The 57,671-nt window shown below is 32.8% G+C and carries 39 protein-coding genes (2 of these 39 only partly in view); 22 read left to right on the plus strand and 17 right to left on the minus strand.

The genetic code is table 11. The features are described 5' to 3' along the window. Together CLU81_RS19675 and CLU81_RS19680 are read left to right on the plus strand one after the other, a co-directional pair. Positions 1–877, plus strand: the 3' portion of a protein-coding gene (locus CLU81_RS19675) for a glycosyltransferase (RefSeq protein WP_099711347.1). 215 nt of this gene lie to the left of the window's left edge; 877 of the gene's 1,092 nt are visible here — the last part of the coding sequence; its start codon lies beyond the left edge, outside the window; it ends in the stop codon at positions 875–877. 1 nt (position 878) lies between these two features. Beyond that, on the plus strand, positions 879–1,286 hold the full coding sequence (locus CLU81_RS19680) for an FdtA/QdtA family cupin domain-containing protein (RefSeq protein ID WP_099711348.1): 408 nt from the start codon (positions 879–881) through the stop codon (positions 1,284–1,286). Here the strand turns inward: CLU81_RS19680 and CLU81_RS19685 are convergent. Genes CLU81_RS19685 through CLU81_RS19695 form a run of 3 tightly spaced genes read right to left on the minus strand, consistent with a single transcriptional unit; the run spans position 1,269 to position 3,766 of the window. After that, entirely contained in the window at positions 1,269–2,195 is a 927-nt protein-coding gene (locus CLU81_RS19685) for a glycosyltransferase family 2 protein (protein WP_099711349.1), read from the minus strand. The two genes, CLU81_RS19680 and CLU81_RS19685, sit on opposite strands and share 18 nt — an antisense overlap. Continuing rightward, entirely contained in the window at positions 2,196–3,083 is an 888-nt protein-coding gene (locus CLU81_RS19690) for a glycosyltransferase (protein WP_099711350.1), read from the minus strand. Then, entirely contained in the window at positions 3,083–3,766 is a 684-nt protein-coding gene (locus tag CLU81_RS19695) for a cell division ATP-binding protein FtsE (RefSeq protein WP_099711351.1), read from the minus strand. Before CLU81_RS19695 ends, CLU81_RS19690 begins: the two co-directional genes overlap by 1 nt. A gap of 354 nt (positions 3,767–4,120) precedes the next feature. Between CLU81_RS19695 and CLU81_RS19700 the strand changes: the two genes are divergently transcribed. The 13 genes from CLU81_RS19700 to CLU81_RS19770 all read left to right on the plus strand — a co-directional run bounded on the left by CLU81_RS19700 (position 4,121) and on the right by CLU81_RS19770 (position 27,042). After that, positions 4,121–7,135, plus strand: a complete 3,015-nt coding sequence (locus tag CLU81_RS19700) for a tetratricopeptide repeat protein (protein WP_099711352.1) — start codon at positions 4,121–4,123, stop codon at positions 7,133–7,135. A gap of 89 nt (positions 7,136–7,224) precedes the next feature. Then, positions 7,225–8,088 (plus strand): PhzF family phenazine biosynthesis protein, encoded by an 864-nt coding sequence (locus CLU81_RS19705; protein ID WP_099711353.1) that lies wholly within the window; start codon positions 7,225–7,227, stop codon positions 8,086–8,088. 166 nt (positions 8,089–8,254) lie between these two features. Continuing rightward, positions 8,255–9,991 (plus strand): TonB-dependent receptor, encoded by a 1,737-nt coding sequence (locus CLU81_RS19715; RefSeq protein WP_099711354.1) that lies wholly within the window; start codon positions 8,255–8,257, stop codon positions 9,989–9,991. Between the two features lie 179 nt (positions 9,992–10,170). After that, entirely contained in the window at positions 10,171–10,701 is a 531-nt protein-coding gene (locus CLU81_RS19720) for a GNAT family N-acetyltransferase (protein WP_099711355.1), read from the plus strand. Positions 10,702–10,766: 65 nt separating this feature from the next. After that, a complete protein-coding gene (locus tag CLU81_RS19725; RefSeq protein ID WP_099711356.1) occupies positions 10,767–11,216 on the plus strand; it encodes a hypothetical protein in 450 nt (149 codons plus the stop codon). Positions 11,217–11,237: 21 nt separating this feature from the next. Beyond that, positions 11,238–12,806 (plus strand): hypothetical protein, encoded by a 1,569-nt coding sequence (locus tag CLU81_RS19730; protein WP_099711357.1) that lies wholly within the window; start codon positions 11,238–11,240, stop codon positions 12,804–12,806. A 449-nt stretch (positions 12,807–13,255) separates the two neighbouring features. Beyond that, positions 13,256–14,932, plus strand: coding sequence for an asparagine synthase B (asnB, locus tag CLU81_RS19735; RefSeq protein ID WP_099711358.1), 1,677 nt, complete (start codon positions 13,256–13,258; stop codon positions 14,930–14,932). Positions 14,933–15,238: 306 nt separating this feature from the next. Next, a complete protein-coding gene (gene asnB, locus CLU81_RS19740) occupies positions 15,239–16,855 on the plus strand; it encodes an asparagine synthase B (protein ID WP_099711359.1) in 1,617 nt (538 codons plus the stop codon). Positions 16,856–17,079: 224 nt separating this feature from the next. Continuing rightward, positions 17,080–19,815 (plus strand): pitrilysin family protein, encoded by a 2,736-nt coding sequence (locus tag CLU81_RS19745; RefSeq protein ID WP_099711360.1) that lies wholly within the window; start codon positions 17,080–17,082, stop codon positions 19,813–19,815. A gap of 344 nt (positions 19,816–20,159) precedes the next feature. Continuing rightward, on the plus strand, positions 20,160–22,100 hold the full coding sequence (gene gyrB / locus CLU81_RS19755; protein WP_099711362.1) for a DNA topoisomerase (ATP-hydrolyzing) subunit B: 1,941 nt from the start codon (positions 20,160–20,162) through the stop codon (positions 22,098–22,100). 105 nt (positions 22,101–22,205) lie between these two features. After that, a complete protein-coding gene (gene mdh, locus CLU81_RS19760; RefSeq protein ID WP_099711363.1) occupies positions 22,206–23,141 on the plus strand; it encodes a malate dehydrogenase in 936 nt (311 codons plus the stop codon). A 228-nt stretch (positions 23,142–23,369) separates the two neighbouring features. Beyond that, on the plus strand, positions 23,370–26,342 hold the full coding sequence (gene secDF / locus CLU81_RS19765) for a protein translocase subunit SecDF (RefSeq protein WP_099711364.1): 2,973 nt from the start codon (positions 23,370–23,372) through the stop codon (positions 26,340–26,342). An 85-nt stretch (positions 26,343–26,427) separates the two neighbouring features. Then, positions 26,428–27,042 carry an acyloxyacyl hydrolase gene (locus tag CLU81_RS19770; protein WP_099711365.1) on the plus strand — a complete coding sequence of 205 codons (615 nt, stop codon included), beginning with the start codon at positions 26,428–26,430 and terminating at the stop codon, positions 27,040–27,042. 56 nt (positions 27,043–27,098) lie between these two features. Here CLU81_RS19770 and lgt read toward each other — a convergent pair whose 3' ends face one another. The 6 genes from lgt to CLU81_RS19800 all read right to left on the minus strand — a co-directional run bounded on the left by lgt (position 27,099) and on the right by CLU81_RS19800 (position 32,444). Further along, positions 27,099–28,031, minus strand: a complete 933-nt coding sequence (gene lgt, locus CLU81_RS19775; protein ID WP_099711366.1) for a prolipoprotein diacylglyceryl transferase — start codon at positions 28,029–28,031, stop codon at positions 27,099–27,101. A 66-nt stretch (positions 28,032–28,097) separates the two neighbouring features. Further along, complete coding sequence (yidD, locus tag CLU81_RS19780; RefSeq protein WP_089353350.1) at positions 28,098–28,337, minus strand: membrane protein insertion efficiency factor YidD; 240 nt, start codon at positions 28,335–28,337, stop codon at positions 28,098–28,100. 22 nt (positions 28,338–28,359) lie between these two features. After that, positions 28,360–29,838: a cysteine--tRNA ligase gene (gene cysS / locus CLU81_RS19785; protein ID WP_099711367.1), complete on the minus strand. Its 1,479-nt coding sequence runs from the start codon at positions 29,836–29,838 to the stop codon at positions 28,360–28,362. A gap of 67 nt (positions 29,839–29,905) precedes the next feature. Beyond that, complete coding sequence (locus CLU81_RS19790; RefSeq protein ID WP_099711368.1) at positions 29,906–30,286, minus strand: four helix bundle protein; 381 nt, start codon at positions 30,284–30,286, stop codon at positions 29,906–29,908. An 87-nt stretch (positions 30,287–30,373) separates the two neighbouring features. After that, positions 30,374–31,045: a GTP cyclohydrolase I FolE gene (gene folE / locus CLU81_RS19795; protein WP_099711369.1), complete on the minus strand. Its 672-nt coding sequence runs from the start codon at positions 31,043–31,045 to the stop codon at positions 30,374–30,376. 202 nt (positions 31,046–31,247) lie between these two features. Then, on the minus strand, positions 31,248–32,444 hold the full coding sequence (locus tag CLU81_RS19800; protein WP_099712815.1) for a pyridoxal phosphate-dependent aminotransferase: 1,197 nt from the start codon (positions 32,442–32,444) through the stop codon (positions 31,248–31,250). Positions 32,445–32,566: 122 nt separating this feature from the next. On the opposite strand from CLU81_RS19800, the gene CLU81_RS19805 reads away from it, so the two are divergent. From CLU81_RS19805 to CLU81_RS19825, 5 genes are all read left to right on the plus strand, one after another. After that, on the plus strand, positions 32,567–33,892 hold the full coding sequence (locus CLU81_RS19805) for a PDZ domain-containing protein (protein ID WP_099711370.1): 1,326 nt from the start codon (positions 32,567–32,569) through the stop codon (positions 33,890–33,892). A gap of 160 nt (positions 33,893–34,052) precedes the next feature. After that, positions 34,053–36,677, plus strand: coding sequence for a gliding motility-associated C-terminal domain-containing protein (locus tag CLU81_RS19810; RefSeq protein ID WP_099711371.1), 2,625 nt, complete (start codon positions 34,053–34,055; stop codon positions 36,675–36,677). Positions 36,678–36,698: 21 nt separating this feature from the next. Next, positions 36,699–37,628, plus strand: coding sequence for a type IX secretion system membrane protein PorP/SprF (locus CLU81_RS19815; RefSeq protein ID WP_099711372.1), 930 nt, complete (start codon positions 36,699–36,701; stop codon positions 37,626–37,628). 10 nt (positions 37,629–37,638) lie between these two features. Further along, positions 37,639–39,738, plus strand: coding sequence for an OmpA family protein (locus CLU81_RS19820; protein ID WP_099712816.1), 2,100 nt, complete (start codon positions 37,639–37,641; stop codon positions 39,736–39,738). Between the two features lie 116 nt (positions 39,739–39,854). Continuing rightward, positions 39,855–40,346, plus strand: a complete 492-nt coding sequence (locus tag CLU81_RS19825; RefSeq protein ID WP_099711373.1) for a hypothetical protein — start codon at positions 39,855–39,857, stop codon at positions 40,344–40,346. A gap of 242 nt (positions 40,347–40,588) precedes the next feature. Here the strand turns inward: CLU81_RS19825 and CLU81_RS19830 are convergent, their stop codons facing one another. Then, entirely contained in the window at positions 40,589–40,969 is a 381-nt protein-coding gene (locus CLU81_RS19830; RefSeq protein ID WP_099711374.1) for a DUF1573 domain-containing protein, read from the minus strand. A gap of 284 nt (positions 40,970–41,253) precedes the next feature. Between CLU81_RS19830 and CLU81_RS19835 the strand changes: the two genes are divergently transcribed. After that, positions 41,254–43,887, plus strand: coding sequence for a valine--tRNA ligase (locus CLU81_RS19835; RefSeq protein ID WP_099711375.1), 2,634 nt, complete (start codon positions 41,254–41,256; stop codon positions 43,885–43,887). A gap of 638 nt (positions 43,888–44,525) precedes the next feature. Here the strand turns inward: CLU81_RS19835 and CLU81_RS19840 are convergent. The 6 genes from CLU81_RS19840 to CLU81_RS19865 all read right to left on the minus strand — a co-directional run bounded on the left by CLU81_RS19840 (position 44,526) and on the right by CLU81_RS19865 (position 55,781). Beyond that, positions 44,526–45,839 carry an APC family permease gene (locus tag CLU81_RS19840; protein WP_099711376.1) on the minus strand — a complete coding sequence of 438 codons (1,314 nt, stop codon included), beginning with the start codon at positions 45,837–45,839 and terminating at the stop codon, positions 44,526–44,528. A 207-nt stretch (positions 45,840–46,046) separates the two neighbouring features. Then, a complete protein-coding gene (locus tag CLU81_RS19845) occupies positions 46,047–48,353 on the minus strand; it encodes a TonB-dependent siderophore receptor (RefSeq protein ID WP_099711377.1) in 2,307 nt (768 codons plus the stop codon). Between the two features lie 266 nt (positions 48,354–48,619). Beyond that, positions 48,620–49,345: a DUF4198 domain-containing protein gene (locus tag CLU81_RS19850; RefSeq protein ID WP_099711378.1), complete on the minus strand. Its 726-nt coding sequence runs from the start codon at positions 49,343–49,345 to the stop codon at positions 48,620–48,622. 430 nt (positions 49,346–49,775) lie between these two features. After that, positions 49,776–52,205 (minus strand): TonB-dependent receptor, encoded by a 2,430-nt coding sequence (locus CLU81_RS19855; RefSeq protein ID WP_099711379.1) that lies wholly within the window; start codon positions 52,203–52,205, stop codon positions 49,776–49,778. A gap of 22 nt (positions 52,206–52,227) precedes the next feature. After that, positions 52,228–53,376 (minus strand): PepSY domain-containing protein, encoded by a 1,149-nt coding sequence (locus CLU81_RS19860; protein ID WP_099711380.1) that lies wholly within the window; start codon positions 53,374–53,376, stop codon positions 52,228–52,230. Positions 53,377–53,459: 83 nt separating this feature from the next. Next, positions 53,460–55,781 (minus strand): TonB-dependent receptor, encoded by a 2,322-nt coding sequence (locus CLU81_RS19865; RefSeq protein ID WP_099711381.1) that lies wholly within the window; start codon positions 55,779–55,781, stop codon positions 53,460–53,462. Positions 55,782–56,038: 257 nt separating this feature from the next. Between CLU81_RS19865 and CLU81_RS19870 the strand changes: the two genes are divergently transcribed. Next, a complete protein-coding gene (locus CLU81_RS19870) occupies positions 56,039–57,199 on the plus strand; it encodes an MFS transporter (RefSeq protein WP_099711382.1) in 1,161 nt (386 codons plus the stop codon). A gap of 93 nt (positions 57,200–57,292) precedes the next feature. Here the strand turns inward: CLU81_RS19870 and CLU81_RS19875 are convergent, their stop codons facing one another. Further along, positions 57,293–57,671: the 3' portion of a hypothetical protein gene (locus CLU81_RS19875; RefSeq protein WP_099711383.1), read on the minus strand. 143 nt of this gene lie beyond the right edge of the window; the window shows 379 of its 522 coding nt (coding positions 144–522); the start codon falls outside the window, past its right edge — the gene reads right to left on this strand; its stop codon occupies positions 57,293–57,295.

The following is a 57,671-nucleotide window of genomic DNA, read 5'->3' on the forward strand; positions in this document are numbered from 1 at the left end:
AAAAAAAGGTTTTCTATTGCATCAATATCTAAAACAGAATAAAATTCAGCTGATTATTGATAATCGCCCACGGAATCATTTTTTAAGAGAAATTATTTCGAGTTTAATTTATGGTAATAGAAAAAAATGGTTTGTAATTCACAGTTTTAATCTGGAAAATTATTTCCCAAGACCTTATTTTTTATCAAAAAAGATATATCAAAAAGCCGATAAATTAATTTGTGTCTCAAAAGAAATAGAAGATTTAGTTATAGAAAAATTTAATTTTTCGAATATAGTGACAATCTACAATCCTTTTGAAATTTCTGAATTCGGAATTAATAAAGAAGTTTCTCAATCAGATAAATATATTTTGTTTTTTGGAAGGTTTAACGAGAAGGTAAAAAATTTCAGTTTGATGCTGGAGGCTTTTTTAAAATCTGAAATTTATAATTCTGGTTACTCATTATATTTATTGGGTGAAGGTCCAGATTTAAAATTTATTCAAAAAAAAATAAAGGATTTAGATTTGAAGAAATTTGTGAGAATAATTCCGTCAAAGCAAAATCCTTACGAATACATTTCAAAATCAAAATATACTGTTTTAACGAGCCATTTTGAAGGTTTTCCGATGTCTGTAATAGAATCATTAGCCATTGGAATACCGGTAATTTCTGTAAATTGTAAATCTGGACCAAAGGAAATTATTCAATCGGAGTTTAATGGTTTATTGGTAGAAAATTATAATTCAACTTTGCTTGCAGAAGCTTTTAAAAAGATGATTTATGATGAAGAGTTGTTTCGTTTTTGTAAAAATAATGCCGCCCAAAGTGTAGCGCATTTATCTCTCGAAAATATTTCCATACAATGGAAAAATTTAATACTACAAATAAAATAGGATGAACAATATAAAGAATGTTCGGTTAATCGAAATTCCAAAAATTCAGGATAGGCGAGGTAATCTTTCTGTTATTGAAGGTAAAGCGATACCATTTACATTAAAAAGAGTGTATTATTTGTACGATGTGCCTAGCGGAAGTAAACGTGGCGGTCATGCTCATAAAAAGCAACAAGAGTTTTTAATTGCATTAAGCGGAAGTTTTGATGTGGTTCTGAAAGACGGAAAATCAATTGAGACTATAACGCTTAACAGGCCAAATTTTGGATTGTTAATTGAAGATGGAATCTGGAGAGAATTAAAAAATTTTTCTTCAGGATCCGTTTGTCTTGTACTGGCTTCTGATGAATTTGATGAAGAGGATTATATTAGAGAATTTAAAGAATTTAAGTTATTTAAAAACCGATGAGCCAATTCCAAGGTTTGCCATTTTGAGTTTTATCTGAATTAAAAATTGTAGAAAAAAGGGAGGAAGCTGCAATAGAAATCTTTTTTTGAAACTAATTTTTTTTAAATCAATTCCGTTATAGTAATAGTTAAACATGGCTTTGTCCGAAACTAATTTGCTTTTGATTGCGAGTGAAAAACGATTTAAATCTAAAAAAAGTTTAAGATCGGTATTTGTTTTTTCGAGCTCGGAAAATTTTGAAAAGTCCATTTTAGAATTTAAAAAGTTATTGTTTTTAGATAAACTATTTTCATCATAAACATAACGGGCAAGAATTTTCCAAGAGAATACAGCAGGATATATCAAGCCTATTCTAATCCAGAGATCAGTATCCTGGCCACTTTTTATTTTTGGATCAAATACCCCAATTTCTTTAAAAAGATCTTTATCAAATACAGCACAAGAAGTGCAAATTGCTGTTGTTTTTAAACTTCCATGAAAGTAATTGACTAATTCAAAATCGCCTGTTTTTTGTATGGAATATGTGGCTGGAAATGGTTTCTTTGAAGTTTCAATTTCAATTGCTCCGGAAAAAACTTTTTGTTCCGGAAAAAGCTGTATAGCTTCATGCATTACTTTCAAAAAATTTGGGTACCAGTAATCATCGGCATCAAGAAAAGTTATGAAATCAGATTTTGCTTTTTCGATGCCAAAATTCCGAGCTATAGAAACACCTTCGTTGTCTTTGGAGAAATATTGAATTCTAGAATCTTTAAATTGTAATAGTTTCTCTTCGCTTTTATCTGTTGATCCATCATTGATTACAATAATTTCGAAGTCCTGAAAAGTTTGATTCAAGACACTTTTTATCGTGTTTTCGATAAAATTTTCTTTGTTGTATAATGGGATTATAACAGAAAAAAAAGCCATTTATTTTGATTTTAAAGTGCAATAATAGCCCAATCGATACAAATCGAAAAGAAATAATGATGGTTTTTTGCTAAACAATTGTCTCAGAAAAAGAGATTTGAAAGCCTTAAAACCAAAAGCAATAATATGTTGAAAACCGTATTTTTTTATAAGTAAAAAGTAATGGGAGAGTTTCACATAATCAAATGGAATTAAATTAGAATCTACGAGATTTTTTAATCCAATTACAGCTTCCTCAGATTTTCTTAAGTATGTTTCATTATCTTCTAATCCAAGATGATAAACGGCATTTTCTATATGAATAACTTCAATTTTTTGTTGGATTAATTGATACGAAAACAAAGTATCTTCATGCCTTAGATTCGGAATACTTTCATTAAAATTGACTTTTGAGAAAATACTTTTTTTAATTAAAAAGTTTAAAGTCAAAAATGAAATGTAAGGATTTTTATTTCGATCTGAAGTTGTTAATGCCTCACGTTTTGTCCCGTAAACCCATCGTAAAAGTTTGTTTTTTGATGGTTGTTTGCTTTCATACAAAATACCTCCGTAGACTATTTTTTCATCATTATTTATTTGTAAAATATAAGTAGATAGAAAGTCTTTGTGGACTGGAATTGTATCAGCATCAAGAAAAAGCAAGTTTTCGTAAGTTGCTTTTTGCGCTAGCAAATTCCGAATCGCACTTCGTCCGATATTTTTCTGTAAAACTAAAAAAGAGCAATTCTGAAATTGATTAATTTGCTGGTTTTCATTTGTAAAAAAAGCTGAAGCATCATCTAAGCAAATAATTTCTAAAGCAATACTTAATTCCAAAGCCTGATTATGCAGTTTTTCAACTAATGAAACAACATTATAATTATAAGTAGGAATTAATATAGAAAGCATTACACATTGCGTTGCACGACTTCAAAAATTCTTTCGTCTTCACATTTTAATGTTTTAGACGGGAATTTCATCAATAGCGCATAATCATGAGTTGCCATGATAATGGTTTTGCCGTTTGCATTGATTTTTTTCAATACTTCAAGAACTTCAGAACTTGTTTGTGGATCAAGGTTTCCGGTTGGTTCATCGGCAAGAATAAATTCAGGATCATTTAGCAACGCTCTTGCAATCGCAACACGTTGTTGTTCTCCTCCAGAAAGTTGGTGCGGCATTTTGTTTACAAAGTCTTTCATTCCTACTTTGTCAAGAACTTCATCAATTTTATGTTCCATTGCTTCTTTTTCTGTCCAGCCAGTTGCTTTCAAAACAAAAAGCATATTGTCTTTTACAGAACGATCCGGAAGCAATTTGAAATCCTGAAATACAATCCCAATTTTACGTCTTAAATAAGGGATTTCACTTTCTTTTAAAGCCGCCAAATCAAACTCAACGATATGACCTTCACCTTCAGTTAAAGGCAAATCACCGTACAATGTTTTCATAAAGCTACTTTTTCCGGAACCTGTTTTTCCAATTATATAGATAAATTCACCATGTTGAACATCTAAATTAATATGAGATAAAATTTTTCTTCCTTCCTGATATATAGTTACTTCTTTAAGAGACAGTACGATTTGTGACATAATAAATTGATTTGATTGGTAAAAGTAATAAGATAACGGTTGGATTCAAAATAAATTTCAATCATTTCTTGTAAAATATTAAAATGAAAATTGAAACCATATAAGTCATATAAGTTCATTTTAGTAAATGGTGCAACGAAGTTTTTTATTTAATAAAGCTTATATGAGTTTAGAGTAATAACTAAATGAGAAAAACACCTAGCTTATAATTACTTATATCACTTATATGGTTGAAAAATGGCATTTCAGGAGTTGTAGAATATGCGAAGTTATATTTTTGTTCATAATAAATGCTTGAATCGTTTCGTTATAAACGTTATAAAATGATACATTTGAATACTAAATATAATTAAAATGCGTAGACTTTCCTGGTTCTTTTTACTCCCTATAATTCTTATTTCGACCATAGTTTCGGCACAAAAATCAGCTATATATACTTACGATTTAAAGACTTTTGACAAAGCACTGGCTTTATACAATGACAAACAATATGCGTCGGCTCAACTTATTTTTGAATATGTAAAAAACAACGCAACGACCGAAGAAGTTCAGTCAGATTGTGCTTATTACATCGCCAATTGCGCCATTAGAACCAATAAAGCAAATGCTGATGCTTTGATGGAAAAATTTGTTGAAGATTATCCAACAAGTACAAAACAAAATCAGGCTTATGTCGAAGTTGCTCAGTTTTTCTTTGAACAGGGAAATTATCCAAAAGCGTTGCAATGGTTTGACAAAGTGGATGAAAGTTATATGAGCAAATCTGATTCGGATAAATTTAATTTCCAAAAAGGATACAGTTATTTCAATGCCAAAAAGAAAAAAGAAGCTACAACGTATTTTAATAAAGTAGTAAATTCTCCTGAATTTGGTTCTCAAGCCAAATATTATCTAGGATTTATGGCTTATGAAGGCGATGATTATAAAGAAGCAACTAAGTATTTTGATGAAGTTTCGGGCGAAGAAAAATACAAAGAAAAGCTTTCGTATTATCAGGCCGATATGAATTTCAAATTAGGAAATTTCCAAAAAGCAATCGATTTGGGACAAACTGCAATGTCTAAATCTAACGCCATTGAAAAATCGGAATTGAATAAAATTATTGGAGAAAGCTATTTTAATTTAAAACAATACGGCAAAGCGATTCCGTTTTTAGAGCAATATGCAGGTAAAAAAGGAAAGTGGAATAATACGGATTTTTACCAATTAGGATATGCTTATTATGAGCAGAAAGACTATGAAAAAGCAATTTCTCAATTCAATAAAATCATTGAAGGAAAAGATTTCGTAGCTCAAAATGCGTATTATCATTTAGGTTTAAGTTATCTAAATACGGGGAAAAAACAAGAAGCGCTGAATGCTTTTAAAAATGCTTCGGAAATGGATTTTAATGCACAAATTCAAGAAGATGCAGCTTTAAATTATGCTAAAGTGAGTTATGATATCGGAAACGCTTATCAAACTGTTCCGGGAATTTTGCTTGATTTCTTAAAAAAATATCCAAACAATTCTAGTAGATCTGAAGTAGAAAAATTATTGGTTGATTCTTATATTTCGACTAAAAACTACAAAGAAGCTTTGGTTTTATTAGAGAAAAACAGATCTGCAGAAAATAAAGCGGCATATCAAAAAGTACTTTTTTACAGAGGTTTAGAATTGTATAATGAATCAAATTATCAAGAAGCCGGAAAGATGTTCAAAAGCGCTATAAGCGAACAAAAAACACCTGAATTTACAGCACGCGCTACTTTCTGGAAAGCAGAAACGGAATATCTTTCAGATGATTTTCAGAATGCTTTATTGAGTTACAAACAGTTTGCTGGTTTGGCTGCAGCCAAAACTACTGACGAATATAAAAACATCAATTACAATATTGGTTACACTTATTTTAAATTGAAAGAATACGATTCAGCAGGAAATTCTTTTCAGGCACAAATTGATAATGCAAAAGAAGATAAAGTTCGTTTGAATGATTCGTATTTACGTTTGGGAGATTGCCGTTTTGTGAGTGCAAAATATAGTGCTGCAAACGAAGCTTATGCAAAAGCGATCGAAGCAAAAGGTGTTGATGCGGATTATGCTCAATTCCAAAAAGCAATTTCGTATGGTTTTATGTCTAAGAATGACAAGAAAATTGATGAGCTGAATAATTTTCTTCAGATGTATAAAAAATCAGAATATCGTGATGATGCTTTATTCGAATTAGGAAATACTTATGTAGCTGAAAAGAAAAATGATCAGGCGCTTAAAACTTACGATCAGTTAATCTCTGAATATAAAAACGGTTCTTTTACATCGAAATCAATTTTGAGACAAGGTTTGATTTATTACAACTCAGATCGTGATGATCAGGCTTTGGTTAAATTCAAAAAAGTAGCGGCAGAATTTCCAAAAACTCCAGAAGCTTTAGAAGCAGTTTCTACAGCGAGATTGATTTATGTTGATTCCGGAAAAGTAGATGAATATGCAACTTGGGTTCGTACGCTGGACTTTGTTTCGGTTACAGATGCTGAATTGGATAATGATACTTATGATGCTGCTTTCAAACAATACAGTCAAAATAACAGCAAACAGGCAATTACTGGTTTTGCAGGTTATATCACTAAATTTTCGTCAGGACTTCATGCGCTTGAAGCTAATTTTTATTTGGCACAATTGTATTTTGCAGAAGGTTCAGAAACAAAATCAACTTCTAATTATCAATACGTAATTGATCAGCCAAGAAGTGAATTTACAGAACAAGCGTTAACGCGTTTGGGGCAAATTTTCTTAAAAGCAAAAGATTGCGACAAATCGATTCCGGTTTTGGTACGTTTAGAAAATGAAGCCGATTTTCCTCAGAATAAAAGCTTTGCACAAGCTAATTTGATGAAATGTTATTACGACAAAAAAGATTACGACAATTCGGTTGTGTACGCAGATAAAGTGTTGCAAAACGCAAAAGCAGATGCAAATGTAAAATCTGATGCACAAATTATCGTAGCGCGTGCTGCAATGCAAACTGGTGACGAAGCTAAAGCAAAAGCTGCTTACGCAAAATTATCAGCAACATCAAAAGGAGAATTAGCGGCTGAAGCGTTGTATTATGATGCTTATTTTAAAACGAAAGAAGGCAAGTTTGATGCTTCGAATGTTTCAGTTCAGAAGTTGGCCAAAAATTATTCGGCTTATAAATATTATGGAGCGAAGAGTTTGGTTTTGATGGCGAAAAACTTCTACGGATTAAAAGACAGCTATCAGGCAACTTACATTTTGGATAACGTAATCAACAACTTTACAGATTATCCGGATGTTGTCGAAGAAGCTAAAACAGAGTTAAGTGCAATTAAGTTGGAGGAATCAAAAACGAATTCTTCGATTAATAAATAGTTTTTATTAGTGAGAAGTAAAATGTTATCTGTACAAAGAAATTTAACGAAAAACACATTTTACATCTCACAAAACACATTTTACAAGTTATGAATTTACCTTTTTATATAATCGATGTTTTTGCTGATAAAAAATATGCCGGAAATCAATTGGCGGTTTTTTTAGATGCCGAAAATTTGAGTAAAGAACAAATGCAGCAGATTGCACGTGAAATTAATTTTGCTGAAAGTACTTTTATTACAAAACTGGATTTAGAAAATAATAAAGCAGAGATTAAAATTTTTACGCCAGCGCATGAAATGCAATTTGCGGGTCATCCGATAATTGGAACTTCGTGGGTTTTGATGAATAAAGTGTTTGAGAATTCGCCTGAAAACATAAAATTGAATGTTCCGATTGGACCAATTGCAATTCATAAAACAGAAGAGTTGATTTGGCTTAAAGCCGCGCAACCAAAATTCTGGGATATTTTTTCGAAAGAAGATTTTGGTGTTTTCAGTAATCTAAAAAATCACGATTTCGAAAATCAATTTCCAATTCAGGAAGTAACAACCGGAAGTGCCTTTGTAATGGTTGGATTAAGTAGTAAAAGAGCCTTGGAAAATCTGGTTTTAGACAAAGATAAAACGGATGATTGGCTGAAAAAGAATTGCAAAACAGATCATAGAGGTTTATACTTTTATTACTTGGAAGGTTCGAAATTATTTAGCCGAATGTTGTGCATAGAACACAATCAATTGGTGGAAGATGCTGCAACAGGAAGCGCTAGTACTTGTTTACAAGCTTTTCTTTTAAAATATCATAAACCTGAAATTGATCTGATTAATTATCAGGGAGATTATATTGATCGTCCGTCTCAGATTTATTTTAAAGGAAGTTTAAATGAAAATGACTTTGATATAAAAATAGGAGGAAAAGCTCAGTTTGTTGCAAAAGGGGAGTGGGAAGCTTAGTTTTAGAAGAAAGAAGCTAGAATAAAGAGAATAGAATAAAGAGAATAGAATAAAGAGAATAGATTTTAGAATATAGAACAGAACAAAGAGTTTGAGTTTAAGAATTAAGAAATAGCATAAGTCTATTTTCTATACTCTTTTCTCTATACTCTTAAAAAGAAAATATATGAAGATTAATTGCCAGAATAAAATCATTGTTTTACTACTATTGTTTGTTGTCCAGCTTTCGTTTTCACAGAAGAAAAATGAGAGCATTGGTACAGAAACCGTGAATGTGGTAAAACCGTATTCGCCAACAATTTCAGATGCATTTAAAGTGAAAGAAACTCCTTCGCTTGACGATTCAGGAAATCAACCTAAAGAAACTATAAAATACAGTATTTTGTCAGTTCCGGTGGCTTCAACTTTTACGCCTTCAAAAGGAAATGCGCAAGGTGTGGATAAAGCTAAAAAAGAAAAATTGTTTAATAATTACGCGACTTTGGGAGTTGGGAATTATGGGACTTTGAATGCTGAATTATTCGTAAATCAGGATTTAGGAAATAATGATTATGTGGCGGGAATGTTTCGCCATCATTCTTCTCAGGGCGGAATTAGCGGCGTAGATTTAAATGACGAATTTTATGATACAGCGCTAAATGTTGGTTACGGCGTAAACAACCGCGATATGTCCTGGAATGTTAATTTGGGATATCAAAATCAATTGTATAATTGGTATGGTTTGCCAGCTGATTTTGGTATGACTTTACCGCCGGCGCAACAAGAAGATTTAATTAGAGGAATTAATCCGAATCACTCTTATAATACAATTGCTTTAGGTGGGAATATTGAATTTAATGAAGGGATTTTTAGTAAAATAGCAACAAAATTCACGCATTTTTCAGATAGTTTTTCTTCTTCAGAAAATCGTTTTTATCTAAAACCGACTTTCAAAGTAGATGTTATGGATCAATCGATAAATACGAATGTGATTATTGATCACGTAAGCGGATCTTTCGAAAATAATACTGAACGTTTAAAATACAGCTTGACTAATTTTGGAATTGAGCCAAGTTTTGTAATTCATGAAAACGACTGGACTTTAGAATTAGGGGCTGGATTGTATTATGGTTTGGATTCTGAAAACAGTGGAAACAAGTTTTATATTTATCCAAAAGTAAATGCTTCTTATAAATTAGTGGGCGATTTGATGATTTTCTATACGGGAGTTTATGGTGCTTTAAATCAAAATTCTTATGCTGATTTTGTAACGGAAAATCCGTTTTTATCACCAACTTTAAACATGAGACCAACAAGTAATCAATATACTGTTTTTGCTGGTTTAAAAGGGAAATTAGCAAACAATGTAAGCTATAATTTAACGGGTTCTTACTTGAACGAAAAAGATAAGGCTTTGTTTAAAAGCAATGATTATACAGAAGATTTTGCTAATCAAAATTACGCTTACGGAAACTCTTTTGGAGTTGTTTATGATGATGTGAGAACGTTTCGTTTTTACGGAGAATTAAAAGCTGATTTTTCTCAAAATGTTTCTTTTGGAATCAACGGAACTTTTAATAGTTACAAATTTGACGGTTTGGAAGCATGGAATTTACCTTCGATGAAATTGAGTTCAAATCTTGATGTAAATATTACAAAACAATGGTACGCTGGTTTGAATGTTTTCTTTGTTGGAGAACGTAAGGATATGCAATCGAATTTAAATTCTGGAGTTGATCCGGTTGTTACAACGCTAAAAAGCTATTTTGATGCCAATGCGCACGTAGGATTTAAATATAATGAGCGTTTGACGTTTTTCCTGAAGCTTAATAATATTGGAAATCAGGCTTACGAAAAATGGTTGAATTATCCTGTACAAGGATTTCAGGTTTTAGTGGGAGGAAATTATAAATTCGATTTTTAAAGGTTTTTAACCGCAAAGCACGCAAAGATTTTTTTCTGGCGTTATGTACATAAAACACAAAGTTCGCAAAGCTAGTTCAATACAAAGCTTTGCGAACTTTGCGTTTGATAAGCACGATTCAGGATAAAAACTTTTGCGTACTTTGCGGTTAAATCAAGTTTAATACTAAAATAAAAAAAATGGAAATTAAACTCAGACAAGAAAATGAAAAGGATTACAAAAGTATTTTTCAGTTAATTGAAAAAGCTTTTGAAAACGAAGAATATAGTGATCATAAAGAGCAGTTTTTGGTAGAGAGATTACGAAAATCGGATGCTTTTATTCCGGAATTATCTATTGTTGCCGAAGTGGAAAATGAAATCGTCGGACATATTTTATTGACGAAACTCGAAATCAAAAATGATACGAAATCTTTTGGATCTCTGGCTTTGGCACCAGTTTCTGTATTGCCGGAATTTCAAGGAAAAGGAATTGGCTCAAAATTGATATTATACAGTCACAAAGTAGCGAAAGAGTTGGGTTATAAATCAATTATACTATTAGGACATCAGGATTATTATCCAAGATTTGGTTATGAATTGACTAATAAATATGGAATCGAAATGCCTTTTGATGTTCCTGCTGAAAATTGTATGGTGATTGCTTTAAATGAAAACGGATTGTCTGGCGTAAAAGGGAGAGTAGTTTATCCAAGTGCATTTTTCGAATAATAAATTATACAAAGAAGAAAAACCTTTGCACCTTTGTAACTTAGAACCTCAGTACCTTAAAAAAAATGGAATTCAAACAAAAAATACATTCTCATTACTTGCAAATGGTTCAGGACCGAATAGATGTTTTTAGAGACATGATTTCGGCTTTGACCGAAGACTCTAAAAACGATGCTAAAGGTTCGGCTGGCGATAAGCACGAAACGGCTTTGTCGATGATGCATATCGAGCAGGAAAAACTAACGAATAAATTAAAGGAAGCGATTACTCAAAAAGCGATTTTAGATAAAATTGATGCTTCAAAAACAACTGAAAATATCATTTCCGGCAGTTTGGTAAAAGCCAACGGAATTTATTTATATGTAAGTGTGGCGCTTCCTAAAATTGCTGTAGATGGCACAAATGTTATTGCACTTTCTCCACAATCTCCATTGGGTTCTCATTTAATGGGGAATAAAGTTGGGTTTAAATTTGAAATTAATAAGACGCATTATACTATTGAGAGTGTTTTGTAGTTAATTAATAAAAAAGAATTTATGAAAAAGTTTTTCCTTTTAATAATTTTAATTTGTGCTAGTTTAAGTGCTCAGAATACCGAATTTAAAGTTTATGATAATGGTTTAATTTATTCTGAAAATTCTGTAGGGAAACTTAAACATATTGTCGATTCTTTGAATTTGAAATTTAAAGTATGTGAGTTCAATAAAAAATTTCTTTCATGCGCGCAGGCAAAAGCCAATTTTATTAGATTAGAAAAATCGGATGTTTTAAAGGCTAAAAAAGATTTAGAAAACAATATCTCGTATTTAGAATTTAAATCGAAATATCCAAAAGCTACTTTTGTTGAAAATTTGGTGGTGTTAAAATCTCATTATACTAATCATGAGGATATTGAAAGTGTGCGTTTTTCAAGTTTAGAATTAGGCAAAAGCCAAAGCGAAAGGATTGATTTGAAGCAAAAAGAGATTGAGTCGTATAAAAATAATTTTAAAGGAAAATGGGTTTTTGAATTTAATGAAAAGACGAATTACTCGAAAGAATCTTTAGATGCTTTTTATTTTATTGAAGATTTTGAAACAAAAGCAATTTCAGATAAATATGCTAAATTAATTCAATATGCTGATTGTTTGATTGATACAACAGCACAGGTTTTTTATGATAATGCAAAAGATTCAGGTGTAAGATATATGGATACTTTGCCAAATAAAAGTAGAAAATTTGAAGAATATGTTGAAAAAACTTTAAAAAAACCAACTTTTAGTGAAGTGAAACTTTCGCTTATCTATGGTTTTGATGAAATGGCTTTTGATAATAAATCTAAGAAAAAGAATAAAAAATATATTGTCGACAAAGAGCTGGCAGAAAAGGAGTATGATATTTATCAAACGGATTTGCAAAAATGGGAATCGCTTAAGTTAACTCGAGTGGATTCTTTAAGAGTGGTAGATAAAAATTTTGATTTAATGTTAAATGAAGCATTGGCAGAAGCTAAAATTAATAAGACTTCGGATGATGAATTTGAAGAATATGTTGGTCGATATATTAGTAAAGCTGATGAACTGGAACTAAAGAGAAATAGACGAGTTATTGGTGGCTGTAGTATGGATGATAGTCCAAGAATACATGCATTAAATATTGCGATGCTTTCTGCCGAAACTACAAAATGGGAAATTTTTCTTAGATCTCATCTCAATATAATGAATGATCGTTTCGATAGAGTAAGCGATGGAAGCTACGCTCAGGGCGCGCGAGATACATATATAAAAGAAATAGAAGTTTTGGATATTAATGTTTTAGATCTAATTTTAGGAATATCTTTAAGAATAGAAAATCCATCTAAAAATCATTACTTTTCAAGTATTAATAGGGTAGGGCGCGCGCTTTCTGAAAGTGCAAATCCAGAACTAGTTGAAAAAAGTATATTGGATATGATTGCTGATAGTAATTTAGATGATTTTAATAGAGTAATGATGTATTATTTATTTGATAATTATACTTATAGTTTGAAAGATGAAAATGCAAAAAAAATTAATCAATCTAAATTGAAAGTGGCAGTTTCTAAGATGCCGGAATATATTTCTTCTAAGATTGTTTTTGAATATTAATATTCTTTTTAAAAGTTTTCTACTGTAAACCCGACAGATTTTAATTCCGAGGCTTCGGGACTATCGGGTTTATTGCGTTTAGAAAAATCGCTAATCTTTGTCGAGTTTCTTGTGAAGATTCCTCGTTCCTCGGAATGATAAAATTGACAAAAACAATAATTCTTCAATCACATTTATTCTTCTCTTTAAGAATTTTTCAATAATTTTTTAATATCATAAGATTTAATTCAAAGATCTGCTTGAAACCTTGCGTTTTGTGCTTTGTTTAAGCTGGAAATTGAAATTTTCAAGTTTGAAGCTTTTTTTAGTGTTAAAATTTTACATTTTATATGTAAAAACAAATTTATGGTTTTAAATTATAACTAAAATTGTATTTTATGTTTTTCAATTATAACCATTAATGCATCTTTGCCCTATCAAAATAAAATTTAAATAAAAAATATATAGTTATGTGTGGAATCGTATGTGCCTTTGATCTAAAACAAAAAGCCGAAACATTAAGACCTCAAGTATTAGAAATGTCTAAAATCATTCGTCACCGTGGACCAGACTGGAGCGGGATTTATAGTAATGATAAAGCAATTCTTTCTCACGAGCGTTTGGCGATTGTAGATCCAGCTTCAGGAAAACAACCTTTATTTACAGAAGATAAAAAAATGGTTTTGGCTGCAAATGGTGAAATTTACAACCACAGAGAATTGCGTAAACAATTTGCTGGAAAATATAACTTTCAAACTGAAAGTGACTGCGAAGTTATCTTGGCACTTTACAAAGAAAAAGGGCCTCATTTTGTAGATGAAATGAACGGAATCTTTGGATTTGCAATTTATGATGTAGAGAAAGATGAGTATTTTATTGCTCGTGACCATATGGGAATTATTCCATTATATATTGGTTGGGATCAACACGGGACTTTTTATGTAGCTTCTGAATTGAAAGCTTTAGAAGGATATTGTACAAAAATCCAATTGTTTCCTCCGGGACATTATATGACTAGCAAAGACGGTAAATTTGTACAATGGTACAAAAGAGACTGGACTGAATATGATGCAGTAAAAGATAACGAAACAAGTATTCCTGCAATTAAAGAAGCTTTAGAAGCGGCGGTTCACAGACAATTAATGAGTGATGTTCCTTATGGAGTTTTACTTTCCGGAGGTTTAGATTCGTCTATTACTTCGGCTGTAGCCAAAAAATTTGCGCAAAAACGTATTGAGTCAGATGATACAACAGATGCTTGGTATCCGCAATTACATTCTTTTTCAGTAGGATTAGATGGTTCTCCGGATTTAGCAGCAGCTCAAATTGTAGCAAAACATATCGGAACGATTCACCACGAAATTAAATTTACTATTCAGGAAGGTTTAGATGCGGTTCGTGATGTAATTTACAACTTAGAAACTTATGATGTAACTACGGTTAGAGCTTCGACTCCAATGTGGTTAATGGCGAGAGTTATTAAATCAATGGGAATCAAAATGGTTCTTTCTGGTGAAGGTGCTGATGAGTTGTTTGGAGGATATTTATATTTCCATAAAGCACCAAATGCAAGAGAATTTCACGAAGAAAACGTTCGTAAATTAGGTAAACTACACATGTACGATTGTTTACGTGCAAACAAAAGTTTGGCTGCATGGGGAATTGAAGGTCGTGTTCCGTTCCTTGATAAAGAATTTATGGATGTGGCGATGAGAATCAATCCACAAGATAAAATGATCAACAAAGAACATCCAATGGAAAAATGGGTTGTTCGTAAAGCATTCGAAGATATGTTGCCTGAAAGTGTAGCATGGAGACAAAAAGAACAATTCTCTGACGGAGTAGGATATAGCTGGATTGATACTTTGAAAGAAGTGGTAGCCAAAGAAGTTTCAGATGAACAATTGGCAAATGCGAAATATAAATTCCCATTGCAAACACCAACTTCTAAAGAAGAATATTACTATCGTTCGATCTTTGCAGAGCATTTTCCAAGTGATGCAGCAGCATTATGTGTACCTCAGGAAGCAAGTGTGGCTTGTAGTACAAAAATTGCTTTGGAGTGGGATGAAGCTTTCAAAAACATGAACGACCCATCTGGAAGAGCTGTAGCAAGTGTTCATGACGACGCTTACGCTAAAGCATAAAAATTGAATTATTAGAATTAGTTATATATTGTAGAAGAACGTTCTCTTATGAGGACGTTTTTCTTGTCTTAAATTGTTAAATTATATAATTTCAGTCACTTAAAAATATTTTTCGGCAATTATTTAACTTAACTTTTTTATATTTGACATTCGTCGAAATAGAAAAAATCTAGTTTGATTATAAAGAAGTTATCGAAATAAAGTAGGATTTAATTTTCAGTTTTCTGCAAATTACAGTGATTTTATACCCGGTACATGTTATTTGGGGCATGACCTGAAAACAGAATAAATAAAAAATAGAATAGTATGTCTGGATTATTAGCCGTTATTGGTAAAGGAAAAGACCCGCAACTCGTAAAAGAGCTTTCTAAAAGAATGTCGCATCGTGGTCCTGATGAAAGTGATTTGCAAATTATGGAAAATGGCAGCATAATTAGTCATGAAAGTTTGTCAATTATTGATTTGAAGTCTGGAAAACAACCTATTCAGGGAACTAAAAAAGCCTGGATGGTTCATGATGGAGAAATCTATAATTATCAGGAATTAAAAGATACGGTTCTTAAGAATCATACCTTTAGAACAAAATCAGATTCGGAAGTAATTGTGCATTTGTATGAAGAATTTGGAAATGATTTTTGCAATATGCTTGATGGCGATTTCGCTTTTGTGGTAGTAGATGGCGACAACTATATTGCAGGACGCGACCCTATTGGGGTGAAACCTTTATATTATGGTTTGGATGAAAGAGGAAGAATTTATTTTTCGTCTGAAATGAAACCAATCGCTGATCAGTGTAAAACATTCTCAACTTTTCCTCCAGGACATTATTATACGCCAAAAAAAGGGTTTGTAAAGTATTATCAACCGGCATATGAGGATTATGAAAATGCTGTTGAAGAACTTAATTTAGATTTAATCAGAGATACCTTTACTGAAGCTGTTCGTAAACGTTTAATGAGCGAAGTACCAGTTGGCGTATTGCTTTCGGGAGGTTTGGATTCTTCTTTGATCGCTGCAATTGCTTCTCGTTTATTGGCTGACAGCGGAAAAAAACTACAGACTTTTTCAATTGGTTTAGATGTTGATGCGCCTGATGCAAAAGCGGCAAGAAAAGCAGCTGAATTTTTAGGTACTGAACATCATGAGGTTCATTTTTCGATTGAAGACGGAATTGGGCTTTTAGAGAAAATAATTTATCATATTGAAACTTATGATATAATTTCGGTTAGAGCCAGTGTTCCAATGTATTTATTGTCTAAAGCTATTGCTGAAAAAGGAATTAAAGCGATTCTTTCGGGAGAAGGAGCTGATGAAATTTTTGGAGGACATTTGTATTTTAGAAATGCACCTTCGACGGAAGAATTTCAGAAGGAAACTATCGAAAGGGTTCAAAAATTATTTACAGCAGATTTATTGCGTGCCGATAAATCAACAATGGCAAACGGAATAGAAACAAGGGTTCCGTTTTTGGATACTGCATTTTTGGATACTACTATTCGCATTAGACCAGAAGAAAAGCAACCGAAAAAATATGACGGTGTCGAAAAATACATTTTAAGAAAAGCATTTGACACGCCTGAAAATCCATATTTGCCAGCTGATATTTTATGGCGTCAAAAAGAACAATTTTCGGATGGAGTTGGATATAATTGGATTGACGAATTAATCGAGCATTGTTCATGTCAGGTTACAGACGAGCAATTGGCGGGAGCAAGTGTTGAATTTGCTTATAATTCTCCAACAACAAAAGAAGCTTATTTATACAGATCTATTTTTCATAAATATTATCCGCAAATTAGCGCTGCACAAACGGTTCGAAAATGGATTCCGAAATGGCAGGAAAATCAAGATCCGAGTGGAAGAGCAAATGCTGCACACTTAGAAGGAAATTTTGAAACTGCAAAATCAGGAGTAGCGGTTTAGTATTTTAAAATTCAATACATAAAATTCAAATCGCAATTTGAATTAAATAATATAAGATCCGAAGGGAACATTCTAAATGTTCGTTTCGGATTTTTTTTATGAATTTAGTTTTGAACTTGAGGTTTCCCGTAAATTACTAAAAGTAAGTTAATATTTATATATCGTGTTTAGGAAAAATATTATATTTGGTTACCAGAAATTAACTAATCCTTTAACTAAAATCTATGAGAAACTTATTATTAAGTGGAATTCTTTGCTGCTCATTAGCTTCAGTGAGTTCAGTTTATGCACAAAAACCTGTTGCGCCCAAGTACATTAAAAATGTTGAAGGTGTTAAGGAATATTCTTTAAATAATGGACTTAAAGTCCTTTTGATTCCGGATGCTTCTCAAAGCAATATGGTTGTAAATATTGTTTACAATGTAGGATCGAGAAATGAAGGTTATGGCGAGAAAGGTATGGCGCACTTGTTGGAACATATGCTTTTTAAAAGTACCAAAAATCTAGGTGATATTAAAAAAATGCTTTCTGATAAAGGTGGAAATGCAAACGGAACAACTTGGCTTGACCGAACTAACTACTACGAGGTTTTTCCATCAAGTGATGAAAATCTAAAATGGAGTATCGAAATGGAAGCGGATCGTATGATAAACGCGACTATTTTGCAAGAGGATTTATCAAAAGAGTTTTCTGTGGTAAGAAACGAATTTGAGATTGGAGAGAATAATCCTGATCGCGTTTTACAGGAAAGAATACTTTCGTCGGCTTATTTGTGGCACAATTACGGAAAAAGTACTATTGGAAGTAAAGAAGATATAGAAAGAGTAAAAGCGAATACGCTGAGAGTTTTTTATGAAAAATATTATCAGCCAGACAATTCAACTTTGATAATTGCGGGTAAGTTTGATGAGCAAAAAGCTTTACAATATGTTGGACAATATTTTGGGGCTATTCCAAAACCAAAAAGAGTTTTGGATAAAACTTATACGGTTGAACCTGCACAAGATGGTGAAAAATATGTTGAGCTAAACAGAGCCGGAGACAGTAAAAACATTGGTGCTTTGTATCACACAGCGGCTTATGTAGATAAGGATTATGCTGCAATTGATGCTTTGGGCGAGATTTTAACTTCGGATCCATCCGGATATTTATACAAGTCATTAATAGAGACTCAAAAAGTGTCTAGTATTTATTATTGGCAGCCAACAACAAGAGATGCGAGTTATATTTATTTTGGAGTTGCAGTTCCGAATGATAAAGATATTAAAGCGAGTAAAGATTTAGTTAGAACAGAGTTGGATAAAATAGGAACGACTAAATATACTGATGAAGATGTAACGAGAGCAAAAGCAAAAATCATAAAACAACTTGATGCTATAAAAAACAATACTATTTCATTTGCAATAAATCTTACTGAGATTGTTGGAGCCGGAGATTACAGATTAGGTTTTCTGTACAGAGATGCAGTTGAAAATCTGACTAAAGAAGATATTCAAAGAGTTGCAGATAAATATTTCAGAAGTAATAATAGAACGGTTGGAATTTTTATTCCGTCTAAAGATGAGCAAAGAGTGAAACCTGTTGAATATACAGACGATCAAATTGTGGCTTTAACGAAAGATTATAAAGGAAAAGCTTTAGAAAAAGAAACTGCTGCATTTGAAGCTTCTATCAAGAATTTGAAACAAAATTTTGTAGAAGGTAAATTAAGCAATGGCGTAAAATATGGCTTGATCAAAAAAGAAATAAAAGGCGGAAAGGTTCAGGCTAATTTTAAGTTTCCTGTAAGTAATGAAAAGGATTTAACTGGAAAATCAGATACTGGAGGAATTTTGGCTCAGTTATTAAAAACAGGGACAAAAACCAGAACTAAAGAACAAATTAGCGATCGTTTAGATCTATTAAAATCAAGTATTTATTTTAATTTTTCAGGACAAACTTTATCAGTAAGTGTAAATACTTATAAAGAAAATTTTAAAGAAGTAATGGAGATTTTGGGTGATTTGCTTGTTAATTCTACTTTTCCGGAAAATGAATTAACAAAGACAATTAGCGAATACAATACTTATTTAGAAGGAAATCTTAATGATCCGCAATCAGTTGCTTTTACGGAACTTTCAAGACAAACGACAAATTATCCTAAAGGAAGTATTTTTTATACACCAACACTTCAGGAGCAGATTGATGCATTTAAAAAAATCAAGCAAACTGAAATTGTAGATTTTTATAAAAACATTCTTGGAGGAAATAATGGTATTGGAAGTGTAGTAGGAGATTTAGAAGGAAAATCTACAGTTGAGATTTTAGAAAATACTTTTGGGAAATGGAATTCAAAATCGAAATATGAATTAGCTAAACCTACTTATTTTGAAACAAAAGTATCGGATAAGGATTTTATAACTCCGGATAAAGAAAATGCAGTTGCGCTTGGTAGAATTGGTTTTAAAATGACAAGAAGCAGTGCAGATTATCCTGCATTTGTAATGGCTAATGAAATTTTAGGAAGCGGAGGTTTTTTAAGTGCAAGAATTCCGATGAGATTGAGAGAAAAAGAAGGGATAAGTTACGGAGCAGGTTCATTTATTGATGTGCCTATTACAAGTGATGTTGCTTCATGGTCGTATTATGCTTTTTTAAATCCAACTAAAAAGAAGGCTGTTGAAACCGCTACAAAAGAGGAAATTGCAAAAGCATTGAAAGATGGTTTTACAGCTGATGAACTAAAATCAAACCTGGTTAGTTGGCTGAATGAAAGAAAAACAAGATTGGGTGCTGATGATACTTTAATGAGTCTTGTAAACACTTATTTGCAATACGGAATTCCTTTGGAAGATTATGATGACTTGGAAAACAAAGTTAAAGCATTAAAAGTTGAAGAAGTAAATGCTGTTTTGAAAAAGTATTTAAGCTTAGAAAAAATGACTTCTGTTTATGCAGGAGATTTTAATAAGAAATCATAAATAGTGAAAATTCAAATATTATAAACTCCAAATTCCAATTTGGGAGGAATTATAAAATCCGAAATGACATTAAATTGTTATTTCGGATTTTTTTTGCATGATCTGAAGTTTTTGGAATTTGGAATTTATGTCGAAGCTTCGGGGTTGGAATTTGAAAAAATGAAGATTTTTTCGATTTTATTTTTAAAAGAGGCTAATTTTTGGAATTTGGGATTTATTTTTTGCTTTTTCAGACAATTGTGTTGATAACTTAAGTGCTTTAAATGGTATTTTAACTGATATATAATTTGCGTTTTTATATATTTGCGTGTTAGACAATAATTACATTTTTTAGAATAAATTATATGAGCGAAGAAATCAAGAAGAACAATTATTCAGCAGATAGTATTCAGGCATTAGAAGGAATGGAGCACGTAAGAATGCGTCCATCGATGTATATTGGAGATGTGGGGGTTCGAGGTCTACATCATTTGGTTTATGAGGTTGTTGATAACTCTATTGATGAGGCGATGGGAGGACATTGCGATACCATTGGCGTTGCAATAAATGAAGACGGTTCGGTAACAGTTGAAGATAACGGTCGTGGTATTCCAGTTGATTTACATAAAAAAGAAGGTGTTTCGGCGCTTGAGGTAGTAATGACTAAGATTGGTGCCGGAGGTAAATTTGATAAAGATTCTTATAAAGTTTCCGGAGGTTTACACGGTGTTGGGGTTTCTGTTGTAAATGCGCTTTCTGTGCATATGAAATCTACTGTTTTTAGAGACGGTAAAATCTACGAACAAGAATACGAAAGAGGAAAATCATTATATCCGGTTAAACAAATTGGAGAAACAGATAAAAGAGGTACACGTCAGACTTTTTATCCTGATGATACTATTTTTACTCAAACAATAGAATTCTCTTATGATACTTTATCAGCTCGTATGCGTGAGCTTTCTTTCTTAAACAAAGGAATCACAATCACGTTTACAGACAAAAGAGAAGTTGATGAAAAAGGTGAATTTAAAAGCGAAGTATTTCATTCTGACGAAGGTCTTAAAGAATACATTCGTTATTTAGATGGTAACCGTGAGCCAATTATTTCTCACGTAATCAGCATGGATCACGAAAAAGGTGAAATCCCGGTTGAGGTTGCTTTGATCTATAATACAAGTTATACAGAGAATATTTTCTCTTATGTAAATAATATTAATACACACGAAGGAGGAACGCATTTACAAGGTTTTAGAAGTGGTTTGACAAGAACCCTTAAAAAATACGCTGATGCATCCGGAATGTTGGATAAGTTGAAATTCGAAATTGCAGGAGATGACTTCCGTGAAGGATTAACAGCTATTATTTCGGTAAAAGTTGCAGAACCACAATTTGAAGGACAAACCAAAACAAAATTAGGAAACAGAGAAGTAGTTTCTCCGGTTTCTCAGGCTGTTGGAGAAATGTTAGAGAATTATTTGGAAGAAAATCCAAATGATGCGAGAATCATTATCCAAAAAGTAATTTTGGCTGCTCAAGCCCGTCACGCTGCGAAGAAAGCACGTGAAATGGTACAACGTAAAACCGTTATGGGTGGCGGTGGATTGCCAGGAAAACTTTCTGATTGTTCTGAGCAGGATCCTGCAAGATGTGAGGTTTACCTTGTCGAGGGAGATTCGGCTGGTGGAACAGCAAAACAAGGTCGTGATCGTAACTTTCAGGCGATTTTACCATTACGTGGTAAGATTTTGAACGTTGAGAAAGCGATGCACCATAAAGTATTCGAAAACGAAGAGATTCGTAACATCTTTACTGCATTAGGAGTTACCGTTGGTACAGCAGAAGACAGTAAAGCCTTAAATCTTGAAAAACTAAGATATCATAAAGTAATCATCATGTGTGATGCCGATGTCGATGGTAGTCACATTTCTACCTTAATATTAACGTTCTTCTTCCGTTTCATGAAAGAATTAATCGAAGAAGGTCACGTTTATATCGCAGCGCCACCTTTATACTTAGTTAAAAAAGGAAACAAGAAAGAATATGCATGGAATGATGTTCAACGTGATCAGGCAAACGAGAGAATGGGAGGAAGTGCTGCTATTCAACGTTATAAAGGTCTTGGAGAGATGAACGCGGAGCAATTATGGGAAACTACAATGGATCCAAGTTTCAGAACATTACGTCAGGTAACAATTGATAGTTTGGCAGAAGCTGATAGAGTTTTCTCAATGTTAATGGGAGATGAGGTACCGCCACGTCGAGAATTTATCGAGAAAAATGCAGTTTACGCAAATATCGATGCATAATAAAATTTAACACTACAATTCGTTTAATTGTTTAAATTTACTAAACAATTAAACGAATTGTTTATTTATAAAATAAGCAAATTAATAACCGATAAAGTATAAAATATGAAAGTTACCATTGTAGGAGCAGGAAATGTTGGAGCTACATGTGCAGATGTTATTTCTTATAGAGGAATTGCAAGCGAAGTAGTGTTGTTGGATATTAAAGAAGGTTTTGCCGAAGGTAAAGCATTGGATATTATGCAATGTGCTACAAATACAGGTTTTAATACCAAAGTATCTGGAGTAACCAACGATTATTCTAAAACCGCCGGAAGTGATGTAGTGGTTATTACATCAGGGATTCCGAGAAAACCAGGAATGACTCGTGAAGAATTAATTGGTATAAATGCAGGAATTGTAAAAACAGTTGCTGAAAACGTATTGAAACATTCTCCGAATACTATAATAGTTGTAGTTTCTAATCCAATGGATACTATGACCTATTTAGCTTTAAAATCAACCGGATTACCAAAAAACAGAATTATTGGTATGGGAGGAGCGTTAGATAGTTCACGTTTTAGAACTTATCTTTCATTAGCTCTTGATAAACCTGCAAATGATATCTCTGCAATGGTTATTGGCGGACATGGTGATACAACTATGATTCCTTTAACACGTTTGGCATCTTATAACGGAATTCCGGTAACAGAATTCTTATCTGAAGAAGCTTTGCAAAAGGTAGCTGCTGATACAATGGTTGGAGGAGCAACTCTTACAGGTCTTTTAGGGACGTCTGCCTGGTATGCGCCAGGAGCTTCTGTTGCTTATTTAGTTGACAGTATCTTAAACGATCAAAAGAAAATGATTGCTTGTTCTGTTTTCGTAGAAGGAGAGTATGGGCAAAATGATATATGTATAGGAGTGCCTTGTATAATAGGTAAAAACGGAGTAGAAGAAATTTTAGACATCAAATTAAACGAGCAGGAAAAGGCTTTATTTGCTAAAAGTGCAGATGCAGTTCGTGGAATGAATGATGCCCTAAAGTCGATTTTAGTATAACGATTTTCGAAAAAAAAGGAGAAGACTGCACTTTTGCAGTCTTTTTTTTAAGATTAATTAATAAATAAATTGGTTAATGTTTTCGTTAATTATATATTTGCTCGGTTTAAAAAAAATGTTGTAATTCGTGATCTCGATTTTTTAGTTTTAAAAACTCATGTCAGGGCTTATTTTATGGGACTTTAAAACAAAAAACAAACAATAAAACATAATTAATTTTTAGTAATAATGCAGAATAAAGGACTTATTAAATTTTTCGCAATTCTATTTGCATTGGTAAGTATTTACCAACTTTCGTTCACTTTTGTGGCAAACAGTGTCAAAAGTGAGGCTAAAGCTTTTGCAGGAGACAATCCTGATAAAGAGCTAAAATATTTAGATTCTATCGGTAAAGTAAAAGTTTACAATCTTGGTTTCACAGATTTTACTTATAATGAAGTAAAAAACAAACAACTAAACAAAGGTCTTGACTTAGAAGGAGGAATCAACGTGATTCTTCAAATTTCTATTAAAGACGTTTTAAAAGGATTAGCAAACAATTCTAAAAATCCGGTATTTAATAAATCATTAGCTGATGCAAGTGCAAATTTAGAAGGAAACAAAACCTATTTAAATAAGTTTTTTGAAGCTTTTGAAGCAAATTCAAATGGAACTACAAAATTAGCTTCACCAGATATTTTTGCAAACAGAGGTTTACAAGGAGACGGTGGAATTGACTTTCAAATGTCAGATTCACAAGTTCAAAAAGTAATCAAAAGAAAAGTTGATGAGTCTGTTGAAAGTGCTTACAAAGTATTAAGAGAGCGTATCGACAAATTTGGTGTTACACAACCAAACATCCAAAAATTAGGAGAAACAGGAAGAATCTTAGTTGAACTTCCAGGTGCTAAGGATGTTGATAGAATTAAAAAATTATTAGGTGGAAAAGCTCAATTAGAGTTTTGGGAAACTTATAAAATTGAAGAAGTTGGAAACTTTTTAGTTGCTGCAAACGAAGCGCTTAAAAAGACTGAAATCAAAAAAACAGAAACTAAAACTGTTGCTAAAGATTCATTGAATGCTTTATTAACTGATGCTAAAGATTCTGTTGATACTAAAAAAGGAAACAATCCATTATTTGACAAAATGCTTGGTCAAGGTGGTGGACCAGTTCTAGGTTACTTCGCTCCAAAAGATACTGCAGTTATCAATGGATATTTAAAAAGACAAGATATTAGAATCTTATTAGCAGCTGACCAACACAATGCAAAATTTGTTTGGAGTAAACCAACTACTATTAAAGATGCTAAACAAAAAGATATTGAAGCAGTAGAATTATACGCTTTAAAAGGAAACAGAGATAATACTCCTGCAATGGCTGGTGGTGTTGTAACTGATGCAAAAGATACTTTTGACCAATTAGGAAAACCAGCTGTTTCTATGCAAATGAACAGCCAGGGAGCTAAAATCTGGGAAGAATTAACTGGAAGAGCTTTTTCTCAGAAAAGTTATATCGCTATTGTTCTTGATAACGTAGTTTACTCTGCTCCTGGAGTAACTAGTGGACCAATTGCTGGTGGAAGATCTGAAATTACAGGATCTTTTGATGTTGCTGAAACTAAAGATTTAGCTAACATTTTGAATGCAGGTAAATTACCGGCTTCTGCAGATATTATTCAATCAACAGTTGTAGGGCCATCTTTAGGTCAGGCTGCAATTGATGCTGGAACAATTTCATCTGTATTAGGATTTTTATTAGTTTGTTTATGGATGGTATTCTATTATGGTAAAGCTGGTTGGTATGCTAACCTTGCATTATTATTGAACTTACTTTTCTTGTTTGGAATTATGGCAAGTTTTGGTTTTGTATTAACATTACCAGGTATTGCAGGTATCGTATTAACATTAGGTACGGCGGTAGATGCTAACATCATTATATTTGAAAGAGCAAAAGAGGAATTACGTGAAGGTAAATCTTTATCTGAAGCAGTTGTAGCGTCTTACGGATGGCACGGAGCAATGCGTTCTATTATTGATGCAAACGTTACTCACGTTTTAACTGGAGCTATCTTGTTTATTTTTGGAACAGGACCAATTAAAGGTTTTGCCTTAACATTACTTATTGGTATCGTAACTTCATTGTTTACATCAATCTTTATCGCTAGAATTTTCATCGATAGAAATATTGCTGGAAAAGGAGATTTAACTTTCTCTACAAACATTACTAAAAACTGGTTTACTAATTTCCACTTTGACTTTATTAAAATCAAAAAATTCACATATATCTTCTCTTCTATTGTAGTTGTAGTAAGTTTAGTTTCTATCTTCTTTGTTAACGGATTGGATGAAGGTGTTGATTTTGTTGGAGGAAGAACATTTCAGGTTAAATTTGAAAAACCAATCGATGCTACTGTAGTATCAGATGAATTATCTGCTGCTTTTGGAACTCCGGTTGAAGCTAAAATTTTAGGTGATGATGATCAGTTGAAAATCACAACTAAATATAAAATTAAAGAAGACGGTGTTGCTGTTGACGAAGAAGTGAATAAAAAATTATATGATGCATTGGCGAAATATTTCCCTAATGTTACTTATGAGAAATTCACTAACACTTTTGATGGTAAAAAAGTTGGAGTATTACAATCTTCTAAAGTTGGAGCTTCTATCTCTGAAGATATTAAAACTAACTCATACTGGGCAGTTCTTGGTGCGATGGCAGTTATTTTCTTGTACTTAATGATCTCTTTCCGTAAATGGCAATATTCATTAGGTGCGATTGCAGCTGTTGCGCATGACGTAATCTTTGTATTAGGAATCTACTCTTTATGTTATAAATTCATGCCTTTCCACATGGAAATGGATCAGCACTTTATCGCTGCAATCCTTACCGTAATTGGTTACTCTATGAATGATACTGTAATTGTATTTGACAGAATTAGAGAGTTTATCATTGGAAACCGTAAAGGAAGTTTTGAAGATATCGTAAACGCTTCTATTAATACTACATTATCTAGAACGTTGAATACGTCATTAATGATGATTATTGTATTATTGACAATGTTTATCTTTGGCGGAGAATCTATTAGAGGATTTATCTTTGCAATGTTAATTGGTATTGTTGTAGGTACTTATTCTTCATTATTTATCGCTACACCAGTATTGGTTGATACGATTTCTAAAGATGATAAGCATACGATCGAAGACAAACATAATGCAGCATAATTAACTGCTTAAATTATATAAAAAAGATCCAGTGAAAGCTGGATCTTTTTTTTGTGCTATATTTAAAGAGTTTAAGTGCTTATTTATGATTAGAAAATTACTATTTGTTATAATGTTTCTTCTTTGTGCATTCGTGGCTTTTGCGCAGGTTAAAAAAGAAAATTTTGCGATTGGTTTTAATTATGGTATTGGTAGTGAATTTCCTAATAGAAATTATACTTTCGCGAACCAATTTTACAAACTTCAATTGTATTATAGATTAAAAGAAACAAAACATTTTCAGTTTGAAATACTAATCCAGCCCGAAGTTAATTTTGCAACACACCAATTGCTTAATCTTTATTTTGTAAAGCCTGAAACGCCTGATTATATTCATAAAAGAGAAGAATATACAAAGTTGAAAGACATTCATGAATACGTTTTAAATCTTGGCTTTTTAATTAGAAAGCCAATTGGTAAAATATTTTCGGTTTATGCTTTAGGAAGCATTGGACCAATGATTACTGATACAGAAACAGAACGTATGACTAATGGTTTTGCTTTTGCCGATGTTTTTGCACTTGGAATTTCAGCACAAGTAAATCAATTTAGGTTTGATGTTCGTCCAAGTGTACGGCATGTTTCCAATGCGGGACTAAATAGTGAAAATGCAGGTTATAATACCAAAAATATTGAAATTGGTATTTCGTATTGTTTATAAAGAAAAACGCCCAATACAGTAAAGTATTAGGCGTTTTTTATATTGTAAAAAATCTTTTAAGATTCTGCTAAAGGATTTCTTTGTGCTCTGATAATGAAGAAAAGTCCGATAATGATAAACGGAATACTTAACCATTGTCCTGTTGAGAAAATGCCTAATTCTTCTTCGATTCCGCCTTGACTTTCTTTTACAAATTCTACGACAAAACGTACCGCAAATAATAGAACTAAAAACAATCCGAATAAATATCCTGATTTAAGTCTTGCATTTGTTTTCCAATATAAGAAGTATAAAGTTGCGAATACAAAAATGTAGCAAATTCCTTCGTACAGTTGTGTTGGATGTTTTGCAGGAACCTGAGCTAATAAATCAGCAAATTTAGGATCTGTTACAATTGCAGTATATGCATCTTTTGGATTAGCGATTTGAGTTTTTTCTACGGCATCGGCTTTGCTAAATGTATCGTGTAAAAAACGAATTCCAAATGCAGATTTAGTTTCGTGTCCAATGATTTCTGAATTGAAAAAATTCCCTAAACGAACAAAAATAGCGCCACTTGCTACCGGAATAACAACACGGTCTAAAATCCATAATAAAGGACGTTTCAAGATTTTTTTGCTATAATAATACATCGCAACAATGATTGCGATTGCAGCACCATGACTTGCTAAACCTTGAAAACCTGTAAACTCAAATTTAGGTTCGAATTTTACCGGTAAAAAGATTTCTAATAAATGATTTCTGAAATATTCCCAGTCATAAAAGAAAACATGTCCTAAACGAGCACCAATTAAAGTTGCTAAAACAGTCCAAACAAATAGAGAATCTAATTTTTCTAATGATTCGTTTTCGCGTTCAAAGATTTTTTTCATTATGAACCATCCTAAGCCAAAAGCAATTACGAACATTAAGCTGTAATAACGAATCATAAAAAATCCTAAATCGATTCCTTCTGAAGGATTCCAAACGATGTTTAAGGCGTGTTTCATATAGTATTGTGTTTTTTATTGGTTGCAAAAATAAATGTTTAAAATAGAGATGATCTTTATGAAAAGTTAATGTTTGTGTGAACATTTCTTTTCAGGAACAGGATCATAACCGGTTCTTCCCCAAGGATGACAACTCAAAATGCGTTTCATTCCCAAATAACCTCCATAAAATAATCCATGTTTTTGCAAGGCTTCAATCATATAGCTCGAACACGTTGGTTCGAATCTGCATGACGCTGGTGTAAATGGCGAAATTGCAGTTTGATAGAAGCGCACTAATAAAACAAATGGAGTAATTACTTTCATGATTTATTAGAAAATAAATGGATTATATAGAAAAGCTTGTGCCTTCTTTTCCGTCTTTCAACTGAATACCTAAGGCAATCAACTGATCGCGAATTTGGTCAGAAAGTGCAAAGTTTTTATCTGCTCTGGCTTGATTTCTCATTCCGATAAGCATGTTTACTACACCTTCTAACTTATCATTATTGCTATCAGCGGCTTTCTCATCGCTTAAACCTAAAACATCAAAAACAAAAGCATTGATTGCTTCTGTAAAAGTTTTTAGATCTTCTGCAGAGATAGTTTCTTTTCCTTCTTTTAATAAATTGACATAACGAACTGCCTCGAATAATTGTGCGATTAAAATTGGTGTATTAAAATCGTCATTCATGGCATCGTAGCACAATTGTTTCCAAGATGCAATATCTATTGAACTGGTTGCGCTTGCTGAAATACTTGGTAAAGCATCAACAGCTTCCATTAATCTTTTATAACCTTTTTCGGCAGCAACAATTGCATCATCAGAAAAATCAAGAATACTTCTGTAATGCGCTTGTAACATAAAGAAACGTGTTACAGAAGCCGAAAATGCTTTGCTTAATATATTGTTATCTCCGCTTAAAATCTCACCTGGTAAAATATTATTTCCAGTAGATTTTGCCATTTTTTTACCATTTAAAGTAAGCATATTAGCATGCATCCAGTAATTTACCGGAGATTGACCTGTACAAGCTTCGTTTTGAGCAATTTCACATTCATGGTGAGGGAATTTTAAATCCATTCCGCCTCCGTGAATATCAAAATGATTTCCAAGATATTTGGTACTCATAGCAGTACATTCAAGATGCCAACCCGGAAAACCATCACTCCAAGGCGAAGGCCATCTCATGATATGTTGTGGTTCTGCTTTTTTCCAAAGTGCAAAATCCTGAGGATTTCTTTTATCAGATTGTCCATCAAGATCACGAGTATTTGCTAACATATCATCTATGTTTCGACCGCTTAAAATCCCGTAATTGTTGGTTTCGTTATATTTTACAACATCAAAATAAACAGATCCGTTGGCTACATAACCAATTCCTTTGTCGATAATTTTTTTGATGATTTCGATTTGCTCAATAATATGTCCCGTAGCAGTTGGCTCAATACTTGGCGGTAAAAAATTAAATGACTTCAAAATGTCATGAAAATCTACCGTATAGCGTTGTACAACTTCCATAGGTTCAAGTTGTTCCAAACGTGCTTTTTTGGCAATTTTATCTTCGCCTTCATCAACGTCATCTACAATATGACCAACGTCGGTAATATTTCGAACATAACGAACTTTATAATCAAGGTGTAAAAAATACCTGAATATTACATCAAAGGACATAAATGTTCTCACATTTCCCAAGTGTACATTGCTATAAACTGTAGGCCCACAAACATACATTCCAACATTTCCTTCATGAATAGGATTGAAACTTTCTTTTTCACCCGAAAGCGAATTGTATATTTTTAGCGGCTGTGTTGTATATAAAGGCATATTTTCTATTGCTGTTTAACCGTTTAATTGTTGATTTGTTTAATCGTGTAAACGTTTTTTGTTTTTTTTAATTTGCTGCGTATTGTTCTTTTGAAAGATAGTATTTTTTTAGACTATTTATCTGATTGCAAATTTTTTCAATTTTCTCACGAGATTGTGTGTAATCAACATCAGATATATAATCTAAATCTTTTGAAATAATCAAATGATTTAAAGTTTCCATTGCTGATGAATACGAAATCGTTAAAAAATGAGCTTTATCTTTATTCGTATTTCTCGAAGTTCCCTCTGCAATATTTGTAGCAATTGAAGCAGAACTTCTTTTTATTTGAGAAGTTAGTCCGAACAATTCATTTGTTGGAAATTTACTAGTTAATTTATAAATATCCAAAATAAACATTCTTGAGTTTTGCCAAACCTCTAGCTTTTCAAACGAGAAAGTATACATGTATTTTGGTTTAATTGTTAATTTGTTTAACCGTAAATTGAGATTTGCAATGAAGCGATTAAACAAATTAACGATTTACCGATTAAACTAGAATTGCGTGTCTAATTTAATGTAATCTAAAAGCTCTCTTTTTGTTTGAGGATCTTTAAATTTTCCACCAAATTCAGACGTTACAGTACTGCTTTCGATATCTTTGATTCCTCTTGAATTTACGCAAAGGTGTTTTGCATCAATAATACAAGCGACATCTTCAGTACCTAAAGCTTTTTGTAATTCCTGAACAATCTGCATTGTTAAACGCTCTTGAACCTGAGGTCTTTTAGCATAATATTCTACAATTCGGTTCATTTTAGATAAACCAATAACTCTTCCGCTAGAAATATAAGCAACGTGAGCTCTACCAATAATTGGCAGTAAATGGTGTTCGCAAGTAGAATAAACAGTAATGTTTTTCTCTACCAACATTTCACCATATTTGTAGTTATTATCAAAAGTTGAAGCTTTTGGTTGTTTTGAAGGATTTAAACCACCAAAAATCTCCTTTACAAACATTTTGGCTACTCGGTTTGGAGTGCCTTTTATGCTATCATCTGTCAAATCCATTCCAAGTGTTTGGAGAATGTTTTCAACATCTTTTTTTATTTTTTCTATTTTTTCGTCATCACTTAAGTCAAAAGCATCCTGTCTTACAGGGTTTTTTGCGTTGCTGCTGAAATGATTGTCTCCTATTTCGTCTAAAAAATCTTCGTTATTTATCATTAAAAACTACTATTAGTATGGGTATTTCTTTTTAAGGCGGTAAAGATAATTAATAAAAAGCAAACCTTTTCTATCGTTTTTACTATTTAATTACTCCTTTTTGGATATAATTTAAATTAAAACCAAATTGTGATTATTTTAAAATACAAAAGACAATAACATAGCTTGTTATTGTCTTTTGAAGTACTCTATTTTTTTGTTCTTATTTTTTGTTGTAGACTAAAAGTGCTTCTTTTAGAATGTTTACAGCAGTAATTAAATCCTTCTTATTCAAAACATAAGCGATTCTTACCTGATTAAGTCCCATTCCTGGTGTAGAGTAAAAACCTGCAGCAGGAGCAACCATTACAGTTTCTCCGTTAAGATCATAACTTTCTAAAAGCCATTGTGCAAAATCTTCTGAATTGTCAATTGGTAATTGAGCAATACAATAAAAAGCACCTTTTGGTTTGGTTACAATAACGCCTTCAATTTTGTTTAATTCGGTAATTAAAGTGTCACGACGTTCTTTATATTCTGAAATTACTTCATCAAAATAACTCTGTGGCGTATCGATTGCAGCTTCACAAGCAATTTGTTCAATTGTTGGCGGACTTAGACGTGCTTGAGCAAATTTCATTACAGTTGCCAAAACATCTTTATTTTTAGTTACCAAACAACCAATTCTTGCTCCGCACATACTGTAACGTTTTGAAACAGAATCGACCATGATTACATTTTGCTGTACATCTTCAAGATTCATTACAGAATAATGAACATCATCTCCATCGTACAAAAACTCACGGTAAACTTCGTCAGCAATTAAATATAAATCGTGCTTTTTGATTAAGCCGGCAAGTTGTTTTATTTCTGCTTCCGAATATAAATAACCTGTTGGATTACCAGGATTACAAATTAAAATAGCTTTAGTTTTAGGCGTAATCAGTTTTTCGACAGTTTCAATGCTTGGCAAAGCAAAAGCACTTTCGATAGTCGAAATTACAGGAATTACTGTTGCGCTGGTTGATGACGCAAATGCATGATAATTGGCGTAAAAAGGCTCAGGAATAATAATTTCATCTCCCGGATCTGTAATTGTGGCCAGTGCAAATAATAAGGCTTCAGAGCCACCAGTCGTAATAATGATGTCTTCTGAGTTTACATTTACATTTTGGCGTTGGTAAAATTTAGCTAATTTTTTTCTATAACTTTCATATCCGGCAGATGGACTGTATTCTATAATAGTTAAATCAATATTTTTTACCGCCTCGATGGCCACTTCGGGTGTCTTGATATCCGGTTGACCAATGTTTAAGTGATACACTTTATGTCCTTTTTGTTTTGCAAGATCTGCATAAGGAGCAAGTTTACGTATCGGTGATTCGGGCATGTTTCTGCCTTTGAGTGAAATTGTTGGCATGAGCTTTATTATTGAAGTGCAAATTTGCATTTTTTTTTCGAATTTAACGTAAACATTAAAGAGACTTATAAAAATGTAACAATTATCAATATATTTACTAATTTTATAATAAAAAATTATCAATGAGAAAATATTTTGTGTTGTTTTTTGGGCTTTTGGCATCTTTCTTAGGAAATGCGCAAGGTGATTTTTTGATTCAAAACAATAGTAAGAAGGTTACTATTCCTTTTCAATTGATTAATAATCTCATTTTTATTCCGATAAAAGTAAATGGAGTTGAGTTGAACTTCTTGCTGGATTCCGGAGTCGAGGAAACTATCTTGTTTAGTATGGAAGAAAAACAAGAAGTACGTTTCAATAATGTAGAGAAAATAAAATTGAGAGGATTAGGAAGCGAACAAGAAATCGAAGGGCTAAAATCAACAAATAATACTCTTGAAACACATGGTTTGAGATCTAATAATCATATGGTTTATATTATTTTGGATCAAGGTTTTAATTTGTCATCACATATTGGAATTCCGGTAAATGGAATCATTGGATATAAATTTTTCAAAAATAATTTAATAGAAATTAATTATCAAAAGAAGAAGATTATTGTTCATTTAAACAGTGAGGAATTAAGAAAAAAGCTGGAGAATAAATTTAAAGTAATACCAATAACCATAGAAAAATCTAAACCGTATATCTATACAACAGCAACGGTTGATAATGTTGAAATTCCTGCAAAACTTCTTATCGATATTGGAAACAGTGATGCTTTTTGGATTTTTGAAAACAAGAAAATTAAATTACCAAAAAAGAATTTTCCTGATTTTTTAGGAAAAGGGTTTAGTGGAGATATTGAAGGGCATCGGGCTAAAATTGATGAGTTTTCTATTGATGAGTTTGAATTTAAAAAACCAATTGTTTCCTTTCCGGATTCATTATCTATTCGTAATGTTAAAATGGTTCCGGATCGAATTGGTTCAGTTGGTGGTGAAGTTTTAAAGCGTTTCAGAATTTTTTTAGATTATGCTGATAAAAAGATATATCTTAAGAAAAACAGTAAATTTTCGGAACCTTTTACTTATAATAAAAGTGGTATTGTACTGCAACATAATGGTTTGCAATGGGTTCAGGAGACTGTTCATATGGAAACTATCCAAGTTGTTACTTCAGCACGTGATCTGGATTCAAACGAAAAGAAGAATGGAGATTTTATGTATAAATTTTTACTAAAGCCTGTTTATGAAATAGTAAATATTCGGAAACAGTCTCCTGCCGAAAAATGTGGGTTACAAAAAGGAGATATTATTGTTAGTATTAATGGTGTCAAACCCTATAAATATTCCTTACAGCAAATAAATAATCTGTTGAAATCTGAAGATGATATCTGGATTAGTCTGGAGGTTGAAAGGAACAGTTTGCTGCTAAAATTCCGATTTAGATTACAAGATGAATTGTAGAAAATTCAATTAGAAAATCATCATTTTTTTTAATTAAAATGATGGTTTTCAGTAGGATTTTTGTAATATGTGTGGGTTTTGTGAAAAATTAACTGTTAAAGTATTTTTTTTGATTAACGACCGTTAATATTTTATTAAGTTTATGCAAAAATAATAATTTATGGTCAAAAACTACAATAATTTCTTACGAGTATTTTTGTTATTAGTTTTTATATCAATTTTTCCTTCTGCAATTTACGCACAATGTGCGGGTGATGATAGTTCGTTTTCAGTTTGTGATTTACCAAATAATGCAAATAAGACAATAGATTTATTTACAAAATTAAATGGTACACCGGTCGCAGGCGGAGTTTGGACAGACGATGATGATTCTCGAGGTTTAGATATAGCAACTGGTATTTTAAATGCACAAGTTATTCGTAACAGTGGAGTTTATCATTATACTTACACAGTTACAGGAGTAGCTGGTTGTACAGATAATTCTGCCACAATTGAAGTTGTTATTGGAGGATATTCTGGTGTTAGTTCTAATTTGATTGTTTGTAGTGATGTAAAAACATATAATCTTTTTCAGGCATTTAATGGTATTTTTTTAGGGCCACAATCAAACGGACAATGGCATGATGATACTAAAGGTATAAATGTAGGATCGACTGTTAATGTCGAGGATTTAGAAGGAGATTTTCCATTTACATATACAATGCCTGCAAGAGGTATTTGTCCGGCAATGTCATCGACATCAATAATTACCGTTAAAAGAGCTCCAAAATCCGGAGATGCTCGTGCTTTATCTTTATGCGCAAGCAATGGATTGACAAGTTATACCAACTATGATCTAAATAATTTACTTAGCGGACAAGATGCTGGTGGTACTTGGAGCGATCCCAGTGTTACAGGAGAACTATCGTCGCCAGAAGATCATTTTGTGGATGTACAAAACATCTACAACAAATTTGGTGAAGGAGATTATTACTTTACATATAAAGTCCTTTCTAAAAATACTATTTGTGGTAATGCACAATCAACAGTAAGAATTCATCTGGAGAAAACGCTTGATTTTACTGGTGCGGTGGTACAAGTTAATTCGGATATTTGTGAAACTGAAATTCCTACTGCCCTATATTCTGTTACTATTACAAGAGGTAATGCTGTTATACCAAATGGTACATATTCTATCATTTATAACATTTCAGGACCAAGATCAGGCACGGAAACAATTAGAGCAAATTTCACAAATGGAGTTCTTATATTTCCAATTGACGCGAGTTATTTTCAACAAGTAGGTCGTTTTAATGTAACAATTTTAAGTATACTTTCAGTAAATAGTTTAGGATTATGCCGTAACATTATAAATAATCTATCAGATGAATTGGTTATTTATGCAATTCCGGATTTGGAAGGGGCAAGTATAACGCCTGCAACTGTTTGTCAAAATGACGATGCAACTATTCAAATCACTGGAGCGGCAAAACTTGCAGATGGTCAATATGATGTTGTTTATAAAATTTCCGGAGCCAATACCGCTTCATCACAAATTGCGAGATTAACATTTGTAGGAGGTGTTTCAAATGATTTTGTCATTCCGGGTTTTTTCAATCAAAAAACTGGAACTTCTGTTGTAACGATTACAGCAATTACGCATGTAATTTCACAATGTGTTAATAGTGCAGACCTAAAAGGTGATATTTTAATAAATCCATTACCCAATGCTTCAACATTGAGATTGCAGGTAAATGATGTCTGCTTTGGAGCCCATGTTTTAGTTTCGGTTTCAGGACTGGGAACTCTTACGGATGTTACATTATCATATACACTTTCAGGAAGTAATACCGCTACAACGCAAACAGTAGTATTGACTACCACAAATGGAAATGCAAGTTTTATAATTCCTGCCAATTTACTTATAAATGCAGGGGCGACAACAATTTCTGTCGTAAAATTAACCAATAATATAACCACTTGTAGCATTGATGTAAGTGGCGCAGCAGATACCTTTTCTCTAAAACCTATTCCGGTTGCGCCAACAGCAACAAATCAGGAATTTTGTAAATCTGATAAAGCTACAATTGCAAGCTTAGAACCAAAAGGAACGCAATATTCCTGGTATGATTCTGCAACAGCAACAACTCCTCTTGTGAGTACTTATTTATTAAAAGAAGAAAATTATTATTTGAGAGAGACTACGTTAAACTGTATTTCTGATCCTACAATGATAACTGTTACATTGAATATTCCTAGTGCGCCAATATTAAGCGGTGCTCCGGAATTCTGCGGACTAGATAATCCAACTCTTGCAGATTTATCTAATAAAATGGATTCGCCTTCGACTGTGGTTTGGTACGATGCATCAATTAATGGAAACTTACTGCCTCCATCAACACCTTTAGTAGATAAACGTATTTATTATGGATTTGAGCTAACTTCAGGTGCAAAATGTTTATCTGAGGAAAGTATTCCGGTAACGGTATCATTAATTGACTGTGATTCTCCTCAATATCCTTTCTTTGTTCCAGATGGATTTTCTCCAAACGGAGACGGAGTCAATGATACTTTTACTATTCCTGATATTGATTTTTTATATCCAGAATATAAACTGGAAATTTTTAATAGATATGGAAACGGAATGTATAAAGGCTTTAAAAATAAGCCGGCATGGGACGGAATAAACTATGAACAAAGTGGAATTGGCGGCGGAATAGCACCAAACGGAGTATATTTTTACATTCTCTATTTTAATAAAGACAATAAACCTCCTCAACAAGGGCGTCTTTATTTAAATCGATAATTTTTTTAATATAAATTTCACATGAAAAAAATAATACTCTATATAACTTTCTTCCTCTCTATAACATCCGTTTCTGCACAGCAAGATCCGGAATACACACATTATATGTATAATATGAGTGTAGTAAATCCTGCTTATGCAACAGGAGTTCCTGCTATGATGAATTTTGGTGGCTTGTACAGATCACAATGGGTTGGCGCAGTTGGAGCACCAAAAACTTTTACCTTCTTTGGACACACGGCAATTTCTGATAAAGTCGAAGCCGGAATCTCATTTGTATCAGATGATATTGGAGATGGAGCTAAAAAAGAAAACAATGTCTATGCTGATTTTGCATACGTTTTAAATTTAGGAGGTAAAAATAAACTTTCACTAGGACTAAAAGCGGGAATATCCTCAATGCAGACCAATTTTAACGGTTTTCGATTTAATGATCCTGGTACAGACATTGCTTTCTCCGAAAATATAAATACTACAAAACCTAATATTGGAATTGGAGCTTATTATTTTAGAGATAACTTCTATGCAGGAATATCAGCACCAAATTTATTGAAATCAAAATACATCGAAGAAAAATCGGGAGTAAATGCTTTTGGATCTGATAATATACATACTTTCATAACTGCCGGATATGTTTTTCAGCTAGATGATATGTGGAAATTGAAACCGGCATTCATGACAAAAATTGTAAAAGGAGCGCCTCTTTCAATAGATCTAACAGCCAATGTTTTGTACAATAACAAATTTGAATTTGGTGCAGCTTATAGAATTGACGATTCAGTAAGTGCTTTGTTTAATTTTAATGTAACACCTACTTTAAGAGTCGGTTATGCGTATGATTATACACTTACAAATTTTGGACAGTTTAATTCGGGGACACATGAAATTATGCTGCTTTTTGATTTAGACCTATTAGGAAAAGGATTTGACAAATCACCTAGATTCTTTTAAAATGAAAAATATGAAAAAACTACTCGTTATTATATTCGTATTTTCAATACAGTTTATAAATGCCCAGAATCAGGAATTGGTTAGAGCAAAGAAATTTTTTGATAGAACTTATTATGCCGAAGCCATTACATTATATGAAAAATTGGCCGAAGAAAAACCTTCTCAGGAAGTGATCAAAAATCTGGCAGACTCTTATTATTATACCAATGATCTAATAAAAGCGCAACGTTACTATAGACTTTTAGCTAAAAACTATGGTAATGACTTAAGCAAAGATTATTATTATCGATATGCACAGACGCTAAAAGCAACAAATAGTTATGATGATGCAAATACAGTTCTAAGAGAATATTATACAAAATTCGGCAAACCTGAAGATATTACTAATTTTGAAAATGAAGTTAAAATATTAGAAAATGTATCTGCAATTGGTAAACGATTTGAGATTAATAATCTGGCTATAAACACGCCAAATTCGGAGTTTGGAGCCGTAAAATATAAAGATAATTTGGTTTTTGCCGGAGTAAAACTAAAACCGGGATTGTTTGATAAAAAGTACAAATGGGATAATGAAACGTATCTTAATATTGTAAAAGTGCCAATTCAGAGTATTAATTCCACCGAAGCTCCAATTACTTATTTTGCCGATGAATTAAAAACCGGAATGCACGAATCAAATGCTGTTTTTACGAAAGATGGAAAAACAATTTATTTTACACGTAATAATTCTAAAAACGGAAGAAAGAAAAAGAACGATCAGAAAATTTCAAATCTTCAGATTTTTAAGGCCGAATTAGTAGAAGGAAAATGGACAAATTTAGTTTCATTACCGTTTAATAGTCCAAATTATTCTGTAGAACATCCTGCGCTAAGTCCAGACGAAAAAGTATTATACTTTGCATCTGATATGCCGGGAACATTAGGTTCATTTGATATTTATTCTGTAAATATTAATAAAGGAGCATTTGACACACCGCGAAATTTAGGTCCAAATGTTAATACAGATAAAAGAGAACAATTTCCGTTTATTTCTGAAGACAATAAACTTTATTTTTCTTCAGATGGACATTTAGGTTACGGATCACTGGATGTTTTTGTTTCCGAAATTAATGGAAATGAATATACGAAAGCAATTAATATTGGTTTACCATTAAACTCTAATTCAGATGATTTTTCGTTTAATGTTGATTCAAATACCAAAGAAGGATATTTTGCTTCAAATAGAGAAGGGGGAAAGGGGAATGATGATATTTATACATTCAAAGAAACAAAAGAGCTAATTGTAGAAGATTGCAAACAATATATCGCAGGGACAATTACAGATATAAATACCAATTTGGTTCTTGAAAATGCGACCGTAATATTGCAGGATTCGGATAAAAAAGCATTAAATACAATTACGACAGGCTCAGATGGGAAATTCAGCTTTACAGTTGTCTGCGAAAGTTCTTATACAATTGTTGCTTTTAAAGAAAAATACACCAATGAATCTAGAAATCTGGTAATTGGAAATGTAAGATATGCAACTAACGATGGTTCATTAGCACTAAAATCATTAGATGCAATTAAATTGGAAGAAAAGCAAAACGCAGAAAACAAAAGAAAGCAAGAGATTATCATAGAAGAAGAAAACAAGAAAAAAGAAGCATTAAAACTTGTTGCTTTAAAAGAAGCTACCGAAGCAAAGAAAAAGGAAAAAGTAGCTGAGATTTTAAAACAGGAAAAAGATGTTGTAAAAGACAATAAAGACCGATTAATTATAAAAACTGATCCTATTTATTTTGATTACAATATGTGGTATATCCGAAAAGAATCTAAAGTAGTTTTGGGACGAGTTGTAGCTTTGATGAATAAATATCCGGGAATGGTTATCGAAATTGGTTCACATACAGATTCACGCGGAAATGCAAAGTATAATGAAGAACTGTCTCAAAAAAGAGCAAATTCGACCAGAGAATTTATCATTCAGTCTGGTATAAATGCCAGTAGAGTTACTGCTAAAGGTTATGGAGAATCTGTGCCAATTATAAAATGTAAAACAGATGATTCCTGTTCAGAAGAAGAACACGAGTTAAACAGACGAAGTGAATTTGTAATTAATAAGTTGTAAATATCGATTTAACTACGTCAGATTAAATAAAAATAATAATTTTAAAAGAAGCCTTTTTTTTGGCTTCTTTTTTATTTAATTTTATGAAAATAAGAATAAACCTAAAATATCTAATTATGAAAAAACCAGTTGTATTTTGCTTGCTTTTAGCTTGCATAGGATTCCAAAGTTGTAAAAACGATGAAAAACAAAAAGAACTTGAAGCAGCAAAAGCAGAAGGTAAAAAAGTTGTAAGCACAGAGTGCTATAAGGCGATATACGAAAAGGATACAATAGATTTAAAATTGAATACTTTAAAAAACGGAAAATTAACTGGCGATATGGTAATGAAAGTTGCTCCTTCGACAGTAAGAACGGGTGAAGTTGAAGGTGAATTTCATGGAGATACCTTATTTATTGACTATACATTTGTAGATGCAACAAATAAAGATGTAAAATTCAAAAACCCAATGGCGCTTTTAAAACGTGATAAACAACTTATTTTAGGAAACGGAACCATGCAAACTACAATGGGAGTTACTTATTTGGTAAAAGATAAACCTATCGATTTTGAAAAGGTAAAGTATAAGTTTTCGACTACTGAATGTGTTGAGAAAACTGAAAAGTAACCACAATCTTGTCATTTCGACGAAGGAGAAATCTTCGCAAGTAACTCCGCAACGAAAGTTCAATTTTTGTCAAAGTTTTAAACTTTGACAAAGATTTGACAATCTAAATTTTATCACATTCTACAACAAACCCGACAGGTTTTTAAAACCTGTCGGGTTTAATCAAGAAGAATTATATTCACAAAAAAAAGCCGTTCCTTAAAATTAAGAAACGGCTTTACTATTTTTAGATTTTTATTTTTTTATAAAACTTCGCCTTTAATTTTTAAGGCAACTCTACCATCAGGGTAGTTAACGGCGTTGGTCTCAACGGTAATTGTTTTACGAATAGGACCGGAAACCATATTGTATTTTACATCAATTTTTCCTTTTTTACCAGGCAAAATAGCTGCTGCTGGTTTTGTAACGACAATTGAGCTTACTGTAGATTCTGCTCCGGTAATTAATAGAGGCGCATCTCCGGTGTTTGTAAATTCAAAAGAGCGAACTCCATTATCACCCTTAGAAATTTTTCCATAATCAATTGTGTTGTCTGTGGCAGCAAATTCAATTTTTGGGCCGTTTTGAGCATAACCAATTGTGCAAAACAATGCGATTACAATAAAAGTGGCAACATTTTTCATTTGAAATTATTTTAAGTTGTAAGTAAATATACTTTGTTTTAATTAATACACAAATTTTTATTTCGCTTTTTATAGTGTCTTTAATTATTTACTTTTGCTGTCAGTTATAATTACAAAAATTGAACCAAAGTTTGTTTTGGTTTAATTGTTTAACTATTAAGGTGTTTAGTTGATTTTTTAAATTTTGGTTTTAGAAAACCATTAAAAACAATTGAACGATTAAACAATTTTACGAATTACTGATTAAACAAATAAACGAATCAACGAATAAACAATCCTAATAAATGAGTATTCCAGCACAATTTGACGCTAAAACGATCGAGAATAAATGGTATGATTACTGGATGAAAAACAATTATTTTCATTCAGAACCAGATCATAGAACACCTTATACAATTGTAATTCCGCCGCCAAACGTCACAGGAGTTTTGCACATGGGACATATGTTGAATAATACAATTCAGGATGTTTTGATTCGTAGAGCACGTCTTAAAGGTTTCAATGCTTGTTGGGTTCCGGGAACGGATCACGCATCGATTGCAACCGAAGCAAAAGTTGTAGCGAAATTAAAAGCGGAAGGAATCAACAAAAATGATTTAACCCGCGAAGAATTTTTAGCGCACGCTTGGGAATGGACAGATAAATATGGCGGAGTAATTCTTGATCAGCTTAAAAAGCTTGGAGCTTCTTGCGATTGGGAAAGAACCAAATTTACGATGGATCCTGATATGTCAGCTTCTGTAATTAAATCGTTTGTTGATTTATATAACAAAGGATTGATTTATAGAGGTTACCGAATGGTAAACTGGGATCCTGAAGCAAAAACAACTCTTTCTGATGAAGAAGTTATTTATGAAGAACAACAAGGAAAATTATTTTTCCTGAAATATAAAATCGAAGGAACTGAGGAATTTTTGACCATTGCTACAACTCGTCCCGAAACTATTTTTGGAGATACGGCAATTTGTATTAATCCAAATGATGAGCGTTTTACACATTTAAAAGGTAAAAAAGCAATTGTTCCTATTTGTGGTCGCGTAATTCCGATTATCGAAGACGAATATGTAGATGTAGAATTCGGAACCGGATGTTTAAAAGTGACTCCGGCGCACGATATGAACGATAAAACGTTAGGAGAAAAGCATAATCTTGAAATCGTTGATATCTTTAATGAAGATGCTACATTAAACAGCTTCGGATTGCATTATCAAGGAAAAGATCGTTTTGTGGTTCGTACCGAAATTGCAAAAGAATTAGAAGAAATTGGAGCTTTGGCGAAGACCGAAATCCATTTGAATAAAGTTGGAACATCAGAAAGAACTAAAGCGGTAATCGAACCAAGATTATCAGATCAATGGTTCTTGAAAATGGAAGATTTAGTAAAACCGGCAATCCAATCTGTTTTGGTTGATGGAGATATTAAACTACACCCAAAACGTTTCGAGAATACATACGCGCATTGGTTAAACAATATTCGTGATTGGAATATCTCTCGCCAATTATGGTGGGGACAACAAATTCCAGCGTATTATTATGGTGATGGAAAAGAAGATTTCGTAGTTGCAGAAAACATCGAAGACGCATTAAAATTAGCACAAGAAAGAACCTCTAACAATTCACTTCAAACATCTGACTTGAAACAGGATGTTGATGCATTAGATACCTGGTTTTCATCTTGGCTTTGGCCGATGTCAGTTTTTGGTGGAATCATGGATCCGGAAAGTGCAGATTATAAATACTATTATCCAACAAACGACTTGGTTACAGGTCCGGATATTTTATTCTTCTGGGTTGCCAGAATGATTATCGCAGGTTACGAATATGCTGGAGAAAAACCATTTACAAATGTGTATTTAACAGGTTTAGTACGTGATAAACAACGTCGTAAAATGTCTAAATCATTAGGGAATTCTCCTGATCCTTTAGACTTGATCGAAAAATTTGGTGCAGACGGAGTTCGTGTAGGATTGCTTTTGAGTGCTTCTGCAGGAAACGATATTATGTTTGATGAAGAATTATGTAATCAAGGAAAAGCGTTTTCTAATAAAATATGGAATGCCTTTAAATTGATTAAAGGATGGGAAGTTTCTGAAACTATCGCACAACCGGAATCATCAAAAGTAGCAATCGAATGGTATGAAGCTAAGTTGCAGCAAACATTGGTTGATATTGAAGATAATTTTGAGAAATACAGAATTTCAGATTCATTAATGGCGATTTACAAATTGGTTTGGGATGATTTCTGTTCTTGGTTTTTAGAAATGATCAAACCAGCGTATCAACAACCAATTGATAAAGCAACGTTTGATAAAGCGATCGAAATGTTAGAAAGCAACTTGAAATTGTTACATCCTTTCATGCCTTTCTTGACAGAAGAAATTTGGCATTTAATTGCTGACAGAACGCCAGAAGAAGCATTAATTGTTTCGACTTGGCCAGAATTAAGACCTTTTAATGCAAGTTTAATTTCTGATTTCGAAAGTACAATCGAAGTAATCTCTGGAATTAGAACGATCAGAAAAGATAAAAATATTCCGTTTAAAGATGCTATCGAATTAAAAGCAATCAATAGCGAGAATATCACAACTTATTTTGATACAATCGTAACGAAATTGGGTAATATCTCAGCTTTCGAATATGTTTCAGCTAAAGTTGACGGTGCGTTATCTTTCCGTGTAAAATCAAATGAATATTTCATTCCGATTTCAGGAAACATCAACGTTAAAGAAGAAATTACAAAACTTACTGCAGAGTTAGTTTACACACAAGGTTTCTTAAAATCAGTTCAGGCAAAATTATCAAACGAGAAATTTGTTGCCGGAGCGCCAGAAAAAGTTTTGGCTAATGAAAAACAAAAAGAAGCCGATGCTTTAGCAAAAATTGCTACAATCGAGCAAAGTATTTCTGGTTTGAAATAAGAATCAGGTTTATTTTTTAAATATAAAAGCTGTCCATTTGGACAGCTTTTTTTGTTTTGTCATTTCGACTGAAAGGAGAAATCACACGCGGAAATTGGCAAAGATTGACTGCCACAAAGTTTGTCATCCCGAGGAACGAGGGATCTCCACAAGAAGCTCGACATAGATTGACGACTTTGATTGTGAAGGATGGATTGAAATCCATCCCTACAATATAATTTGTTCCTCTGGAACGCTATGACGAACAAATCTCCTGCAAAGGCACAGTTCTAAGGTTTATTCAGGATAAAGGTTTTATTATTTCGATTAAGAGAGAAATGACAAGATTGAACTGATAAAATCCGTTTTAATCTGTGTTTTTGCAAAGCGAATCTGCGTCATCCGCGTTCTATATTGTCGCCAATCTTTGTCGAGTTTCTCGCGAAGATTTCTCCTTCGTCGAAATGACAAACTAGATTAAAATGATTGACCTAGCCCTGATAGAAGTGGAAATCCTTTTGTGGCGGTCCCGAAGCTTCGGGAGCCACAAAAGATTGGAACGGATTGCTTCGCCAGTTCGCACTTTCAGGCTCGGGTGCGGGATTAGCTCCTAAAAAAGATAGGATTTTATCATAGAAATCGAAATGACAAAATAGGCGTTAATTTCTTCTTTTTAAAATCAAAAACAAAGGATAAGAAATCAACGTTATACCAACAATAATGATAAAGCTTTTAGGATCGCTAAATATAAAACCAATTAATAAAGCCAATGAAGCTATAATTGCAATAACAGTTGTCCAGGGATACCAAGCAGAGCGATAAGGTCGTGGCAAATCAGGTTCTGATTTTCTTAGTTTTATAAGGGAACAATAGGCTAATCCCCAAACGATAATCGAAGTGAAGGCAGCAAATGAAAACAGAACTTCAAATGAACCAATACAAATCAGAAATAAGCTAAATAGTGATGAAACTAAAAGTGCCACAATTGGAGTCCCGCCTTTGTTTACAGTTGTTCCTTTTTCGATAAAAAAACCATCGCGGCTTAATCCGTATAGAATTCTTGGAGGAATCATCATAAAAGCATTCAGAATACTAATCAAAGAAAAAATAGAAATTACGGTAACGATAATTGCTCCGTTTTTCCCGAAGATTATATTGGCAACATCGGCTGCAGCCAAATTTGATTTTGCAACATTTTCTACAGGCAAAACATAAAAGAAGGCAACATTTATTAAAATATAAATTGCGATTACCAGTAAAACGCCGCTATATAATGATTTTGGAATATTCTTGCCCGGATTGTCATTTTCTTCCGCAAAAAAGCAAACGCTATTCCAGCCGTTATAAGTTCCAATGATAAGTTGAAGTGATTTGAAAAATCCAAATAATAAACCAATTTGAACCGCAGTATTGTCTTTTGGAATTGGAGCCAATTTTACACCCGAATACATAAAACAAGCGACTACCAAAGCAAAAAAACAAATCACTTTTAAGAAACTGGTAATTTGCTGGATTGTGCTTCCGTTTTTTACGCCGCTTACATGTAATAAAACAAAGGCAATTAAGAGAGAAATCGCCATTTCGGTCGAATAGTTTTTAAGATCGGGAAATAAAATTATAATATATTCACTTATTACAATACAGTAAAAAGCAGGCGGAATAGCATTGGTAATATAATCAAACCAACCCGAAAGAAATCCGGCATAATTGCCAAAAGCTCTTTTGATATAATTGTAAGATCCTCCGGCTTTAGGAAGCATTGTAGCCAGTTCGGCATAAGAATTTGCACCAATTAAGACAAACAATCCGCCAAAAAGCCAAGATGCAATAATAAGCCAATAATTGTCTAACATGGACGCAATTGTTCCGGGAGTTCTTAAAATTCCAACGCCAATTGTTCCTCCAATCAAAACAGCGATATTAAAACTTAATCCGAGACTTTTTTGTAATTGGTTTTTCCTGGAATCCGACATATTTAGAATTTTTATTTTAATGAGATAGAAAGTATTTACCCGACAAAAGTACTATAATTAGAAGATTTTCTTTTGTGAAAACAAAAAACCTCATTTAGCAATAAATGAGGTTTTCTATATTGGGGTTAAAAAGCCAAAACTTCTTCTGCTTTTCAAGAATGAAAGTTGCAGAAAAAGCTTTGGTAATTTAAACTAATTCAAATATTTTTAGAATTTGTATCTTAAGCTTGTCATAACCTGACGTGGCGCAATAGGATTCACACTATAATTTTCGTGTACGGTATAATTCAATTCATTTGTAATGTTTGATAATCTACATAGAATCGAGAATTTTCTCCATTCGTAACCTAAAGAAGCATCAATAGTTGTGTATCCTTCTAATGGAATATCTCTGTCTCTAATTGTTATAATGTATTTAGGATCCGGCTTTGGATTTGCAGGAGTTGGTTTAACTTCTGTCCATAAATAATCATCGTTCCAACCTCCGGTACGATCACCTACATAATTTGCAATAGCTCCAAAAGTTAATCCTTTTAATAAACCTTCTGGCAATTTGTAGAAAAAACTCAAATTGGCTGTGTGTTTAGGAGTTCTCGCTAATATATCGCCTACTACAAGACTTCCGTTTGTTCCGGATGATTTAGAAACTTTGGTTTCATTAAAACTGTATCCGGCCATAATATTCAAACCTTCAACAGGAGTTGCAGTTACATCTATTTCGACACCTTTTCCTTTTGTAGCACCTACTAATTCTTTGAAATTGCTGTTAGCATTTTGTGTTACACCATCTGCTAAAAATTGTGCAGTTTGTGCCAGATTGTTATTTGATATTTGATAAACAGTAACGTTTGTACTCAAAAGACCTTTCCAGAAATCTTTTTTGATACCCACTTCATATTGGTCAATAATTGAAGGATCTAACGGTTTTGAATCTACTGTTGTTCCTGTATTTGGTGTAAAAGAGTTCGAATAACTTGCAAAAAGCGATAAATCAGTCGTTGGCTGAATTACTAATCCTGCTTTAGGCGAAAAAGCTCTGTTTAAAGCTTTTGCTCCGGTAACTGGAAGCGCATTTTCGTAAGCAGTTGTAATGACATTTACATTGTCCTTCTTCTCGATTACTTCTTTTGTAGTTGTAGCTTCGCCTTGTTGCCAAGACCAACGTAATCCTGCTAAAACTTTTACATATTTATTGATCGAAACCAAATCTTGAAAATAAGCTCCAAAACGTTGTGTTTCTGTACTTGTTAATTGAGTAGTTCTTGAAGGGTAAGGAATAACAGTACTCTGCGTGCTGTAATCGTAAGTATATAAGTTTATAGCTGTAGCTTCTGTTGTTAATAGGTCTGCAGGTTTTGCCGGATCATAGAATCCAAAAGTATAACTTGGAGCTAGAGAATTTTCGTAATCAACTCCCGTAAATATTTGGTGTTTAATGCTACCGGTATTAAAAGTTCCTTGTAAACTTAATTGGTCCCCAAATATTTGTTCAGCAGCGTCAGCTTTTGTTAAACCACGTTTCCAGTTTCCATTAGCCTCAACCGTACTTAATTGTGCTGTTGAAGTTTGAGTTCTGCGGTAAGATTGATAAGAAGAATTAAAATTTAATTTCCAGTTTTTATTAAAATCATGATTAAACAACATCGAAGCACTTGCAGATTTTGTATTTGCTGTTGACCAAAGTGAACCGAAAAATTCATTGCGAGGTAAGTCTAAAATGGTTTTACCAACAATTCCTGTACCAAAATCAGGAGTCCAGTCTGCGCTTAAATAATCTCCTTGTACTGTAATTTGTGTTTTATCGCTTAGTTTAAATAAGAACGAAGGGTTAACATAAATACGCTCATTTTTTACGTAATCTCTAAAACTTTCTGAATTTTCGTAAGAGGCGATAAATCTGTAAGCTATAGATTTGTTCAACGGTCCGTAAATATCTAAAGTAGGTTTGTAAAAAGAGTAACTTCCTATTTGCATGGATAGTTCACCACCTTGAGTAAATTTTGGGGTTTTGGTTACCAAGTTCATAATTCCACCTGGAGCAACGTTACCATATAATAAAGCAGAACCTCCTTTTAAGAATTCAACTTTTTCTAAAGATGAAACTTCTGGTATTGATCCGGCATTATAGCGAAAACCATTTTTGAACATATTGTTGGCAGACATATCATATCCTCTTGAGAAAAAAGATTCCTGAGCACCACCACGAGCTGATCCTACATAAACACCATTAAGGTTTTTTACTACTTCACTCAATCTGATCGCTTGTTGTTCTTCTATTATTTCGCTTCCAATGATCTGAACGCTTTGTGGCAAATCCATTACTTTGATTCCTGAACGAGCCGCTTCAATTGGTTTTTTAGGTTTGTTTGCCGTAATTAAAACCTCATTAAGGATTTCTCCCTTTTTATTTTTCACAGTATCATTTACCGTCGAACCGCTTTCTGCGTTTGTATAGTTTTGACTGTAAGACGCAAAACTTATAAAAGATAAAGCAAGTAGTAAATTATATTTCATGATGCTTATTTAGATTTAATAAAAATAATTTTTTGCAAATATAAGTTCACATTACGGGTTTAACAAAATTTTTAGAGATATTTAAGTGCTTAAACCTTGCTTAGGTCTTTCTTAAGATTGTCTTAATTGTTTGGTTTTCTAAATTAAAGGTTAACCGAAATTCGACACTACATTTTATGATTTTTGCTTTTTCTACATAAAAAAACCTTGCTCAAAAGAACAAGGTTTCAATAGATTTATTCTGTTAAGAAATAAAACAGGGTATGTTATTTTACTGAAATTAAGTAAGTTGCCATTTTCCAGATTTCGTCATATTTTTTACCATTATGTTCTCCGGCAGCTTTTTCTGTATAAGCAAATTCTACCATGTAATTCCCTGGCCAGATTGGTGAGAAAGAGATTTCTCCTTTGTCATTACTCCATAATTCTTTTTCCCAGCCATTTGGAGCGATTACTTTTATTTTTTGTTCTTTTGCTTCCTTACCTTCGTATAAAGCATTCACATTGATCTTTGTTTTTTGTTTTGCAGTTGCTACATCTTTAGAAAATACACTTATAATGTTTGAGTTTGCAGCAGCTTCATTTCCTTTTGCAGCATTACCAACTAAAACAGTTGCGCTTGAGTTGTAATCTAATTTCATAGTTCCGTACACATCTTTTACCGTGTGATGCATTACTACAGTATAAACACCGTCTTCATCTGGCGTGAAAAATGCCTGATATTTATTTTCTAAAGCTGTTGCCGTAAGTTTAGTTTCTTTTTTTGAAGGGCTGATTACAACCAAAGAAAAATCTTTTAAATCAGAAAACCATTTTGCAGAAGGTGTAATATCATTATCTGAAAATTCTCCAAAGAAAACTGAAATTTCTTGTGCTTTTCCTTTAGTTCCAGTTGCTTTAGTTTCGATCCAAAGTGCGTGTGCGAATATTGCAGGACTTGCAATCAACATTAAAAATAAAAACGTTATTGATTTTAAAGTTTTAGATTTCATAAGATGAAGTTTAAATTTTTGTAAAAATTATTATTTCTACAAACTTAAGTCTTATTTAGATTAATTAAAAATAAAACGATTTAAAGTTTGTAGAATTTTGTTTTAGTTAAGCGCAATCTTGTCATTTTGATTTCTATGATAAAACCAGATTTTTTTTTCAGGAGCTAATCCCGCTATCCGTTCCAATCTTTTGTGGCTCCCGAAGCTTCGGGACCGCCACAAAAGGATTTCCACTTCTATCGGGGCTAGGATATTCGTTTTCATAACAATATTTTCGTTTAGTTTGTCATTTCGAGCGAAGGGAGAAATCACACAAGAAACTCTTCAAAGAATGTCGCCAAACTTTGTAAATCAACGCGTGTGATTTCTCCCTTCGCTCGAAATGACAAAAATGTCTAAACTTGATTGTAATATCGCTCAGCGTAACAATCTAGAATTTATAAGTAAAACTTGCTACAACATTTCTGGGCTTTTGCGGATTTACTGTAGACCAGCCACCATTAAAATAATCTTTATTGGTAATATTGTTGATGTTTAAAGCTACTCGAAATTTATTCGAATTATAAAACGCTGAACCATTGATAACAGTATAAGCCGGTAATACAAATTTTCCGGTTACAGAACTGTCCAAAATAGCATTTTCGCTCGCATAATTTCCTCCAAAACCAAGACCGAAATTTTCTAAGAAACCTTCGTCAAATTTATAAGTAGCCCAAAGATTTACTAAGTTTTTTGGACCAGACCAGAAAGGTCTTTTTCCTTGTTCTAACCAAACATTTCCAACATCTCCTTTTGTAATTTCACTGTCATTATAACTATATCCGGCAATAATACTCAATCCTTTTATTGGAGAAGCATTCAAATCAAATTCAAAACCTTTGCTTCTTGCTTCACCGCCTTGTGCAGAAAAAAGAGGATTGCTGGTTACTAAATTGGCAACATTTATATTATAATAACTTACAGTTGCATTTAATTTATCGGAAAAAAGATTAGCTTTTACTCCAAATTCTAACTGATTCGCATGTTCAGGTTCAAAAGTTTTTGAGCCTATTAAATTTCCGTCAGGATCATAAGTCATTGCAGGAGCAACGTTTCTGAAACCATTCATATAATTGGCAAATACGGCTAATTTATCTTCGATAGGTTGGTATAATAATCCGAATTTTGGTGATAATGCAGTTTGTGTATAATCGTCGTTTTTGTTTTTGATATCACCTTTAGTATCAAAATAATCGACTCTTAAACTTGCCATTGCCAACAATTTAGAAGTAATATTCAATACATCTGAAGAATAAGCACTATACGTTGCATCTTGCGGATTGAAATTTCCTGCAGCTTCATTAGCCAGTAATTTATCAACAGAAGTCTGAGTCAGATAATAAGGATTTGAAGCGTCTAATTGTCTCACTTCGCCTTGAGCGGTAACATTATAAAGATGTCCATAGCCAGAACCTCCGTACATTACATTTCGATCAAAATAATCAAGACCTACAACAAGACGATTACGCATTGATCCGATTTTGAAATCACCAATAAAATTTTGCTGAATATCTGTCGTAACAGTTTGCGATTGTTCTTTTGTAATATATAAAGCAAAATCTTTATTTCCGTCTTCGTTATCATAGATATAAGAATAATATCCGTTTGATTTAGACGAACTTCTTGATAAAACGGTTTGCGAAGTCCATTGATCAGAAATTTTATAAGTCATTTGACCTTGCAAACTAAATCTAGGATTCTTCATTGCTAAATCATTGCTGTAAAAAGACAAATCTGTATTATAGTTTAATTCGGCTAAATTGGCATATTGCAAAGGTTTATCTCTTCCTAAAAACAACATCGATGGCGTTGTTTTTTCTTCCTGCATAAATTCAGTATTGATCAAAAACGAAAGTTTCTCGTTTACTTTATAAGATAGGGAAGGTGCAACAAAAAGAGAAGTGCGAAATCCAGCATCCTGAAAACTGTTTTCAGTTTGATAAGCTGCATTAATTCTAAAAGCTACATTATCAGCATCGTCAAGTGGAGTATTGACATCAGCAGTAACTCGGTTTAAACCAAAACTTCCGGTGATATAAGATATTTCGCCACCAAAACCGTTATAAGGTTTTTTGGTAACCGTATTAATAAGTCCGCCGTAACTCACTAAACTACTCCCGAATAAAGTTCCTGATGGACCCTTGATAACTTCAATTCGTTCCACATTTGCCGGATCCAAGCTACCATTTGTTAATCCCGGTAATCCGTTTACGATATTGGCCTGAACTTCAAAACCACGCAAAGTATAATAAGATCCTCCATCGCCGCCACGACCTGTAGATTCCCATAATTTTTGAATTCCCGGTACATTTTTCAAGGCATCTTCGTAGTTTGTAATGGCTTGTTCTTTTATTAATTCAGAAGATACAATATTATAAACTTGAGGATTTTCGACGTTTTTCAAAGGCATTTTCGAAACATAAACACTTTGTTTCGGGAAAGCTTTTTTATTATTGTTGGTAATAATTACCTCTTTTAATTGTTTGTTTGAAACCTTCAATTGTAAATTCAATGTTGTAGTTTCATTTGCAGAAACACTTACTTCCTGTTCCAGAGTTTCATAACCCGTTAAAGAAACCTGCAAAGTATAAGTGTTTGCTTTTACTCGGTTAAACTCAAAAACACCATCTTCATTGGTAATCGTTCCATACTTGGAATTTTTAAGTATAATATTTACGCCAATAGCAAGTTCGCTGTCAGAAGTTGTTACTGTTCCTTTAATTTTTCCAAAGTTTTGTTGGGCAAATGCTGTGGTTGTTACAATAAAAAACAGACCAATGACATAGGCAAGTTTTTTCATTCTTGGATTTAAATAGTTCATTTGATTAAGATGTTAGATATTATTATTTCGTTTTTTTCTTCTTATTATTTCTTCCCCACCAAATATAAAATCCAGTTACAGGAAGACTTGCGCAAATAAAACTGGCGAAAAACGCCAATATTTTCCCTGGTAATCCCAATATTCCGCCAGCGTGAATATCATAGTTTAGCGAACGGATTTTATCTCCGTTATTTCGGTCATCGTAGGTTTTCTTATCTAATAATTTTCCGGTATATTGATCAAATTGAAGCAGGATTTTATCAAAACTTCCTCCATTATCAACAAATACAAATTGTGATTGTAGAGAATCTTCGGGAATTGAAATGTTGTAGCTTTCTGCATTCGGAAAATCATTTTTTAAAGTAGCATAGATTTTATCCAGCGGATTTTGATTGTTGTTTTTCGAAACATCTGATTTTATTTCTTTCTGCGTATTCTCGATAGTCTGACCACCATTTGCAATCCATTTTACGCCATTATTAACCCATTCAAAAGACCAAACCAAACCTGTAAGCGCAATAAGCAAGGCAAGAATGGTTACATAAAATCCCAGAATATTATGCAAGTCATAATTCTTACGTTTCCATTGTGTTGTGTTTTTCCAGCGAAACCAATAACGTTGTTTTGCAGCTGCTTTATTTTTGGGCCACCAAAGTATAAGTCCCGTAATTAGGGAGATAATAAATATGATGACTGCAATACCAACAATTGGCTGACCAATGTCATTTGTCAGTAATAAACTCCAATGCAGAGAGAAAACAACCTCAAAAAACTCCGTTGTAGCATCTTCTATTTTCTGAATTTTTCCTGTAAATGGATTAATGAAAATATGATAATTGTATGCTGTCGTGTCCCAATACCAAATCGGATTTTTGTTTTCGATCGTTTTATTGGTATACAATGTTACGGTTGCATTTTTTTCATTTCGTATATTTAGCGCATTTATTGGTTTATCTTTTCCAATAGAGTCTTGCGTTATTTTCAGCAATTCAGATAGCGGCTTTTGCTCGTTTTTAGTTTCATCGGCATAATAACTATCGTGATAAACTATAGGTCTTAATTCTTCGTCAAAGACATAAATACAGCCCGTAATACCCAGAATAACTATAATTAGACCAGAGCCTAAACCTAGCCATAAATGAATTTTAAGTATGATTTTTTTAAAGGTCATTAAACGGTTTTTTATAAAAAAAAATAGATGATTTATTAAAAAAACACCTCTGGAATTGAGGTGTTTTTGATAAAATACTTTGCTTAAAATTTCAAGGTCAAGTTTACTAATACGTTTGATGGAGTCTGAGCCATTCCATAAGAATCCCAGTATTTTTTGTTGTTTAGGTTGTTGAATTTAACACCAAGTCTCCAAGTTGGCTGATCATAAAATACAGTTGCGTTATAAACGGAATAGGATGGAGCGTAGAAACTTTCGTCTTCAAATTTGTATTGTTTGTCTACATAATTACCTCCAAAACCAAGTCCGAAATCTTTTAACACGTTTTGAAATTTATAAGACAACCAAAAATTAACTACATTTTCCGGAGCTCCGCTTGCTTTGTTTCCTTCAATACTGGCATCTGATGATTTTACGATACGATTATCATTATAAGCATAACCAACCACAGCATTTAAACCTTCGATAGGATTTGCAATAAGTTCAAAATCCAGACCTTCGCTTACTTGTTTACCATCCTGAACACTAAATCCGTCAGGAGTTGTTCTAGTCGCATTATCAATTGTAATGTTGTAATAACTTAATGTCGTGCTTAATTTTTTATTGAAAGCTTCAACTTTTACACCACCTTCATATTGGTTTGCATAAACTGGTTTTAATACTAACAAGCTTCCGTCAGGCTGATTTACCGGACCTGAATTTTGAAAACCATTCATATAATTTCCAAATAAAGAAACCTGATTTTTAACCACTTCATAAACCAAACCTAATTTTGGCGATAAAGCAGTTTGGTTATATCCGGGAACATCTACAAGTTTTTTCTGAACGAAATTATCCAGACGAAGACTCAACATTGCAGATAAACGATCTGTAAAACTGATTACATCTGAGGCATAAACACTAAATATTTGTTCGTCTGAAACCGGCCATGTAAGTTGAGAAAGCGCTGCGTCAACTTGTTTTTTTCGAATAGGCTCAAAAGGTTTTGTTACATTAATAGTGTCCAGAACCGGCGTTGCGCCATAATTGAAAGTACCTTTTGAGAATCTGTAATTTGCACCCAATAATAGTTTGTGTTTGATGCTTCCGGTAGAAAATTCACCATTAATGTTTTCTTGAATATTCGTAAACTGATTAGAGATTGGTCCAAAACGAGATACACTTCTTAGAACTTCAGTTGGTGAAGTCCATTTCGTGTAATATTGATAACTGCGATCTACATTTTCGTCTATAAAAGAGTAAAGCGTAGTAGATTTCCAATTATCTGCCAATTGATATTCTGCCTGAACAAAAACTTTAGTCGATGAAGTTTTGGCATCAAGATCATCATGAAATAAACTCTTTCTGTAGTCTATTTGTAGTTCCGTTGGATTTGTAATTCCGGCAGCATACGAACGTCCGTAAGTAGGACGCGTATTATTTACGCTGAAGATTTCAGTATCAACACTTAAGGTAAGTTTATCTGTTGCTTTATAAACAAGACTTGGCGCAATCAGGAATGTTTTATTAAAACCATAATCCAAGAAGCTTTTTTCAGTATTTAGAGAAGTGTTTAATCTAAACAATACTTTATTATCCTGAGTTAACGGAGTATTGATATCAAGTGCAAGTCGGTTTAAACCGAAACTTCCTCCAGTATAAGAAACCTCTGTTTTTTTACCTTCAAAAGGTTTTTTGGTAACAAGATTTACTACACCTCCAAAAGACGATACAGACGACCCGAATAAAGTTCCCGAAGGCCCTTTAAGAACCTCAATTCGCTCTGCATTATCAATAGAAATAGAGCTTCGACCTGTCATGTTTTCCATTCCGTTTCTGGCATTAACTCCCGTACTAAATCCTCTGAAAGAAATTTCAAGTCCTCCCGAAGGATAAATTTTGGTAGTTACACCAGGTGCATTTACAACTGCGCTTCTAATGTCTACCGAAATTTGTTCCTGCAAAAGTTCTTTTTGAATCACGCTATAAACCTGAGGATTTTCAAGATTTTTCAGTGGCATTCTGGCAACGTAATCTGTTTTTTTAGATAAGATGCTTTTTTTGCCATTCACTACAACTTCGTGTAATTCTTTGTTCGAAACCTTCAATTGTAAGTTAACAGTTGACGTTTCTGTTTCTGCAACAATAACTACTTGTTCTGTAGTTTCGTAACCCGTTAAAGATATTTGTAAAGTATAAGTATTCGCTCGCACTCTGTTCAATTCAAAACTACCATCGTCATTGGTAGTCGTGCCATATTTTGAAGATTTAAGAATCACATTTACACCAGCAGCAGCGTCGCCGTCAGAAGTTGTGATTGTTCCTTTTATTTTTCCAAAGTTTTGTTGCGCAAAAGAGCTGAAAACAGTGAATAGAAAACTGATTGTAAATAGAAAACGATAGGTTTTCGCAGTAGAATATTTCATTTTTATTAAAGTTGGTTAAGATTTGTTTTTATTTAGAATGAATAAAAACAGTTCAAATGTAAAAATTAATATTTCCTTAACAAATATTAATTGACTTGATTTGATGTATTTTTTGTTATATTTTGGTAAACTTTTTTCAAAAAGTTGCGAAAAAACAGGAAATTGACTTAAATTTCTGACTTTTGTTAAATATTCCGAAAAGGGTAGACGTTACACTTCAAAAGGCTTAATTTTGCATTTTAAATGAAATTCTCCTCATGATTTTACCTTTTTTGAAGAAACTACAGAATTCGCCAAAAGGATTCCGTTTAGCCAATACTGTGTTTTTTTTCCTTTCCGGATTTGGATATTCTTCTTGGGTTTCCCGAATTCCGCATATAAAAGCGCAGTTGCATTTATCAGAAGCTCAATTTGGAACCGTTTTATTTGCTTTTCCAATTGGTTTAATGCTTACAATGCCTTTTACAGGAAAATTATTGAATAAATATAGTAGCCGTTATATCATGTTGTTGGGAGCAATTATGTTTAATATTGTACTCTCCTTGCCAGGTTTGGCCGCTTTTGTATGGCAGTTGGTTATTATACTTTTAATCTTTGGAGCTTCTCGTAATATTTTTAATTTGTCGATTAATGCACAATCTCTTGAAGTTCAAAAATTGTATCCACAATCGATCATAACCCGTTTTCACGCCGTTTGGAGTATTGCCGTTTTTGCAGGCGCAGGTTTAGGTTATGTAATGGTATCAAAACATATTGCGCCGTCGCATCATTTATTGGGTGTAAGTATTTTTATGATGGGACTTACCGCTTGTTTTTATCCGTTGAGTATTCATAATGAGCCTGTACCGGTTAAAAAGAAGTTTTTTTCGATGCCGGAAAAAAATCTGATTAAGTTCGCGATCATTTGTTTTGTTTCGATGGCTTGCGAAAATACGATGTACGATTGGAGCGGTATTTACTTTGAAAATATATTGCATGCTTCGCCAAAGTTAACTAGTGCAGCATTTGTATTTTTTGCAACAGCAGTAACTTTAGGACGTTTATTTGGAGATTATGGAGTAATGAAATTTGGAACAAAACGAATCCTGCTTTACAGCGGAATTTTGATCACGGTAGGATTTTTAATTTGCTTTTTATTCCCTTTTATTTATCCAACTTTTTTCGGCTATATCTTAATCGGAGTTGGAGTTTCTTGCGTTGTTCCGTTAGTATTTAGCATCGCCGGAAGATCTTCAAAATTAAGCAGCGGTTCTGCATTAACTTCTATATCTACAATTGGTTATCTTGGGTTTTTATTGGTTCCGCCAATGGTTGGTTTTATCTCTGAATATTTAAGTATGAAGTGGGCATTTCTAGTAATGGCACTTTTAGGGATATTGATGATTTTCATGGTGAATAAAATCGGGGAGAAGGAGTAGGTTTTTTTGGAAGGTGCTGAGGCGCTTAGTTGCTGAGGTTCTAAGGTTTTTGTAGACTATTTTCTATACGGGATGAATTTGTTTTTTAGAAATTTAATTTTTGAAACCAATCATTTGTATTAAACAAAATCCTATTATTAAAATTCCAATTCCTAAAAGAATTTTAGTATATTTTTTATCAGTTAGATCTCCCGATCGACCTTCAAAATAACTTTTAAATCGAAACATTTTACCTTTTCCTGTTTCATAAGGGATAAATTCTCTATTGTTTTTCTTCCAAAATATTATTCTAATTACATGATATAGAATAAAAGTTGATATTGGAATTAATGATAAAGAATAACTATCGATTAATAAAATCAGAGAAAGTATTAACCAGATAATTGAAAAATAGATGTTTCTAAATCTTAATCCAAAAGGTGAAGAAATTGTTTGAAAGCCAACTATAAAAGATATTATTAATGACGTAGCA

The organism is Flavobacterium sp. 9, from assembly GCF_002754195.1.
In the GTDB taxonomy this organism is placed as follows: Bacteria; Bacteroidota; Bacteroidia; order Flavobacteriales; family Flavobacteriaceae; genus Flavobacterium.

Bases quoted from the DNA above. Each gene is read 5' to 3' on its own strand.
- CLU81_RS19680 (WP_099711348.1), top strand. From the start codon at position 879: ATGAACAATATAAAGAATGTTCGGTTAATCGAAATTCCAAAAATTCAG.
- CLU81_RS19685 (WP_099711349.1), bottom strand. From the start codon at position 2,195: ATGGCTTTTTTTTCTGTTATAATCCCATTATACAACAAAGAAAATTTT.
- CLU81_RS19690 (WP_099711350.1), bottom strand. From the start codon at position 3,083: ATGCTTTCTATATTAATTCCTACTTATAATTATAATGTTGTTTCATTA.
- CLU81_RS19695 (WP_099711351.1), bottom strand. From the start codon at position 3,766: ATGTCACAAATCGTACTGTCTCTTAAAGAAGTAACTATATATCAGGAA.
- CLU81_RS19700 (WP_099711352.1), top strand. From the start codon at position 4,121: ATGCGTAGACTTTCCTGGTTCTTTTTACTCCCTATAATTCTTATTTCG.
- CLU81_RS19705 (WP_099711353.1), top strand. From the start codon at position 7,225: ATGAATTTACCTTTTTATATAATCGATGTTTTTGCTGATAAAAAATAT.
- CLU81_RS19715 (WP_099711354.1), top strand. From the start codon at position 8,255: ATGAAGATTAATTGCCAGAATAAAATCATTGTTTTACTACTATTGTTT.
- CLU81_RS19720 (WP_099711355.1), top strand. From the start codon at position 10,171: ATGGAAATTAAACTCAGACAAGAAAATGAAAAGGATTACAAAAGTATT.
- CLU81_RS19725 (WP_099711356.1), top strand. From the start codon at position 10,767: ATGGAATTCAAACAAAAAATACATTCTCATTACTTGCAAATGGTTCAG.
- CLU81_RS19730 (WP_099711357.1), top strand. From the start codon at position 11,238: ATGAAAAAGTTTTTCCTTTTAATAATTTTAATTTGTGCTAGTTTAAGT.
- asnB (WP_099711358.1), top strand. From the start codon at position 13,256: ATGTGTGGAATCGTATGTGCCTTTGATCTAAAACAAAAAGCCGAAACA.
- asnB (WP_099711359.1), top strand. From the start codon at position 15,239: ATGTCTGGATTATTAGCCGTTATTGGTAAAGGAAAAGACCCGCAACTC.
- CLU81_RS19745 (WP_099711360.1), top strand. From the start codon at position 17,080: ATGAGAAACTTATTATTAAGTGGAATTCTTTGCTGCTCATTAGCTTCA.
- gyrB (WP_099711362.1), top strand. From the start codon at position 20,160: ATGAGCGAAGAAATCAAGAAGAACAATTATTCAGCAGATAGTATTCAG.
- mdh (WP_099711363.1), top strand. From the start codon at position 22,206: ATGAAAGTTACCATTGTAGGAGCAGGAAATGTTGGAGCTACATGTGCA.
- secDF (WP_099711364.1), top strand. From the start codon at position 23,370: ATGCAGAATAAAGGACTTATTAAATTTTTCGCAATTCTATTTGCATTG.
- CLU81_RS19770 (WP_099711365.1), top strand. From the start codon at position 26,428: ATGATTAGAAAATTACTATTTGTTATAATGTTTCTTCTTTGTGCATTC.
- lgt (WP_099711366.1), bottom strand. From the start codon at position 28,031: ATGAAACACGCCTTAAACATCGTTTGGAATCCTTCAGAAGGAATCGAT.
- yidD (WP_089353350.1), bottom strand. From the start codon at position 28,337: ATGAAAGTAATTACTCCATTTGTTTTATTAGTGCGCTTCTATCAAACT.
- cysS (WP_099711367.1), bottom strand. From the start codon at position 29,838: ATGCCTTTATATACAACACAGCCGCTAAAAATATACAATTCGCTTTCG.
- CLU81_RS19790 (WP_099711368.1), bottom strand. From the start codon at position 30,286: ATGTATACTTTCTCGTTTGAAAAGCTAGAGGTTTGGCAAAACTCAAGA.
- folE (WP_099711369.1), bottom strand. From the start codon at position 31,045: ATGATAAATAACGAAGATTTTTTAGACGAAATAGGAGACAATCATTTC.
- CLU81_RS19800 (WP_099712815.1), bottom strand. From the start codon at position 32,444: ATGCCAACAATTTCACTCAAAGGCAGAAACATGCCCGAATCACCGATA.
- CLU81_RS19805 (WP_099711370.1), top strand. From the start codon at position 32,567: ATGAGAAAATATTTTGTGTTGTTTTTTGGGCTTTTGGCATCTTTCTTA.
- CLU81_RS19810 (WP_099711371.1), top strand. From the start codon at position 34,053: ATGGTCAAAAACTACAATAATTTCTTACGAGTATTTTTGTTATTAGTT.
- CLU81_RS19815 (WP_099711372.1), top strand. From the start codon at position 36,699: ATGAAAAAAATAATACTCTATATAACTTTCTTCCTCTCTATAACATCC.
- CLU81_RS19820 (WP_099712816.1), top strand. From the start codon at position 37,639: ATGAAAAAACTACTCGTTATTATATTCGTATTTTCAATACAGTTTATA.
- CLU81_RS19825 (WP_099711373.1), top strand. From the start codon at position 39,855: ATGAAAAAACCAGTTGTATTTTGCTTGCTTTTAGCTTGCATAGGATTC.
- CLU81_RS19830 (WP_099711374.1), bottom strand. From the start codon at position 40,969: ATGAAAAATGTTGCCACTTTTATTGTAATCGCATTGTTTTGCACAATT.
- CLU81_RS19835 (WP_099711375.1), top strand. From the start codon at position 41,254: ATGAGTATTCCAGCACAATTTGACGCTAAAACGATCGAGAATAAATGG.
- CLU81_RS19840 (WP_099711376.1), bottom strand. From the start codon at position 45,839: ATGTCGGATTCCAGGAAAAACCAATTACAAAAAAGTCTCGGATTAAGT.
- CLU81_RS19845 (WP_099711377.1), bottom strand. From the start codon at position 48,353: ATGAAATATAATTTACTACTTGCTTTATCTTTTATAAGTTTTGCGTCT.
- CLU81_RS19850 (WP_099711378.1), bottom strand. From the start codon at position 49,345: ATGAAATCTAAAACTTTAAAATCAATAACGTTTTTATTTTTAATGTTG.
- CLU81_RS19855 (WP_099711379.1), bottom strand. From the start codon at position 52,205: ATGAACTATTTAAATCCAAGAATGAAAAAACTTGCCTATGTCATTGGT.
- CLU81_RS19860 (WP_099711380.1), bottom strand. From the start codon at position 53,376: ATGACCTTTAAAAAAATCATACTTAAAATTCATTTATGGCTAGGTTTA.
- CLU81_RS19865 (WP_099711381.1), bottom strand. From the start codon at position 55,781: ATGAAATATTCTACTGCGAAAACCTATCGTTTTCTATTTACAATCAGT.
- CLU81_RS19870 (WP_099711382.1), top strand. From the start codon at position 56,039: ATGATTTTACCTTTTTTGAAGAAACTACAGAATTCGCCAAAAGGATTC.